46 protein-coding genes (1 of these 46 cut by a window edge) are annotated in these 56,857 nt (G+C 73.5%); 16 read left to right on the top strand and 30 right to left on the bottom strand.

Going from position 1 to position 56,857, the window contains the following annotated elements:
* On the bottom strand, window positions 1–464 hold the start of the coding sequence (locus JJI54_RS21245; RefSeq protein ID WP_203075074.1) for a TerC family protein. Its footprint begins 544 nt before the window's first position; only the first 464 of its 1,008 coding nucleotides appear in the window; it begins with the start codon at window positions 462–464; its stop codon lies off the left edge, out of view.
* 471 nt (window positions 465–935) lie between these two features.
* Between JJI54_RS21245 and JJI54_RS21240 the strand changes: the two genes are divergently transcribed.
* The 8 genes from JJI54_RS21240 to JJI54_RS21205 all read left to right on the top strand — a co-directional run bounded on the left by JJI54_RS21240 (window position 936) and on the right by JJI54_RS21205 (window position 6,942).
* Window positions 936–1,208, top strand: a complete 273-nt coding sequence (locus JJI54_RS21240; RefSeq protein ID WP_203075073.1) for a twin-arginine translocase TatA/TatE family subunit — start codon at window positions 936–938, stop codon at window positions 1,206–1,208.
* 279 nt (window positions 1,209–1,487) lie between these two features.
* Window positions 1,488–2,108 (top strand): methylthioribulose 1-phosphate dehydratase, encoded by a 621-nt coding sequence (locus JJI54_RS21235; protein WP_203075072.1) that lies wholly within the window; start codon window positions 1,488–1,490, stop codon window positions 2,106–2,108.
* Window positions 2,105–2,644 carry a 1,2-dihydroxy-3-keto-5-methylthiopentene dioxygenase gene (locus JJI54_RS21230; protein WP_203075071.1) on the top strand — a complete coding sequence of 180 codons (540 nt, stop codon included), beginning with the start codon at window positions 2,105–2,107 and terminating at the stop codon, window positions 2,642–2,644. Before JJI54_RS21235 ends, JJI54_RS21230 begins: the two co-directional genes overlap by 4 nt.
* Before the next feature lie 127 nt (window positions 2,645–2,771).
* The gene (mtnC, locus tag JJI54_RS21225) at window positions 2,772–3,449 is read left to right on the top strand and encodes an acireductone synthase (RefSeq protein ID WP_203075070.1); all 678 of its coding nucleotides are present in this window, start codon (window positions 2,772–2,774) and stop codon (window positions 3,447–3,449) included.
* Between the two features lie 89 nt (window positions 3,450–3,538).
* The gene (gene corA, locus JJI54_RS21220) at window positions 3,539–4,522 is read left to right on the top strand and encodes a magnesium/cobalt transporter CorA (RefSeq protein ID WP_203075069.1); all 984 of its coding nucleotides are present in this window, start codon (window positions 3,539–3,541) and stop codon (window positions 4,520–4,522) included.
* Window positions 4,432–5,211 carry a hypothetical protein gene (locus JJI54_RS21215; protein ID WP_203075068.1) on the top strand — a complete coding sequence of 260 codons (780 nt, stop codon included), beginning with the start codon at window positions 4,432–4,434 and terminating at the stop codon, window positions 5,209–5,211. The genes corA and JJI54_RS21215 overlap by 91 nt, the downstream gene beginning before the upstream one ends.
* A 125-nt stretch (window positions 5,212–5,336) precedes the next feature.
* Window positions 5,337–6,302 carry an acetamidase/formamidase family protein gene (locus JJI54_RS21210; protein WP_203075067.1) on the top strand — a complete coding sequence of 322 codons (966 nt, stop codon included), beginning with the start codon at window positions 5,337–5,339 and terminating at the stop codon, window positions 6,300–6,302.
* Window positions 6,303–6,444: 142 nt separating this feature from the next.
* On the top strand, window positions 6,445–6,942 hold the full coding sequence (locus JJI54_RS21205; protein WP_203075066.1) for a GcrA family cell cycle regulator: 498 nt from the start codon (window positions 6,445–6,447) through the stop codon (window positions 6,940–6,942).
* 63 nt (window positions 6,943–7,005) lie between these two features.
* Here the strand turns inward: JJI54_RS21205 and JJI54_RS21200 are convergent, their stop codons facing one another.
* Both JJI54_RS21200 and JJI54_RS21195 read right to left on the bottom strand, forming a co-directional pair.
* Window positions 7,006–7,623 carry a YopT-type cysteine protease domain-containing protein gene (locus JJI54_RS21200; protein WP_203075065.1) on the bottom strand — a complete coding sequence of 206 codons (618 nt, stop codon included), beginning with the start codon at window positions 7,621–7,623 and terminating at the stop codon, window positions 7,006–7,008.
* Between the two features lie 98 nt (window positions 7,624–7,721).
* Window positions 7,722–9,401, bottom strand: a complete 1,680-nt coding sequence (locus JJI54_RS21195) for a stimulus-sensing domain-containing protein (RefSeq protein ID WP_203075064.1) — start codon at window positions 9,399–9,401, stop codon at window positions 7,722–7,724.
* A gap of 131 nt (window positions 9,402–9,532) precedes the next feature.
* Between JJI54_RS21195 and JJI54_RS21190 the strand changes: the two genes are divergently transcribed.
* Window positions 9,533–11,152, top strand: a complete 1,620-nt coding sequence (locus JJI54_RS21190; protein ID WP_203075063.1) for a long-chain-fatty-acid--CoA ligase — start codon at window positions 9,533–9,535, stop codon at window positions 11,150–11,152.
* 64 nt (window positions 11,153–11,216) lie between these two features.
* Here the strand turns inward: JJI54_RS21190 and JJI54_RS21185 are convergent, their stop codons facing one another.
* The 3 genes from JJI54_RS21185 to xseA are packed head-to-tail and all read right to left on the bottom strand — an operon-like array spanning window position 11,217 to window position 14,282.
* Complete coding sequence (locus JJI54_RS21185; protein ID WP_203075062.1) at window positions 11,217–11,972, bottom strand: SDR family NAD(P)-dependent oxidoreductase; 756 nt, start codon at window positions 11,970–11,972, stop codon at window positions 11,217–11,219.
* Window positions 11,973–12,012: 40 nt separating this feature from the next.
* Window positions 12,013–12,822, bottom strand: a complete 810-nt coding sequence (locus JJI54_RS21180) for a M23 family metallopeptidase (protein WP_203075061.1) — start codon at window positions 12,820–12,822, stop codon at window positions 12,013–12,015.
* Window positions 12,819–14,282, bottom strand: a complete 1,464-nt coding sequence (gene xseA / locus JJI54_RS21175) for an exodeoxyribonuclease VII large subunit (RefSeq protein WP_203075060.1) — start codon at window positions 14,280–14,282, stop codon at window positions 12,819–12,821. Before xseA ends, JJI54_RS21180 begins: the two co-directional genes overlap by 4 nt.
* A 78-nt stretch (window positions 14,283–14,360) precedes the next feature.
* Here xseA and purD point away from each other — a divergent pair, with 78 nt between their 5' ends.
* Complete coding sequence (purD, locus tag JJI54_RS21170) at window positions 14,361–15,629, top strand: phosphoribosylamine--glycine ligase (RefSeq protein WP_203075059.1); 1,269 nt, start codon at window positions 14,361–14,363, stop codon at window positions 15,627–15,629.
* An 8-nt stretch (window positions 15,630–15,637) separates the two neighbouring features.
* On the opposite strand, the gene JJI54_RS21165 is transcribed toward purD, so the two are convergent.
* From JJI54_RS21165 to JJI54_RS21155, 3 genes are all read right to left on the bottom strand, one after another.
* The gene (locus JJI54_RS21165) at window positions 15,638–17,881 is read right to left on the bottom strand and encodes a glycosyltransferase (protein WP_203075058.1); all 2,244 of its coding nucleotides are present in this window, start codon (window positions 17,879–17,881) and stop codon (window positions 15,638–15,640) included.
* Window positions 17,882–17,897: 16 nt separating this feature from the next.
* Window positions 17,898–19,367 carry a mannose-1-phosphate guanylyltransferase/mannose-6-phosphate isomerase gene (locus JJI54_RS21160; protein WP_203075057.1) on the bottom strand — a complete coding sequence of 490 codons (1,470 nt, stop codon included), beginning with the start codon at window positions 19,365–19,367 and terminating at the stop codon, window positions 17,898–17,900.
* A gap of 138 nt (window positions 19,368–19,505) precedes the next feature.
* A complete protein-coding gene (locus JJI54_RS21155; protein ID WP_203075056.1) occupies window positions 19,506–19,670 on the bottom strand; it encodes a hypothetical protein in 165 nt (54 codons plus the stop codon).
* Window positions 19,671–19,843: 173 nt separating this feature from the next.
* Here JJI54_RS21155 and JJI54_RS21150 point away from each other — a divergent pair, with 173 nt between their 5' ends.
* On the top strand, window positions 19,844–21,205 hold the full coding sequence (locus JJI54_RS21150; protein ID WP_318987545.1) for a glycosyltransferase family 4 protein: 1,362 nt from the start codon (window positions 19,844–19,846) through the stop codon (window positions 21,203–21,205).
* A gap of 2 nt (window positions 21,206–21,207) precedes the next feature.
* Here JJI54_RS21150 and JJI54_RS21145 read toward each other — a convergent pair whose 3' ends face one another.
* Genes JJI54_RS21145 through JJI54_RS21130 form a run of 4 tightly spaced genes read right to left on the bottom strand, consistent with a single transcriptional unit; the run spans window position 21,208 to window position 23,737 of the window.
* Entirely contained in the window at window positions 21,208–21,570 is a 363-nt protein-coding gene (locus JJI54_RS21145; protein ID WP_203075055.1) for a GFA family protein, read from the bottom strand.
* A gap of 13 nt (window positions 21,571–21,583) precedes the next feature.
* Complete coding sequence (locus tag JJI54_RS21140) at window positions 21,584–22,378, bottom strand: alpha/beta fold hydrolase (RefSeq protein ID WP_203075054.1); 795 nt, start codon at window positions 22,376–22,378, stop codon at window positions 21,584–21,586.
* Window positions 22,379–22,382: 4 nt separating this feature from the next.
* Window positions 22,383–23,144: a type 1 glutamine amidotransferase domain-containing protein gene (locus tag JJI54_RS21135; RefSeq protein ID WP_203075053.1), complete on the bottom strand. Its 762-nt coding sequence runs from the start codon at window positions 23,142–23,144 to the stop codon at window positions 22,383–22,385.
* Window positions 23,141–23,737, bottom strand: coding sequence for an NADPH-dependent F420 reductase (locus JJI54_RS21130; RefSeq protein ID WP_203075052.1), 597 nt, complete (start codon window positions 23,735–23,737; stop codon window positions 23,141–23,143). Before JJI54_RS21130 ends, JJI54_RS21135 begins: the two co-directional genes overlap by 4 nt.
* 74 nt (window positions 23,738–23,811) lie before the next feature.
* Here JJI54_RS21130 and JJI54_RS21125 point away from each other — a divergent pair, with 74 nt between their 5' ends.
* Window positions 23,812–24,738, top strand: a complete 927-nt coding sequence (locus tag JJI54_RS21125) for a LysR family transcriptional regulator (protein ID WP_203075051.1) — start codon at window positions 23,812–23,814, stop codon at window positions 24,736–24,738.
* Between the two features lies 1 nt (window position 24,739).
* On the opposite strand, the gene rsmD is transcribed toward JJI54_RS21125, so the two are convergent.
* Genes rsmD through JJI54_RS21110 form a run of 3 tightly spaced genes read right to left on the bottom strand, consistent with a single transcriptional unit; the run spans window position 24,740 to window position 26,908 of the window.
* Complete coding sequence (gene rsmD / locus JJI54_RS21120) at window positions 24,740–25,297, bottom strand: 16S rRNA (guanine(966)-N(2))-methyltransferase RsmD (RefSeq protein WP_203075050.1); 558 nt, start codon at window positions 25,295–25,297, stop codon at window positions 24,740–24,742.
* Entirely contained in the window at window positions 25,260–26,198 is a 939-nt protein-coding gene (locus JJI54_RS21115) for a pseudouridine synthase (RefSeq protein WP_203075049.1), read from the bottom strand. Before JJI54_RS21115 ends, rsmD begins: the two co-directional genes overlap by 38 nt.
* Window positions 26,195–26,908, bottom strand: a complete 714-nt coding sequence (locus JJI54_RS21110; RefSeq protein WP_203075048.1) for a gamma-glutamyl-gamma-aminobutyrate hydrolase family protein — start codon at window positions 26,906–26,908, stop codon at window positions 26,195–26,197. Before JJI54_RS21110 ends, JJI54_RS21115 begins: the two co-directional genes overlap by 4 nt.
* 68 nt (window positions 26,909–26,976) lie before the next feature.
* Here JJI54_RS21110 and JJI54_RS21105 point away from each other — a divergent pair, with 68 nt between their 5' ends.
* Window positions 26,977–27,408 (top strand): nucleoside deaminase, encoded by a 432-nt coding sequence (locus tag JJI54_RS21105; RefSeq protein ID WP_203075047.1) that lies wholly within the window; start codon window positions 26,977–26,979, stop codon window positions 27,406–27,408.
* Here JJI54_RS21105 and JJI54_RS21100 read toward each other — a convergent pair.
* The 7 genes from JJI54_RS21100 to JJI54_RS21070 all read right to left on the bottom strand — a co-directional run bounded on the left by JJI54_RS21100 (window position 27,400) and on the right by JJI54_RS21070 (window position 34,324).
* Entirely contained in the window at window positions 27,400–28,206 is an 807-nt protein-coding gene (locus tag JJI54_RS21100) for a (2Fe-2S)-binding protein (RefSeq protein WP_203075046.1), read from the bottom strand. The genes JJI54_RS21105 and JJI54_RS21100 overlap by 9 nt on opposite strands.
* Window positions 28,207–28,316: 110 nt before the next feature.
* Window positions 28,317–29,285 carry a tripartite tricarboxylate transporter substrate binding protein gene (locus tag JJI54_RS21095; RefSeq protein ID WP_203075045.1) on the bottom strand — a complete coding sequence of 323 codons (969 nt, stop codon included), beginning with the start codon at window positions 29,283–29,285 and terminating at the stop codon, window positions 28,317–28,319.
* Window positions 29,286–29,428: 143 nt separating this feature from the next.
* Window positions 29,429–31,285 carry a polysaccharide biosynthesis/export family protein gene (locus JJI54_RS21090; RefSeq protein WP_226381977.1) on the bottom strand — a complete coding sequence of 619 codons (1,857 nt, stop codon included), beginning with the start codon at window positions 31,283–31,285 and terminating at the stop codon, window positions 29,429–29,431.
* A 1-nt stretch (window position 31,286) separates the two neighbouring features.
* Window positions 31,287–32,360, bottom strand: coding sequence for a capsule biosynthesis protein (locus JJI54_RS21085; RefSeq protein ID WP_226381976.1), 1,074 nt, complete (start codon window positions 32,358–32,360; stop codon window positions 31,287–31,289).
* A gap of 106 nt (window positions 32,361–32,466) precedes the next feature.
* Window positions 32,467–33,117, bottom strand: a complete 651-nt coding sequence (locus tag JJI54_RS21080; RefSeq protein WP_203075043.1) for an ABC transporter ATP-binding protein — start codon at window positions 33,115–33,117, stop codon at window positions 32,467–32,469.
* 11 nt (window positions 33,118–33,128) lie between these two features.
* The gene (locus JJI54_RS21075) at window positions 33,129–33,956 is read right to left on the bottom strand and encodes an ABC transporter permease (RefSeq protein WP_203075042.1); all 828 of its coding nucleotides are present in this window, start codon (window positions 33,954–33,956) and stop codon (window positions 33,129–33,131) included.
* On the bottom strand, window positions 33,953–34,324 hold the full coding sequence (locus tag JJI54_RS21070; RefSeq protein ID WP_203075041.1) for a DVU3141 family protein: 372 nt from the start codon (window positions 34,322–34,324) through the stop codon (window positions 33,953–33,955). Before JJI54_RS21070 ends, JJI54_RS21075 begins: the two co-directional genes overlap by 4 nt.
* Before the next feature lie 294 nt (window positions 34,325–34,618).
* Here JJI54_RS21070 and JJI54_RS21065 point away from each other — a divergent pair, with 294 nt between their 5' ends.
* Complete coding sequence (locus JJI54_RS21065) at window positions 34,619–36,445, top strand: capsular polysaccharide export protein, LipB/KpsS family (RefSeq protein ID WP_203075040.1); 1,827 nt, start codon at window positions 34,619–34,621, stop codon at window positions 36,443–36,445.
* Entirely contained in the window at window positions 36,442–37,239 is a 798-nt protein-coding gene (locus JJI54_RS21060; RefSeq protein WP_203075039.1) for an SDR family NAD(P)-dependent oxidoreductase, read from the top strand. Before JJI54_RS21065 ends, JJI54_RS21060 begins: the two co-directional genes overlap by 4 nt.
* Here JJI54_RS21060 and JJI54_RS21055 read toward each other — a convergent pair.
* The 7 genes from JJI54_RS21055 to JJI54_RS21025 form a co-directional block, all read right to left on the bottom strand.
* Window positions 37,205–38,431 carry a capsular polysaccharide export protein, LipB/KpsS family gene (locus JJI54_RS21055; RefSeq protein WP_203075038.1) on the bottom strand — a complete coding sequence of 409 codons (1,227 nt, stop codon included), beginning with the start codon at window positions 38,429–38,431 and terminating at the stop codon, window positions 37,205–37,207. The genes JJI54_RS21060 and JJI54_RS21055 overlap by 35 nt on opposite strands.
* 177 nt (window positions 38,432–38,608) lie before the next feature.
* Window positions 38,609–39,742 (bottom strand): hypothetical protein, encoded by a 1,134-nt coding sequence (locus JJI54_RS21050; protein ID WP_203075037.1) that lies wholly within the window; start codon window positions 39,740–39,742, stop codon window positions 38,609–38,611.
* Window positions 39,739–41,061 (bottom strand): aminotransferase class I/II-fold pyridoxal phosphate-dependent enzyme, encoded by a 1,323-nt coding sequence (locus JJI54_RS21045; protein WP_203075036.1) that lies wholly within the window; start codon window positions 41,059–41,061, stop codon window positions 39,739–39,741. Before JJI54_RS21045 ends, JJI54_RS21050 begins: the two co-directional genes overlap by 4 nt.
* Before the next feature lie 120 nt (window positions 41,062–41,181).
* On the bottom strand, window positions 41,182–48,519 hold the full coding sequence (locus JJI54_RS21040) for a type I polyketide synthase (protein WP_203075035.1): 7,338 nt from the start codon (window positions 48,517–48,519) through the stop codon (window positions 41,182–41,184).
* Window positions 48,520–48,690: 171 nt separating this feature from the next.
* Entirely contained in the window at window positions 48,691–49,965 is a 1,275-nt protein-coding gene (locus JJI54_RS21035) for a glycosyltransferase family 4 protein (RefSeq protein ID WP_203075034.1), read from the bottom strand.
* A gap of 319 nt (window positions 49,966–50,284) precedes the next feature.
* Window positions 50,285–51,304: a C-terminal binding protein gene (locus tag JJI54_RS21030; protein WP_318987544.1), complete on the bottom strand. Its 1,020-nt coding sequence runs from the start codon at window positions 51,302–51,304 to the stop codon at window positions 50,285–50,287.
* A 181-nt stretch (window positions 51,305–51,485) separates the two neighbouring features.
* Window positions 51,486–54,479, bottom strand: coding sequence for an Rne/Rng family ribonuclease (locus JJI54_RS21025; protein WP_203075033.1), 2,994 nt, complete (start codon window positions 54,477–54,479; stop codon window positions 51,486–51,488).
* An 868-nt stretch (window positions 54,480–55,347) separates the two neighbouring features.
* Between JJI54_RS21025 and JJI54_RS21020 the strand changes: the two genes are divergently transcribed.
* Window positions 55,348–56,547, top strand: a complete 1,200-nt coding sequence (locus JJI54_RS21020; RefSeq protein ID WP_203075032.1) for an N-acetylmuramoyl-L-alanine amidase family protein — start codon at window positions 55,348–55,350, stop codon at window positions 56,545–56,547.
* Window positions 56,548–56,857: the final 310 nt, after the last annotated feature.

Below are 56,857 nucleotides of genomic sequence, written 5' to 3'. Positions count from 1 at the left end.
GCGCCGAAGACGTAGAGGATCCAGCTGTATTCCTGCACCAGCGCGGCGCCGATGCCGATCATGATGCCGCGCAGCACGATGACCGCGATGATGCCCCAGACCAGGGCGCGGTACTGGTACTTCCGCGGGATGGCGAAGAAGCCGAAGATCAGGCTGATGACGAAGACGTTGTCGATCGACAGCGCCTTCTCGATGAAGAAGCCGGTGAAGTAGGTCAGGCCGGCATGGCTGCCGTCCTCGGTCGTGATGTAGCCGGCGTCATAGGCCCACCAGATGGCGCCGCCATAGATCATCGCGAAGGTGATGTAGAAGGCGGAGAGCCAGAGGCTTTCCGCGATGCCCATCTCCTTGTCTTCCTTGTGCAGCACGCCGAGGTCGAAGGCGAGCAGGGTGAAGACGATGGCGAAGAAGCCCAGCCACATCCAGACCGGCTTGCCGATCCATTCGGCCACAAGGAATTCCATGGTCGTTCGCTCCGGGCGCCCGCGCCTGCCCCTTGGGGCGGACGGCAGGGCATGGTTGGGGTGTCCCGGCGCGGACACGATCCGGGCCGGGTCGTGCTTGGTCTCTCTGACGATCCGACATCGCGGCAGGCGCGCGGCCATGTGGCACGCGCCTGGACGCCAGAGGGGCCCGGATCGGCGCCCCCATAGCCACTGAATTACGCCTGCGCAATCCCTAATCCACAAAACGGGCAGAATCAGCCTGCGCCGGTTCGGCCCCCCGCCTGGGGGCAGGCTGGCAGCAAAACGCTAACGACCCGTGTCCAGGGGCGGCGGCAAAATGGCCGCCCCCCCGTTGTCTCCAGATGACGGACGCGCCATGTGTCGGTTTGCGCCGGGCGGGGACGCGCTCTAGTCTCGCGCCTGGAAATTGTCCGGTCCGCCCCAGGGGTTCACCCTGGAAGCGGGCCCCTTTGGGATCGAGGCGTCACGATGGGTTCCTTCAGCATCTGGCACTGGCTCGTGGTGCTGCTGGTCATCCTGCTGCTGTTCGGCAGCGGCAAGATCAGCGGCCTGATGGGCGACCTGGCCAAGGGCATCAAGTCCTTCAAGCAGAACATGAAGGAGGACGAGGTGAAGGACGCCTCCATGGCGGCCGACCCCGCGGCGCAGACGCCGGCGCAGCCCGCCGGCTCCATCGCCGCGCCGGGCGCCCAGACGACCGGCGCCGCGCCGGCCGCCAACCCGTCCCGCCCCGCCGCCTGACCAGGCGGCCCCGCGCCCCCGCCGCCTGACCAGGCGGCCCCGCGCCCCCGCCGCCTGACAGGGCGGCGCCGCATCGCGGTTGCGGGCGCGGAGGGCGCTGCCGGCGGCCTGCCCCGTGCCGGCCCCGCATGGAAACGCCCCGTTGTGACGGGGCCGCGCGCCGACCCCGTCTCCGGGGCCGGCGCGACGCATGTCGGGGGTAGCGCGCCGCCGCGGATGGCGCGGGCCTTGCCATCGGCGCGGCGGTGGTGTTCTGCCAGCGCCGCAGCTTGCCGAGGAATGCCTGGCGTGATCCCTGACCATGTCGAGGTCGCCATCATCGAGGTCGGCCGCCGCCTGGACCGCCAGGGGCTGGTGCCGGCGACGGCGGGCAACTTCTCCATCCGGCTGGATGCGCGCACGCTGGCCGTCACCGTCTCCGGCCGCCACAAGGGCTTTCTCAGGTCCGGCGATGTCATGGTGGTGGACATCGACGGGCGGCCGCTGACGGCGGGCAAACGCTCCTCCGCCGAGACGCTCCTGCACTGCGGCATCTACCGGAAGTTCCCCGAAGCCGGCGCCGTGCTGCACGGCCATTCCATCGCCAACACCGTCATGTCCCGGGCGGCGGAGGGGGAGGGCATCCGGCTTGCGGGCTATGAGCTGCTGAAGGCCTTCCCCGGATTGCCGACGCATGAGGCGGAAATCACTGTCCCGGTGGTGGAGAACGACCAGGATATTCCCCGCATGCAGCGGGGCCTGGACCTGCTGTGGGATGGCATGGCAGAGCCTCCGCCGGGCTACTTGATCCGCGGCCATGGGTCCTATGTCTGGGCCGCCGACATGCCGGGGGCGCTGGCGCGCCTCGAAGCCCTGGAATTCATGCTGGCCTGCGAGATGCAGGAAAGGAGGATGCGATGAGCCGCCTGACCATCTGGGACGCCTCGTCCAACAGCCAGGTCCTGGCCACCGAGGACCCCGGCGAGATCGCCGCGAAGCTCAAGGCGATCGGCGTGCGGTTCGAGCAGTGGCCGCGGGCCGACCTGCCCGACGATGCCGATGCCGATGCCATCCTGGCCGCCTATCGCCCGCACCTGGATGCCTTCCTGGCCAGCACGGGCGCGGGCACGGCCGATGTCATCAAGCTGACGCCCGACCACCCGATGAAGGACGCGCTGCGCGCCAAGTTCCTGTCGGAGCACACGCATACCGAGGACGAGGTGCGCTTCTTCCACGCCGGCACCGGCAATTTCGTGCTGCACATGGACGGGCAGGTCTTCGACGCGCATTGCGGCCCGGGCGACCTGATCAGCGTGCCCGCGAACAGCAAGCACTGGTTCGACGCGGGCGAGAACCCGAACTTCGCCGTGGTGCGCGTCTTCACCGACACCACCGGCTGGACGCCGCACTACACGGGCACGGACATGGCGGAGCGTTTCCCGGCCAAGACGATCTGATGCCTCAGACGCCGGCGCGCGCTCCGCGCACTTGGCTTTCGCGCAGGCGACCGGTGCGCCCGGTTGCGCTGCCGGGTCCTGCGCGGGCCGCATTCGCGGCCTCGGCCCGCGACGCGGGCCGCCTGCCATGATCTCGACGGTCCTGACGGATATCGAGGGCACGACCAGCGCCATCGCCTTCGTGAAGGAGACGCTGTTCCCCTTCGCGGAGGGGGCGCTGGCCGGCTTCCTCGAGGCCCGGCGCGATGACCCGGAGGTCGCGGCGATCCTGGCCGAGGTGCCGGGCCCCGATCCGGTGGCGACGCTGCGCGGCTGGATGGCGGACGACGTGAAGGCCACGCCGCTCAAGACCCTGCAGGGGATGATCTGGGAGGCGGGCTTCCGGGACGGGCGGCTGCGCGGGCATCTCTGGCCGGATGTCGCGCCCTGCCTGCAGGCCTGGCACGCGGCGGGCGTGGCGCTCGCGGTCTATTCCTCCGGCTCCGTCGCGGCGCAGAAGCTGCTCTTCGGCCATAGCGAGGCCGGCGACCTGCTGCCGCTGTTCAGCGGCTTCTTCGACACGCGGGTCGGCCACAAGCGGGAGGCCGCGTCCTATGCCGCCATCGCGGCGGCGCTCGGGACCCCGCCCGCGGCGATCCTGTTCCTGTCCGACGTGGCGGAGGAGCTGGATGCCGCGGCGGCGAGCGGCCTGGCCACCTGCCAGCTGGTGCGCCCGGCCGATGGGACCCGTCCCGCCGGGCGCCACCCCGAAGCGGCGGACTTCCCCGCCGTGGCGCGGCTGTGCGGCCTTCCGGCCACGTCCTGACGCCCTCTGTCGCAACGCAGCATCCGCCCGGGTGACATCCCCCGCCCGGGCGCGCTAGATGCCGCGAGCCCCGGGCGGGAGTGCGCGACATGATGACGACCTACACCGTCGCGGATGGCCGCCTCACGCTCCGGGACGGCATCCTGCCGCTTCCCGACCTGGCCGGCGCGATTTGGATCGACCTGCTGAACCCGACGCCGGAGGAAGGGCGCGCGGTCAAGGACGCGCTGAAGCTCGAGATTCCGACGCGGGAGGAGATGCAGGAGATCGAAAGCTCCTCGCGCCTCTACCGGGAGGATGATGCCCTCTTCCTCACCGCCAATTTCCTCTACGGCGTGGAGGGGGGCGAGTACGGATCCACCCCCATCACCTTCGTGCTGTCCAACAGCGCGCTGGTGACGGTGCGCTACGCGACGCCCAAGGCCTTCAGCGTCTTCGCGCTGCGCTGCCAGCGCACGCCCGGCCTGCTGGCGACGCCCGATGCGGTGATGCTGCACCTGTTCGAGCAGATCGTGGATCGCCTGGCCGATATCCTGGAACGGGTCGGCAGCGACATGGACCGCGCCTCCTCCGCCTCCTTCCGCTCCGCGCGCAGCAAGGTGAAGGCGACGACGCGCGACCATGACCTGCGCGAGGCGCTGATCACGCTGGGACAGGTCGGGGAGGTGACGACACGCGCGAACGAGACGCTGCTCGGCCTGACGCGCATCCTGTCCTTCGTGGGCGCCGAGAAGGCGACGGCGGTGCGGAAGGAGAACCAGAGCCTGCTGAAGACCCTGGTGCGGGACGTGCGCAGCCTGGTGGACCACGCCGCCTTCCTCAACAGCAAGGCGAACTTCCTGCTGGACGCGGTGCTCGGCATCCTGAACGTCGAGCAGAACGCGATCATCAAGACCTTCACGGTCGCCTCCGTCGCGCTGATGCCGCCGACGCTGATCGCCAGCATCTACGGCATGAACTTCCAGCGCATGCCGGAGCTGGAATGGACCTTCGGCTATCCGGCCGCGCTGCTGCTGATGGTCTTCTCCGCCGCGCTGCCCATCCTCTATTTCAAGCGGAAGGGCTGGCTCTGAACCTGCTGCTGGCCCTTTCCGCGGCGATCCTGCTGCTGTCGGCCGGGGCCGCCCTGGCGCAGCCGGCCTGTCCGCCGCGGGGCACGCCCGCCCTCAATGTCAGCCTCTCCGACCCGGAGCCGCGCGTGCTGCCGCCGCTGCCCGCCTGGCAGCTGCGCCGGATCGCGGATGGGGAGGAGGCGGAGGTCGGCCCGCCGCTGCATCACCTGGGCCTCACGCTGTCGCGCGTCGAATGGCGGAGCGAGATCACGGTGCGTAGCGGCGCCGCGGCGGGCGGCCAAGTCTGCGCCGTGCCGTCCGGGATCCGGCTGACGCTGCTGCATGCCGAGCACATCATCCGCCTGGCGCGGGAGATTCCGCGCGGCGGCTGCCTGGCCGGGGAGGTGCTGGCCCATGAGCGCCGCCATGCCGAGGTGAACCGCCGCACGCTGCGCGACGCGGCGGAGGGGCTGCGCGGCGTGGCGCGCGCCTGGGCGGCGCGGGCGGAGGCGCGGGCGCCCGATGTCGGCGCCGCCGCGCTGATGCTGCAGGACCAGCTGGCCGCGGCGGTGGAGCCGGTGCTGGAGCGGCTGCGCCAGGCGCGCGCCGCGCAGCACGCGCAGATCGACACGCCGGAGGAATACCGGCGGCTCGGCCGCGTCTGCCCCGGCGACCAGCGCCGCATCCGCTTCACCTTCGGGGCGCATTGAGGGCCAGGTTGCCCGCGGCTTGGGCAGGAGCGGGCCTGCCCCCGTGAAACCGCGCCCGACCCCGGATTGACCGGCGGGGCTGCGCGGTGGGAAGTGCGGGGGCCGACACCGCCAGAGGTCCGTCCATGCCCGAAACCCATTGCGTACCCGCCAAGCCGGAAACCATCCGCTGGGGCGCCTTCGATGCCAGCTTCGCCCCGGTGGCGACGGTGCAGTCGGGGGACCTCGTGGTCCTCGAATGCGTCTCCGGCGCGCCGGAGGTGATGCCCCCCGCTTCCTCCGGCCTGGTGCCGCCGGCCGCACTCGCCGCCATCCATGCCAGCAAGCCGCCGCGGCTTGGCCCGCATATCCTGACCGGCCCGGTGGCGGTGGCGGGGGCGGAGCCCGGCGATGCGCTCCGCATCGATATCGAGCGCATCGACCTCGGCTGCGACTGGGGCTTCTGCGGGTTCCGCCCGCTCGGCGGCACGCTGCCGGAGGATTTCCCCTATCATCGCATGCTGCACATCCCGGTGGACAAGGCGACGATGACCGGCAAGGTGCCGGTCGGCCCCGGCGTGACGCTGCCGCTCAGCCCCTTCTTCGGCGTGATGGGCGTGGCGCCGCCGCCGGAATGGGGGACGATCAGCACGAAGGAGCCGCGCGCGCATGGCGGCAACCTGGACAACAAGGAGCTGACGGCGGGCACCACGCTGTGGCTGCCCGTGCATGTGGCGGGCGCCAATTTCTCGGCCGGTGACGGCCATGGCGTGCAGGGCGATGGCGAGGTCTGCATCAACGCGCTGGAGATGTGCCTGACCGGCCATTTCCGCCTGACGCTGGAGAAGGGCGGCGGCGCCAAGGACCCCGTGCTGAAGTTCCCGAAGGCGGAGACGAAGACCCACTACGTCTCCATGGGCCTGCATGAGGACCTCGACCTCGCGATGAAGCAGGCGCTGCGCGAGATGATCGCCTTCATCGTGGCGCGGATGAACGTCTCCGCCGCCGATGCCTACCAGCTTTGCAGCCTGGCGGTGGATTTCCGGGTGACGCAAACCGTGAACGGCGAGAAGGGGGTTCATGGCTTGCTAAGAAAGGGGCTTTTGTTCTGAGATTCTGCCCAGGCTGAGGGCAGGGCGGGAGATTCGTCCCGCTCTGTCCACAGGATTCATGCGCCGTTGACCACTCCACAACTTGTGGCCGCACCCCGCGTTGGACTACCTTATCTTGTGTCCGGGGTAGCGGGAGACGGCGATGGATTGGTCTGCGGAAGCGATCGAGCGGCTACGGGCGCTGTGGGCGGAAGGCCATTCGACGGCTGAGATCGGGCGCCGCATGGGCGTCTCGAAGAATGCCGTCGTGGGCAAGGCGCATCGGCTGAACCTGCCGGCCCGGCCGAGCCCCATCCGCCGCGAGGCGGTGGCCGAGAAGCCCGCCGCCCCCGCCATCCGCACCGCGCGCCCCGCCAGCCCCGCCCCGCGCAGCACCCTGGCCCCGAGCGCGGCGCCGATGGCGCCGGCCGCGGCGCCCGCGCCGGCCACGCCGATGACGGCCCCCGCCGCGCCGACGGCCGTGGTGCGGGCCTTCCCGCGCCTGGGGTCCGCCCGTTCCTGCTGCTGGCCGATCGGGGAGCCCGGGACGGCCGATTTCCGCTTCTGCACGGCCGAGGCGACGCCCGGGAAGCCCTACTGCACCCAGCACGCCGCCGTCGCCTATGTGAAGGCGCGGGACCGCCGGGAAGACGCGGCCTGAGCCAGGCCACCCTGCGAAGGGCCGGGTGCCGCGAGGCCCCGGCCTTTTTTCATGCCCGGCCGGTCAGCTGATGGGCGGGCGGATGCCGACGATGGCGGCGGTCGATTCAAGGAAATTGGCCGCGTAGCCGCTGTCCTGCCAGTACTTGTCCAGGAAGGCGGCGATCAGCGTGTGGTCCCGCACCACGAAATGCCCGTTATTCGCATCGAAGAAGTGGAAGCGGTTGTCGCGGCCGTGGCGCACCGCCACCGCATGGGTGCCGCCCGTGCCCGTCACGGTGATGCCGTAGCAGCCATAGGCCTTGGCCGCGATGGAATGGATGAAGGCGCCGGTCAGCATGGTGGCGCGCGTGGCGCGCAGCCCGTCCGACAGCGTCATCTGGAAGGGGCCGGAGGCGGCCGTCCAGTAGTCCAGCCACTTCGCCGCGTTCGTCGTATCCGACAGCGTCTGCGCCATGGTGGATTGCCAGGGCGGGTTGTCGCAGGCGCGGGTGCCGTCGAAGGGGAAGTTCTTCCCCTGGTATTGCAGCGAGATCCAGGTGGCGGCGAGGCCGATGCAGTAGCCGTCGGTGGAGGTGCCCCAGGGCCCGGGCTCCGTCATGGCGGGCGTCTGCGCCTGGTTCATGGCGAAGACCAGCGTGCCCTTGGCCTTGGCGGCGTTCTGCAGCGCGTTCCAGTTCATCGGCAGGCCCTCCCGGTGCGGCCGTCGCCGGGAAGGCTACCGGCGGTTGCGGGCCGGGACGATGGCCGCCCTGTTTCGGGTGTTTCGCGTGCGGCCCCTCAGGCGGCGGGCAGGGTGACGATGAAGCGCGCGCCGGTGATCGCGCCGGCGGCGTCGCGCTTGTTCTCCGCGCTGATGCGGCCGCGGAGCCCTTCCACGATCTGCCGGCTGATGGACAGGCCGAGGCCCGAATGCTGGCCGAAGCGCTCGCCGCTCGGCCGTTCGGAATAGAAGCGGTCGAAGATGCTCTCCAGCTTCGCGTCGGGGATGCCGGGGCCTTCGTCCTCCACCACGAATTCCACCATCTGGCCGGTGGGGCGCGCGCGGACGACGACATGGCCCCTGGCGGGGCTGAAGGAGACGGCATTGCCGATCAGGTTGCGGAAGACCTGGACGATGCGGCCTTCGACGCCGCGGACGATCAGGCCCTCGGTCGGGGCCTCGATCTCGACGGAGGGGTCCTCGTCGTCGCGCGTGGCGGCATGCAGTTCGCCGAGCGCGGCCAGGATCGGCGCGCAATCCACGGGCTGGGCGATGGTGCGCGACAATTCGGCATCGACGCGGGAGCTGTCGGCGATGTCGTTGATCAGCCGGTCCATCCGCACCGCGTCGTCCGAGATGATGGCGAGCAGCCGGCGCTGCTTCACCGGATCCTCGATGCGGCGCAGCGTCTCGATCGCGGATCGCACGCTGGTCAGGGGGTTGCGCAGTTCATGTGCCACATCGGCGGCGAAGCGTTCATTAGCGTCGATGCGTGCCCAGAGCGCGCGCGCCGCCGTCTGCAGGTCCCGCGCCAGCACGCCGATCTCGTCCGGCCGGTCGAGCAGGGGCTTGGGCACGCTGCCGCCGCGGCCCTCGCCTTCGCGCATCGCCGCCGCGGCGCGGGCGAGTTGCAGGATCGGCGTGGCCAGCGTGCGGTTGAGGTAGGTGGAGAGCAGCACCGTCAGCACCAGCGCCGTCGAGAACAGCGCGAGGACGGAAACGCGGATGTCGAGCAGCCTTGCATCCACCTCCCGCGCCTCCCGCGTCAGCAGCACGATGCCGACGGAGGCCGCGCCGCGCCGGGCGGGCTCCGCCACGGAGACGAGCAGGCGGCCATCGGCGGTGCGGCGGATATAGGGGCGGACGCCGCCTTCCAGCGCCAGGCGAAGCTCCTCCCGCCGGTCGCTGCCCGCCTGGCCGCCGCCGAATTCGGGCTGCCAGTCGAAGGAGGGGGCGTCGGGGTTCACATCCACCACCACCTCGTCCCGCGCCTGGCGGGGGAGGATGGTGAGCAGGCGATCATAGAGCCCCGCCACCGTGCCGGCGAAGGCACCGCGAGGCTCCGGCGGCGGCAGGGGTTCGGTGACGATGGCGCCGCCCGGGCCTTCCCGCACGCGGCTGTCCGCCACCATCAGGCCGGTATTGTCGAAGAGCCTGGCCTGGGTGTTGGGGGAGGGTTCGACCAGGCGGCGGAGCAGCGGGCGCGCGGCCTCTGGCACCAGGATGGTGCGGTCGTCCCGCGGGCGCGTGGCCGCTTCGCCGATCGCGGCGGCGTAGATGCGGGCCTGGGTGCGCAGCGCCTCCACCTCCGCCGCCAGCAGGCCGTTCTGGTACTGGTCGAGGTAGAGCAGCGAGGCGGCGAGCAGCGCGGGCGGCAGCGCGTTGAGCAGCAGGATCCGGCGCAGCAGCGGCGAGAGCCAGCGCCGCGGCCTGCGTTCCGTGGTGGGCAGGGCGGGGGCGCCGCCGGCATCCGGCATGGTGGGGCTGGTTCTCCTTCAGCGGCCGAGAGTAGCGCCGATCTCCATGGCGGCGCCATGGCGAGAGGTTGCGCGGGGCGCGGCTTCGGCCAAGACTTCCGGCCAAACCAAGGCACAGGGGGGAGAGGCGCATGCTCGGGCTGATGCAGGATTGGCCGCTGCGGATCCATCGGCTGATCGACCATGCGGCGCGGCACCATGGCGGCCAGGCGGTGGTGAGCCGGAGCGTGGAGGGACCTTTCCACCGGACGGATTACCGGACGCTGCGCGCGCGGTCCTTGCGCCTGGCGCAGCGGCTGGTGCGGGAGGGGGTGATGCCCGGGGACCGGGTGGCGACGCTGGCCTGGAACACCTGGCGGCATATCGAGGCCTGGTACGGCATCACCGGCGCGGGCGGCGTCTATCACACGCTGAACCCCCGGCTGTTCCCGGACCAGATCGCCTGGATCCTGAACCACGCCGAGAGCCGGCTGATGTTTCTCGACCTGACGTTTGTCGGCCTGGCCGAGAAGCTCGCGCCCCACTTGCCGCATGTGAAGCGCTTCATCCTGCTGACGGATGCGGCGCATATGCCCAGCACCACGCTGCCGGGCGCGGTGGACTATGAATCCTGGCTGTCGGAGGCGGATGGCGATTTCGACTGGGTCGCGGGCGGGGAGAATGACGCGGCGGGGCTCTGCTACACCTCCGGCACCACCGGGGAGCCGAAGGGGGTTCTCTATTCCCACCGCTCCAACGTGCTGCACGCCATGGCCAGCACGGCGGCCGACATGTTCGGGCTGCGGTCGGTGGACAAGGTCATGCCGGTGGTGCCGATGTTCCACGCCAATGGCTGGTGCCTGCCCTTCTCCGCGGCGCTGACGGGCGCGGGGCTGGTGATGCCAGGGCCGAAGCTGGACGGCGCCTCGATCCATGAGGTGATCACGCAGGAAGGCGTGACCTTCACCGCGGCCGTGCCGACCGTGTGGCTGTCCCTGCTGCAGCATCTGGAAGCCACGGGCGCGGGGCTCGGTTCCCTGCAGCGCGTGATCATCGGCGGCAGCGCCTGCCCGCGCGCCATCACCAAGGCCTTCGCGGATCGCGGCGTGAAGGTGATGCATGCCTGGGGCATGACGGAGACCTCCCCCATCGGGACCATCTGCGGGATCAAGCCGGCGGTGGCCGGGCGCGACGCGGAGGGGATGCTGGACCTGCAGGAAACCCAGGGCTTCCCGCCCTTCACCGTGGATATGCGGATCGTCGGCGACGACGGCGCGGAGAAGCCCTGGGACGGCGAGACCTTCGGCAATTTGCAGGTGAAGGGGCCCACGGTGACGAAGGGCTACTTCAAGGCGGCGAAGGACTCACTGACCGAGGATGGGTGGTTCGAGACCGGCGACGTCGCGACCATCGATGCCAATGGCTACATGCGCATCACCGACCGCACCAAGGACGTCATCAAGTCCGGCGGCGAATGGATTTCCTCCATCGAGCTCGAGAATCTGGCGGTGGGGCATCCGGATGTGGCGGAGGCCGCGGTGGTGGCGGCGCGCCATCCGAAATGGGATGAGCGGCCGCTGCTGATCCTGGTGCCGAAGCCGGGGCGCGTGATCGAGAAACAGTCCGTGCTGGACCACATCGCGCCGCATGTCGCGAAATGGTGGATGCCGGACGATGTCGTGGTGGTGGAGGAGATTCCCCATACGGCGACAGGGAAGATCCTGAAGACGAAGCTGCGGGAGCAGTTCGCGGGGCATTTCGGGGTGGCGTAGATCGGGGAAGGCTCTGCCTTCCCCGGACCCCATCCGCCAGGGGGGAGACCCCCCTGGACCGTCTTCAGACCTTGCCGCCATCCACGACGAAATACTGCGCGGTGACCATCGCGCTGTCGTCGGCGGCCAGCCACAGCACCATGCGCGCGATGTCGGCGGGCATGAGCTTGCTGTGCAGGCACTGGCCCTCGAGGTGCTTCGCCACCCCCTCCGGCGTCGCCCAGAGCTCTTCCTGGCGACGGGTAAAGATCCAGCCGGGGACGACCTCGTTGACGCGGATGCCGTCCCCGCCGAGGTCCCGCGCCAGGCCGCGCGTCAACCCGCGGATGGCGGACTTGGCGGCGACATAGGCGGGCATGCCGCCCTGCGCGCCCATCCAGCTCGTGCTGCCCATGTTGATGATGGAACCCGCCTTCGCCGCGCGCATGCCGGGTGCCACGGCCTGGGCGCAGAAGAAGACATGGCGGAGGTTGGTCGCCATGCGTTCGTCCCAGTAGTCCGGCTGCACCGTCTCCAGCCCATGGCGATCGTCGCGCGCGGCGTTGTTCACCAGCACCTGCACGGGGCCCAGCGCGGCGACGATCTGCGCGATGGCGGCGCGCAGCGCCTCGATGTCCCGCAGGTCGCAATGGACGAACATCGCGCCCGTCTCCGCCGCGACCGTCCGCCCGCCCTCGTCGTCGAAGTCGAGGAAGGCCGGCTTTGCGCCCTGGCCGGCGAAGGCGCGCACCATCTCTGCCCCGATGCCGGAAGCGCCGCCGGTGATCAGCACCACCTTGCCGGCAAGGCTCGGGTAGCGGGCGTAGCGGTCGTCGGTCATGGCCATGTCCTCGATGCCGGGCCCCAACGCGGGGCGCAGCCTATTGTTGCTGGGCGGGGAGGACAGGCTGCGGGTCCAGCCAGGTCTGGTACCAGGACAGGCTGAAATGCAGGTGCGGGCCCGTCACACGGCCGGTTGCCCCCATCTCCGCGATGCGCTCGCCCCGCGCGACGGTGGCGCCGACCTCCACCAGGCGGCGGGAGAGATGGGCGTAGAGCGTGTTCACCCCATGCCCGTGATCCACCACCAGCAGGTTGCCGAAGAAGAAATGCTCGTCGGAGAGGGTGACGCGCCCGCCCAGCATGGCGTGGATCGGCGTGCCGACGGGGCCCGCGACGTCGAGCCCGTAATGCGGCTGGCGCGGCTGACCGTTCAGCACGCGCTGGCTGCCGAAGATGCCACTGATGCGGCCGCGGGCGGGCCAGACCGGCGCCTCCGAGAAATCGACCAGCGTGCTGTCGGCGGCGCGGGCGGCGGCCAGCTTCTCGCGCTCCGCCAGGATGCGCCGCAGCGCCGTCTCGTCCGGCGTCACCTGGGCCGGCGGCAGGCCGGTGATGGACTGCACGTCCCATTGGCGGCGCTCCACCGCGATGGCGCGGGTCTCCGCCCGACCCCCGGGATGGGTGATGAGCAGCGTCGAGGAGGCGGCATGGTCGCGGCCGAAGCCGAAGGCGAATTTTCCGGTCGCTGAGACGCGGATCGCGCGGCCATCAAGGGCAAGGCGGGTGCCGGGGGCGGCATCGCCCACGATCAGCGCGCCCTGGCGGGCGGGCATGGACCAGGTGACGGCCTGCGCCGCGCGGGCCAGCAGCAGGGCGGGTGCCGCGAGGAGAAGACGACGGGCGATCACAGCAGGCTCTCCTGCGCCGGCGGCTTCGGTTTCGCGCGCGGGGCCCTGGTGGTGGCGCCATCGGCGGTGGCGCCGACCGCTCCATCGGCGAAGGCGATGGAGAGCTTCGCGCCCGCCGCGACATCCGCCGCGCGGGTCAGCGGCTGGCCCTCCGCGTCCTTCACCAGGGCGAAGCCGCGGGCCAGGACGGATTGGTAGGACCCGGCCTCCAGCCGCGCGGAGAGCCCCTCCAGCCGCTCCCGCTTCTGCCGCAGCAGCGCCTCGACGGGCGCGCTGGAGAAGGCCTGGAGCGCGCGGGCGCCCCGGCTGCGCTGGACGATGCGGGCGAAGGCGGCGGCCTGGCGGCCTTCCAGCAGGGCGATGGCGTGGCGCCTGGCCTCGATGCCGGCACGCGGGTGCGGGACCACCAGCGGCGCCAGGGCGGCGCGGCGGTTGGCGATGAAGCCGGTCAGCGCGCCGGGCAGCGAGGCGCCGGCCTCGTCCAGCCGGCGGCGGAGGTCCAGCACGCGGGCGGGCACGTCCGGCAGGCGGCGTTCCAGGCGGAGCAGCAGCGTCTCCGCCGCGCGCAGCTGGCGCACCACGGCGCCGCGCAGCCGCGCCTCCCGCTGCGCCAGGTCGGCCAGCAGGTCCGCGCGGGCGGGGACGGCGAGTTCGGCGGCGGCGGTCGGGGTGGGCGCCCGGCGATCGGAGGCGAAATCGATCAGCGTCGTGTCGGTCTCATGCCCCACGGCGGAGATGAGGGGGATGGGGGAGAGGGCGGCGGCGCGGACCACCACCTCCTCGTTGAAGGCCATCAGGTCTTCCAGGCTGCCGCCGCCGCGCGCCACGATCAGCACATCCGGGCGCGGGATCGGGCCATCCAGGGGCAGGCGGCCGAAACCCTCGATGGCCGCGGCGATCTTCTCCGCCGCGCCCTGGCCCTGGACCGGGACGGGCCAGAGGATGAGGCGGCGGGGGAAGCGGCGCAGGATCGTGGTGCGGATGTCCTGGATGACGGCCCCAGCCTCGCTGGTCACGACGCCCAAGACCAGCGGCAGGCGGGGCAGGGGGCGCTTGCGGCCCTCCTCGAACAGGCCCTCGGCCAGCAGCTTCTTGCGCAGCATCTCGATGCGGGCGAGCAGCGCGCCTTCGCCGGCGAATTCCAGCCGGTCGATGACCAGCTGGTACTTGGAGCGGTCGGCATAGGTGGTCAGCTTGCCGGTGGCGATGACCTCCACGCCATTCTCCGGCTGGACCGAGAGGCGGCTGACGCTGGTGCGCCACACCACGGATTCCAGCTTCGCATTCTCATCCTTCAGCGACAGGTAGATGTGGCCGGAGGGGTAGCGCTTGCATTCCGTGATCTCGCCCCGGACGCGCACGCGGCCGAAGGCGCCTTCCAGGGTGCGGCGGATGGCGCCGGCGATCTCGCTGACCGCGTATTCCGGAACATTGCTGGTAGCAGGGGGCGGCGTGTCCATGGGCGGACCCTATGCTATCCGGCGGCAGGCGCGGAACCGGCCGTGCGGTCTTTTCTGTGTGTGCGGGGGTGTGGCGCGATGCAGGTGCTGGTGGTGGGCGGCGGCGGGCGGGAACACGCGCTGTGCTGGGCGATCTCGGTCTCGCCCCTGCTGGGCAAGCTGTACTGCGCCCCGGGCAATCCGGGGATCGCGGAGGTCGCGGAATGCGTGCCGATCGGGGCGGAGGACATTTCCTCGATTGTCGCCTTCGCGGTGGAAAAGCGGATCGACCTCGTCGTGGTGGGGCCGGAGGCGCCGCTGACGCTCGGGCTGGCCGATGCCTGCGCCGCCGCGGGGATCAAGTGCTTCGGGCCTTCGCAGGAAGCCGCGCGGCTGGAAGGCAGCAAGGTTTTCACCAGGGAGATCGCGGAGGCGGCCGGCGTGCCGGGGGCGCGCTGGAAGCGCTTCGACGACCCCGCCGCCGCGAAGGCCTATGTCCGCGCGGAAGGCGCGCCGATCGTCGTGAAGGCGGATGGCCTGGCCGCAGGCAAGGGCGTGGTGGTGGCCTCGACCGTCGAGGAGGCGGAGGCCGCCATCGCCGACATCATGGAAAGCCGCATCCATGGCGCGGCCGGCGCCACCGTGCTGATCGAGGAATGCCTGATCGGCGAGGAGATCAGCTTCTTCGCCCTCTGCGACGGGGAGACGGCGCTGCCCTTGGGCGCCGCGCAGGACCACAAGCGGGTCGGCGATGGCGATACCGGCCCCAATACCGGCGGCATGGGCGCCTATTCGCCCCCGCCCGCCTTCACCCCCGCCCTGCAGGCCCGGGTGATGGCGGAGATCGTGCAGCCGACACTGGCGGAAATGTCGAAGCGGGGGACGCCGTTCAAGGGCGTGCTCTTCGCCGGGCTGATGCTGACCGAGGCCGGGCCGAAGCTGATCGAGTTCAACGTCCGCTTCGGCGATCCCGAATGCCAGGCGCTGATGCTGCGCCTGCGCTCCGACCTGCTGCCCGCGCTCTTCGCGGCCTGCGACGGCGGGCTCTCCATCTTCGACCTGAGCTGGGATGCGCGGCACAGCCTGGTGGTGGTGATGGCGGCGGAGGGCTATCCGGGCAGCCCCCGCAAGGGCACGGCGATCCGGGGGCTGGAGGCGGCGGCGGCGGTGCCGGGCGCGCAGGTCTTCCACGCCGGCACGGCGCGGGCGGGTGATGGCGGGCTGGTCGCGAATGGCGGCCGGGTGCTGGCCGTGGCGGGCATGGGCAAGTCGCTGCGGGAGGCCCGCGACACCGCCTATGCGGCGGTGGATGCCATCGACTGGCCGGGCGGCTTCTGCCGGCGCGACATCGGCTGGCGGGCGCTGTAGGCGGGCCGTCAGGCCTCGGCCGCCGGCCAGGTGAAGCGCTGGTGTTCGAGGTAGTCGAGCCGGGCGAGCAGGTCATCCGCCCGGCAGGCCATGACGGAGATCAGGCCGATTCCGACCTCCGGCCCCGGCTCCGCCACGCCGTCATCGGGCGGCAGCGTGGCGGGGGCGGCGGGGGCTTCCAGCGCCAGGTCGATCACGCCATCGGGGGCCGGCAGTTCCAGGGCGGCGATCGCGTCCTCCGTCGGGGCCAGCGTCATCGCCAGGGGTTCGGCGCCGCGCGGCACCAGGCGGATGGGCTGGGCCGTGGCCGGCGCGCGCAGCAGCAGGTGCAGGCGGATGCGGCCGGTGGTGCCGGGGGGCAGTGCCAGGCGCAGCGCGGCGCGGCCGCCGGATGAGGCGGGGCGGGTCCAGCAGCCCCAGGCTTCCGGGGCGTGCCAGCCTTCCCCGTCGCGCAGCGCTTCCGCCAGCAGGGTGGGCAGGCTTGGCGCGGTCTCCCCCCCGATGCCGAAGCGGATGATGGTGCCGAGCGGGATGGGGGGCGGGTCCTGGCGCCGGGGGGCGGCGCTTTCGCGCAGCAGCCGGCCCAGCACGGCATCGCCGATCGCCTGCCAGCCGCGCAGCGGCGCGGCCGCGGCCCTTGCCTCCGCGGCGGCGCGGAAGGCGGGGTCGAAGGCCAGCTGCTCGACCTTGGCGGCGAAGTCCGGTTCGCTGTGCGGGCGGAACAGGATGGCGGCGCCGCGCCCGGCCTCCGGCAGGGCGGAATGGTCGGGGGCGAGGACCGCCTTGCCATGGGCGATGGCCTCCGTCACCGGCAGGCCCCAGCCCTCATGGTCGGAATTGTAGAGGACGAAGAGCGCGCGGCGGTAGAGCAGCGGCAGGGCGGTGTCCGGCACGTCCTGCAGCAGGACCACGGCATCGCGCAGTGCCGGCGCGCCGCGCAGCAGGGCCAGCACCGCTTCGCCCATGAAGCCGGTGCGGCCGGCGAGCACCAGCAGCGGCAGCTTCCCCGCGCCGTGCCTGCGGATCAGCGCCAGCCAGGCATTGAGGACGAAGAGGTGGTTCTTGCGCGATTCCAGCGTGCCGAGGAACAGCGCATAGGGCCGCCCCGCCTGCGCCTGGCCGGCCAGGGCATCCACCCCGGCATGGGGCGCGGCCGGCGCGGCGGCATCGCGCATCGCGCCGTCCAGCCCCACCACCAGCATCGGCGGCAGGGGGAGGGAGGGCAGGTGCAGCGCCTGGAGGCGGCGCAGATCCTCCGCCGTGGCGGCGGAGACGGGCAGAAGCAGGTCGGCATGCGCGGCGAGGCCGGCGAACCAGCGGGCGAATTCGGCGACGGTCGCGGGGGGCGAATGCTCCGGCACCACCAGCGGGCCGCAATCATGGACCAGCGGCGCGTAGCGCAGCCCGTGCCGCGCCTTCGCCAGCCGCACCGCCAGGTGGTAGTTGGCCAGCCACCAGGAGGAGCCCGGCACGACGAGCCAGGCGCCATCGGGGAACACCAGGGCCGGCGCGGCCTCCAGCGCCTGCCGGGCGACGGCGACGGCCTGTTCCCAGGCGGGGTCCCGCGCATCCGCGCCGCTGCGGGACAGGCTGGCCAGGCGGTTGAAGGCTTCCCGCGGCAGGGCCCGCCAGCCCAGCGTGGCGGGATCATAGACCGCCAGGATGACCCGCGCCGCGAGGCCGCTGCCGCGCAGCGCCGGCCCGACGAGTTCCATCTGCACCCGCTGGATGCCCGAGGGCGCGCGGTTGCGGCCGAACCAGGAGAGCAGGTCCGTCAGGTCGAACACCACGCAGAGGTCGCCGACCAGCGAGAGCTGCGCCTCCGGCGCCGCCACGGCGGCGACGCCGGGCTGGCCGAGCAGGTTCGACACCTCACGCCACGCGCTGTCATTGGCGGGGTCGATGTCCAGCGCGCGGGCATAGGCGAGGCGGGCTTCCGGCAGGTGGCCCAGCAGCTTCAGGGCGTGGCCGATCTGCATCTGCAGGTCGGCATCCCCGGGCCGCCCCTGTTCCGCGCGGCGATAGGCGCCGAGCGCCGCGGCGGGGTCGCCCGCTTCCTTCAGCGCGTGGCCGTACTGGATCCAGGCGGGCCAGTCATGCGGGCGGCCGGCCAGCCAGGCCGCATAGGCCTCGGCCGCCCCCTGCCAGTCCCGCGCATCGCGCAGGCTGTCCGCGCGGCGCAGCGAGGCGCGGGGATCGGCGGTGCCGCGGGGCGGGTCCGGGCGCGGCGCCGGCGGCTGGTCCTGCCCCATGCCGCGTCCCCCCGGTTCAGGCCCGGCCGTAATTGTCCTCGAGCCGGACGATGTCGTCCTCGCCGAGGTAGGGGCCGGACTGCACCTCGATCAGCGTCAGCGGGATCATGCCGGGGTTTTCCAGCCGGTGGACGCAGCCCAGCGGCAGGTAGACCGACTCGTTCTCCCGCAGCAGGATCCGCTCCCCGTCCCGCTCCACCACCGCGGTGCCGGCGACGACGACCCAGTGTTCCGCGCGGTGGTAGTGCTTCTGCAGGCTGAGCTTGCGGCCCGGGCGCACGGTGATGCGCTTCACCTGGAAGCGGCTGCCATGGGCCACGCCCTCATAGGCGCCCCAGGGGCGATAGACGCGGCGATGCTCGGTGGCTTCCTTGTGGCCGGTGGCCTTCAGATGCTCCACCATCTTCTTCACGTCCTGCGCGCGGTCGCGATGGACGGCGAGGACGGCGTCGTCGGTGACGACCAGCACCACATCCTCCAGCCCCACCACGGCGGTCAGGATGCCTTCCGAGCGCACGTAGCAGCGCTTGGAGCCGAGGACGGCGGCATTGCCGAGCGCGGCGTTGCCGTCCTTGTCCTTCGGCGCGATCTCCCACAGCGAGGCCCAGGAGCCGACATCGGACCAGCCGGGATCGCAGGGCACCACGGCGGCGAGCGCGGTGCGTTCCATCACCGCATGGTCGATGGAGATGGAGGGGGCGTCGGCGAAGCTGGCGCCCAGGCGGACGAAGCCCAGGTCCCGCGCCCCGCCCGCCACCGCTTCGCGCGCGGCGGCCAGCACGCCCGGCGCATGGGCGGCGAGTTCGGCGATCAGCGTCTTCGCCGTGGCCACGAACATGCCGCTGTTCCACAGGTGGCGGCCGCCGGCCAGGAAGGCGGCAGCCGTCGCGGCATCCGGCTTCTCGACGAAGCGCGCCACCTGCAGGGCGCCGTCGATGCCGGCCAGGGGGGCGCCGGATTCGATGTAGCCGTAGCCGGTCTCGGGCGCGGTGGGGCGGATGCCGAAGGTGCAGATGCGGCCTTCCCGCGCCGCCAGCGCGGCGGCGGACAGCGCGTGGCGCAGCGCGGGCACGTCCTGCACCGCGGCATCGGCGGCCATGATCCAGAGGATGGCGTCCGGCGCATCCTCCCCGATCAGGATGGCGGCGGCGGCGATGGCGGCGGCGCTGTTGCGGGCGCTGGGTTCCAGGATGATGCGGCTGTCCTCGGCGCCCGCTTCGCGCAGCTGTTCAGCGACCAGGAAGCGATGCGCTTCGCCGCACACCACGACCGGGGGCGCGAAGCCGGGCGCGCGGGCGCGGGCGGCGGTTTCCTGCAGCATGGTGCCCTGGGAGACCAGCGGCCAGAACTGCTTCGGATAGGCTTCGCGCGACAGCGGCCAGAGCCGGCTTCCGGTGCCGCCCGAGAGGATCACGGGCACGATCAGGTCAACGGCGCCCCGGGCGGATCCGGTGGAGGAGCCAGTCGGCACGGCATCGGTCGGCATGGATCGTGGAACCTCAGTGCTGCGGCGGTGTCCGCCGGGGATGCTGCGGCGGTTTCCGCCGGTATGTCGCACGGCTTTGGAAAAAGAAAGGCAACGCCGTGTCGAGCAGGTATCGCGGTGCTTCGCGGCCCCGGGCCCTCAGCGGGCCAGCAGCACGAGCCCGATGACCACCGGCGCGGCCAGGATGGCGATCGCGATGGCGCGCAGCAGCAGCGCCGCGGCGTGCGCCAGGACGATTCCAGCCCCGGAGGCGGCCCGCGCCGGGGCAACCTCCGCCTGTTCGATCCGATCCGTCGGTTGCATGGTGGCCCTGCCCTTGCGCGCCAGGGGATCAAGCATCAACCGGTGGGCTGCGTCCAGCGCAAGCGTAGTCCATGGCGGTTGCGCGCGACGGCGTGATCGGCGCCGGGCGCGGGTTGACGGCATGGGCGCGGCGCGGGCTTAACCGCCGGGCGCGCGGCGGGAGATGGATGACGGTGCTGAAGCCTCGGATCGCCATCGATGGGTACAACCTGGCCCTGGAGCAGGGCACGGGGGTCGCGACCTATTGCCGCAACCTGACCCAGCGGCTGCATGCGCTGGGCGCGGAGGTGGGCGTGCTCTACGGCCAGCCCACATCCGGCGGCCGCGACGACCTGCTGCGGGAGGTCGGGCTGTATGACGGGCCGCCACGCGGCATGACCCGCGCCCAGCAGGCCTATGACGATTTCCGCGCCCGGCTGAGGCTGTCGATGGGTGCCAAGGCGCGCGCGGTGCCGCTCACCGACCGGGTGGTGCGGCGGGGGCTGGAGGCGCGTCTGCCGCATGCCGACCGGCTGTGGAACGCCCCCGGCCTGTTCCGCGCGGCGATGCAGCGCGCGACGCCGGCGCGCGCCTTCGGCGTGGTGAAGCTGCCGGACCGGCAGGACGTGATGCACTGGACCTTCCCGCTGCCGCTGAAGGCGGAGGGGGCGCGGAACATCTACACCATCCACGACCTGGTGCCGCTTCGCCTGCCCTACGCCACGCTGGATTCCAAGCGCCGCTTCCTGGGCACCGTCCGGCGCATCGCGGCGGAGGCCGACCACATCGCCACCGTCTCCGAAGCCTCGCGCCGCGACATCATCAACCTGCTGGGCGTGCCGGAGGAGCGGATTTCCGTCACCTACCAATGCGCGGAACTGCCCGCCGCCCTGGTGCAGAAGCCGGAGGCGCTGGCGCGGGCGGAGGTGCAGGGCGCCTTCGGCCTGCCCTGGGGGGGCTACTGGCTGTTCTTCGGGGCGATCGAGCCCAAGAAGAATGTCGGGCGGATGATCGAGGCCTACCTGGCGTCCGGCAGCCCCTGGCCGCTGGTGATCTGCGGCAAGCATGGCTGGCAGGTGCGCCAGGAACTGGCCCTGCTGTACGAGGATGACCGGCGCGACTACCCCGAGGGATCGCAGACCGATGGCCCGCAGGGCATGACGCGCAAGCTGCGTGACCGTGTCATCCTGCTGGACTACGCGCCCTTCCGCCTGCTGGTCAGCCTGATCCGCGGCGCGCGGTCGGTGTTCTTCCCCTCGCTCTATGAGGGTTTCGGCCTGCCGGTGCTGGAGGCGATGCTGCTGGGCACGCCGGTGATGACCAGCAACACCTCCTCCCTGCCCGAGGTGGTGGGCGATGCCGGGGTGATGGTGGACCCCTACGACACGCGGGCGATGGCGGAGGCGATCCAAGCGCTGGACGCGAATGACGAGCTGCGCGCGGAACTCGCCTGGCGGGGGCCGCGGCAGGCGGCACTGTTCGACGCCGCGCATTACGACGCCAGGCTGGCGGCGATGTATGCGAAGCTCGGCGTGACGCTGGGGGGGCAGGGGTAGCCTCAGGCGGGGATCTCGTACCAGTCGCCCTTCGATTCCACCCAGACGTTGCGGATGGTCTTCATCCCCGTCGGCGGGTCGATGGTGCCGGCGGAGACCAGCAGCCGGTCGCCCTGGCGCGGCCGCTTGAACAGCCGGCCGCCGCAGCGCGTGCAGAAGCCGCGTTCCGCCGCGGGGCTGGATTCGTACCAGGTCAGCGTCTCCGCGGCGTCCAGCACCACGGAGTCCCTCGGCGCGGCGAGCATGGCGTTGGCGTTGCCGTGCATCTGCTGGCAGTCCCGGCAGTGGCAGACGATGACGCCGATCGCCTCCCCCGTGATGCGGTAGCGCACGCCGCCGCAATGGCATTGTCCGGTGAAGGGCATTCGCTGGGGCTCCTCAGGGCTGGGCGAGGGATGCGATGGCCGCCGCCAGCGCGGATGGCGCGGCGAGCATGGGGGTGTGGGAGGTGGGGAGTTCCGCCACCTGCGTGATGCCGGCGGCGGCCAGCATGGCGCGCTGGAATTCGGGGGTGAGGGTGCGGTCCTCCGTCGTCACGACATAGGCCTTGGGCACCGCGCCGAAGCGCGCGGCCGTCAGCGTGACGGGGGTGGCGAGGGGCGGCACCGGCTCCGCCCGGTGGTTCGCCACCAGCCAGGCGGCATCCGCCGCGCCGCAATCCGCGCAGAAGGTCTCGACGATCCCCTCCGCTGCGATGGAGGCCGGGGAGTAGCGGGCGGGGTCGTCCTGCCGCCAGAACCGCCCCACCAGGCTGGCGGGGTCGCGCTGGGAAAGGCTGTAGGCGCTGTCACCGGAGGCGGGGAGATAGGCGGCGAGGAAGACCAGCCGGCGCAGGCGCTCCGGCGCCGCTTCCGCCACCGCTGCGGCGACGATGCCGCCGAAGCTGTGGCCGACCAGCACCACGTCGCGCCGGTCCCCGATCGCGGCCAGCACGGCCTGGACGTAGCGGTCGAGCGAGGCTTCCGTGGCCGGCATCGGGTCCGCGCCATGGGCGGGGAGTTCGGGGGTGAGCACCTCGAACCCCTGGGCCCGCAGGGCGGTGGCGGTGCGGTCCCAGACCGCGGCGCCCATCCAGGCGCCATGCACCAGCACGATGGCCGGGCGGGGCTGGGCGCGGGCGGGGGTGGCGAGCAGGAGGGGCGCGGCGAGGAGGGCGCGGCGGGGCAGCATCATGCGGTCAGGCTCCCAGGGCGGCGATGACGGCGGCGGCGGTGGCGGCGCCGGAGAAATTCTGCTGGCCGGTGACGAGGTTGCCGTCCCGCACCGCGAAGCTGCGCCAGGCGCCGGCCTGGATGGTGTTGGCGCCCTGGGCGCGCAGCCGGTCCTCGATCCGCCAGGGCATCACATGCCGGTCGCGCGGCAGCGCACCCATGGCCCAGGCGGCCTCGTCCGCCGCATCCTCCTCGACATTGGTGAAGCCGGTGACGGTGCGCCCTTTCGCGATAGGCGTGCCGTCGGAGCGCGTGGCGTGGCAGAGGATGGCGGTGCCGTGGCAGAGCGCGGCGGCCACCTTCCCGGATTCGAGGAAGGCCGTGAACCGCGCCTGCAGCGTGATCGCGGCGTCATAGGTGAACATCGGCGCCTGGCCGCCGGCGACCAGGATGGCGTCGAAATCGTCCAGCGTGATGGCCTCGACGGGCTTCGTCGCGGCGACGAGGGCGGCCAGGTGCGGCGTCTCGATGAAGCCGCGGCTGACAATGTCGTCGGCGGAATAGCCGGAGGCGTGGCGCGGGTCGCTGAAGGCATCGCCCTCGCAGGCGCCGCCATCGGGGCTGAAGACCTCCGTGGCGTAGTCGGCCTCGTGGAAGGCGAGCCAGGGATGGGCGAGTTCGCTCCACCAGAAGCCGACCGGCCAGCCGGTGGTGGTGGAGATGGCGGGGTTGGCGATGACGAGGGCGATGCGCTTCGGGCGCAGCGCGTTGGGGTCGCGCAGGCTCATGGCACGGCCCGCCGCAGCGCGAAGGCGAAGTCCCGGCCGAGGCCGCGGCGCATGGCGAGGTCGATCCAAAGCATCGCATGCGCCTCCAGCAGCCTTGCGGCGCGGAGCGGGCCGGCATCGACGGCCTCGAAGCCGATATCGGTGGCGAGCCGCAGCGCGATGGCCTTGGCACCGGCATCGTCGCCGGCGGCGAACATCACGGGGCGCGGCGCGAAGCGGGCGGCATCGGCCATGACATTGGCGCCGGTGGTGTTGAAGATTTTTGCCAGTCGCAGCCCCGGGAAGGCGCGGGCGATGCGTTCGGCGCCGCTGTCGTCGAAGCCGAGCGAGAGGCCGAGGCCATCCGGGCCCATGGCGAGCGGGTTGGTGGCATCCAGCACGGGGGTGCCGCCGGGCGCGATGGCGGCCAGGGCCTCCGTGGCGGCGCCGAAGGGCACGGCGAGGATATAGGCCGCGGCATCGGCCAGCGGCGCGAGGGGCGCATCCCCAGGCCCCGGGTTCCGCAGCAGCAGGATGGGATCGTGGCCCGCCCGCCTCAGCGCGGAGGCCAGCGCCTGGCCGACATTGCCGCCGCCGATGATGCCGATGCGCATGGAGCCCCCGTTCCTGTTGCGGGGAGGATGGGTTCCGCTGGCACTTTCCTCCATTGAATGTTCTGAATGGCGACATGAGCGAGATGAAACTCCGTCGCCTCGACCTGACGCTGCTGCTGGTGCTGGACGAGGCGCTGCGCCACCGGAAGCTGGCCGAGGTGGCGAACCGCCTTGGCCTCAGCGCGCCGGCCGTGAGCCATGCGCTGGCGCGGTTGCGCGACATCTTCGACGACCCGCTCTTCATCCGCCGGCCCGGCGGCGTGGAGCCGACGCCGCGCTGCCTCGACCTCGCACCGCTGGTGGCGAGCGTCCTCGGCCTGGCGCGGCAGGCGGTGGCGCCGCCGCTGCCCTTCGATCCCGCGACCAGCGACCGCGTCTTCCGGATCACCGGGCTCGATTACGAGGCCTCCCGCTTCGGGCCGCCGCTGCTGGCGCGCTTCGCGGCGGCCGGCGACGGGCTGCGCCTGTCCTTCCGGCCGCATGCGCGGGACGCCGCCATGGCGGCGCTGGCGGAGGGGGAGGCCGACCTGGCGCTAGGCTTCTTCCCGCGCCGGCCAGCCGGGATCGCGACGCGGCGGCTCTATGAGGAGACCTACCTGGTGGCGGGGTCGCCCGACCATCCGCGGCTGCGACGCCGGCGGCAGATCGATCTGCCGCTCTACTGCGCGCTGGACCATGTGCTGGTGTCGCTCAGCGGCGGGCTGGAGGGGACGGTGGATGCGGCGCTGGCGCGGCAGGGCTTGAGGCGGCGCGTGGTGGCGGCGATGCCGTCCTTCCTGCCGGCGCTGGCCGCCGTCGCGGCATCCCCCACCATCGTCACCATGCCCCGGCGGGTGGTGGAGAACTACGCGCCGCGCTTCGGGCTGCGCGCCTTCGCGCCGCCGCTGCCGATCCGGCCCTTCGTGCTGTCGGCGGCCTGGCATGAGCGGCAGGCGGTGGATGCGGGGCTGCGCTGGCTGGTGGAGCAGGTGGCGGCGGTGGCGGCCGAGGTGGCGGGGTAGGCTATCCCGCGCGCAGGAAGACGACCCGCGCCGCGCCATGCTCCCGCATCGCGACTTCGGAAAAGCCGGGCGCCGCCAGCGCTTCCTCCCGCCCCAGCTCCGCCACCACCAGCGCGGCGGGGGCGATCCAGCCGGCGGCGGAAAGCGCGGCCAGGGCGCGCGGGACCAGGTCCTGAGCGTAGGGCGGGTCGAGGAAGACCAGGCCGCAGGGGGTCGCGGCGGCGGGGGGCTTCAGCACGTCGCCGGCCACCACGCGCGCGCGGGGCTCCTCCCGGCAGGCGGTGATGTTGGCGCGCAGCGCCGCCAGCGCGGCGCGGTCGCGCTCCATGAAGGTGGCATGGGCGGCGCCGCGGCTCAGCGCTTCCAGACCCATCGCGCCGGTGCCGGCGAAGGCGTCCAGCACGCGCGCCTCCTCCACCACCGCCCGTCCCGCCCAGGGGGCGTGCCAGAGCATGTCGAAGACCGCCTGGCGGACGCGCTCCGCCGTGGGGCGGGTGGTGTCGCCGGGGGGCGCGGCGAGCCTACGGCCGCGATGGCTTCCGGCGACGATTCGCAGCATGCTTCGGCTTCGGCGGCTCCGCATTGCGGGCGCGGGGGATGTTCTCGGGGCGGACGCGCTTCGGCTTGGGCGCGACGGGTTCCGGGGGCGCGGCGGCCGCGGCGGCGGCGGCTTCCTCCTGCTCCCGCCGCCGCTTCTTCTGCGGCGCCTCCCCGATGCCGAGCTGTTCGCGCATCACCTTCGGATGCACTTCCTCGACGCCGCCCTTGGGCAGGGTGCCGAGCTGGAAGGGGCCATAGGCCGTGCGGATCAGCCGGGTGACGTGCAGGCCGAGATGCTGCATCACGCGCCGGATCTCGCGGTTCTTGCCTTCCTTCAGGCTCACCGTCAGCCAGGCGATGGCGCCGCGGCGGCTGTCGAGCCCGGCCTCGATCGGGCCATAGGCGACGCCATCCACGGTGATGCCGCGGGAGAGCGCGGCCAGCGACTTCTCATCCACCGCGCCATAGACGCGGACGCGGTAGCGGCGCAGCCAGCCATTGCTCGGCAGTTCCAGCTTGCGCGCCAGCTCCCCGTCATTGGTCAGCAGCAGCAGCCCCTCGCTGGTCAGGTCGAGGCGGCCGATGGAGACGACGCGGCCGATGGCGGGGGGCAGGCGCTCGAACACCGTCGGGCGGCCCTGCGGGTCCTTGTGGGTGGTGACCACGCCGTCGGGTTTGTGGTGGCGGAAGAGGCGGGTGCGTTCGGCGGGCTGGACGGGCTTGCCGTCCACGCTGATGCGCGCGCCCTCGGTGACGAAGGTGGCGGGGGTTTCCACCACCTTGCCGTTCATCTTCACCTTGCCCTCGGCGATCAGCTTCTCGGCGTCGCGGCGCGACGCGATGCCGGCGCGGGCCAGGTATTTTGCGAGTCGCTCGCCGCGCTCGGCCTCGGGCGCCGCGTCCTCGGTTTCGTCGGTCACCGGCAGGCCTCCACGAAGGCGGCGAGGATCACGGGGTCCCGCGGATCCACGGCATATTCGGGGTGCCACTGGACGCCGAGGGCGAAGCGGTGGCCGGGATGCTCGATGCCCTCCACCACGCCATCGGGGGCGCGGGCATTCACCACGGCGCCGGCGCCTGGTGTCGCGACGGCCTGGTGATGGGCGGAATTGACGGCCAGGCGGTCCGTGCCGGTGATGCGGGCCAGCAGGGTGCCGGGCGCGACCGCCACCTCATGCCCCGGCTCCGTGCGCGGATTCGGCTGTTCATGCGCCAGCGCGCCCGGCACCTCATCCGGGATATGCTGGATGAGCGTGCCGCCGAAGGCGACGGCGAGGAGCTGCTGGCCGCCGCAGATGCCGAGCACGGGCATGTCGCGGGCCAGGGCGGTCCGCGTCGCGGCCAGCTCGAAATCGGTGCGGCCGGGCTTCAGCGTAACCTTGGGATGCGGCGGGCCGCCGCCCCAGAGGGCCGGATCCACATCGAAGGCGCCGCCCGTGACCAGCAGCCCGTCGATGGCATCGAGGTAGTCGGCGGCCAGTTCGGGATGGTGCGGCAGCGCGACCGGCAGGCCGCCCGCGGCGATGACGGCGGAGAGGTAGTTCTGGCGCAGCGCATACCAGGGCAGCTTCGACCAGCCGCCGGCGGGTTCCGCATCCAGGGTGACACCGATGACCGGGCGTTTTTTCATCGCCCGTTGCTAGACGGTCGGGGCGCGCCGGAGCAAGCATCGCCGCCATGCGGAACGCGCCGTCACCCATGGAAATCGCGCTCGACGCCGCCCGCGACGCCGCCGCGCGGGGCGAGGTGCCGGTCGGCGCCGTCGTCACCGATGCCGCCGGCCGCGTGCTGGCGGTGGCGGGGAACGAGGTGGAGGCCCGCCGCGACCCCTCCGCGCACGCGGAAATGCTGGCGCTGCGGGAGGCCGCGCGCGTGACCGGCGACAAGCTGCTGCCGGAGGCGACGCTGACGGTCACGCTGGAGCCCTGCGCCATGTGCGCCCAGGCCATCGCCTTCTTCCGGGTCAAGCGCGTGGTCTTCGGCGCCTATGACCCGAAGGGCGGCGCGGTGGAACACGGCCCGCGGCTGTTCGGCCAGCCCACCTGCCACCATGCGCCGGAGGTGGTGGGCGGCGTGCGGGAGAGCGAGGCCGCCACCCTGCTGCGGGATTTCTTCGCCGCCCTACGGTGAGGCGCGGTGCACGCCGGTGGCGCGGGGGTCCCATTGCCAGGGTGGGTCCGGGCGCACAGCCACGCCGCCCTGGAAGCGCGGCGGGGGGCGGTGCTTCTCCTCGCCGGCCAGCACGGCGCGGCCGCGATCGGCCAGGGCCCAGGCCTCCCCGGGCATGAGCAGCCTGAGCGGCCCGGTGGAGAGGCGCTGGCGGAGGTCGAGCAGCATCAGGTCGGTCTGCGGGAAGGTGGCGTCGGCGGCGTGCTGCGCCCGCATGACATCGGCCAGGGTCGTGGCGCCATCGGCCACGGCGCGCAGCACTTGGCGTTCGGTCAGCGCCAGGCGGTCGGCGCGCCAGGGCAGGTCCTGCAGGTGGCGGCGCATGGCATGGGCCAGGTGGGGCAGGGGCGTCGCGCGGCGCCACAGCCGGTCCAGCGCCTCCGGGTCCGGATCGGCGAAGGCGGCCCAGGCCTCGGCGCCCGCTTCCAACTGCGGGAGCGTCAGCGGCTGCGGGACCAGCGCGGCGAGTTCCGCATCGGACAGCGCCATGAAGGGGCGCCTGCCATCGGCGGGCATCAGGAAGAGCCTGCCCTCCAGCCCCCGTCGCCCGGCCAGCAGGGACAGGACGCGGATCAGCGCGGCCTGGTCCCAGAGGTCATGTTCGAACCACAGCAGCACGCGGTCGAAGCGGTCGAGCGCATTCAGCGCCATGTATTCGCGCCCGAGGCGCAGCCGCGCCTCCTGCAGATCCACCTTCGCATGCAGGGCGATGACCCGGGCGCGCAGCCCGAGATAGGCCATCAGCGGTTCGTCATTCACCGCGCCGACGCAGACGGGATCGCTGATCGGCAGGTAGTCCCCCGCCCAGCCCGTATCGGCCAGGCGGGGGCGAAGATCGTCGCCGCAGCGGATATGCGCGGTGGCGATGCTCAGAGCCGCAGGCCGAGCTTGCGGATCATCTCGCCTTCCGTCGCATAGGTGCGGCGCGCATCGGCCGCGTATTCATCGGGGCCGAGATACATCGGCGCCATGTCGAAGCGGTCGAGGACCGCCATATGCGCGGGGTCGTGCAGCGCTTCGCGGAAGGCATCGTGCAGCGCGCGCACCACATCCGGGTGCATGCCCTTCGGCCCGGCCAGGCCATAGGGGCTGGCGCTGACGATATCGATGCCGCTTTCCCGCAGCGTCGGCACGTTGGGGAAGCGCTTGGCGCGCTCCGCGCTCCAGGTCACCAGCAGCTTCAGGCGGCCGGCCTGCACCATCTCGGACCAGCCGGAGCTGTCGGCCAGCGCCATCGTCTGCCCGGCGAGGAGGGAGGTCACGTTCTCCGCGAAGCCGCGGAAGGGGACATGGATCCATTCGATGCCGCGGGCGCCGGCGATCTGTTCCATGGTGATGTGCAGCGAGGTGCCGACGCCGGGCGTGCCGTAGGTGACGCGGCCCGGATTCGCCTTCGCGTGGTCCAGGAATTCCTGGAAGGTGTTCCAGGGCGCATCCGGCTTCACCACCACGCCGAAGAGATAGCCGGTGAGGTGGATGATGTAGGAGAAATCCTCCAGCGGGTTGAACAGCGGCCGCTGCGCCATCTGCGGATGGCGGAAGACGCTGATCGGCATCTGCGTGATCACGTAGCCGTCATTGCGTTCGTTCAGCATCTGCTGCGCGCCCAGCACGCCGCCGGCGCCGGCCTTGTTCTCGATGATCACGGGCTGGCCGAGGCGGCGCGCCGCCTGTTCGGCCAGCACCCGCATCTGGATGTCGGTGGTGCCGCCCGCGCCCCAGGGCACGATCAGCCGGATGGGCCGGTCCGGGAAGCGGCCCTGCGCGCGCAGCGACGGTGCGGCGAGGAGCGAGGCGCCGAGCCCGAGCATGGTGCGGCGGGCGAATGGATGGATCATGGTCGCGGAGCCTCCCTGGATGATGCCGGCCTCTCGGGGCCGGTCTTCGCTGGCTCCTGCCTATCGCGGGCGGGGGCTGGCGGCAACAGAAAGGGCGCTGACCTTTCGGCCAGCGCCCCGTTCCGCCGCGGCATCGCGACCGGTCAGCGCGATCCGGTGAAGACCTGCGCGGAGAGTGCCGACTGGAAGATCAGGTTCAGCAGGTCGCGCGTCAGCTGGAAGTTCTTCGGGTCCAGCCTCGGCAGCGCGATCAGCTCGTCGCCGGGCTGCGGCGGCTCGGTCGGCTCCAGGATCAGTTCGCCGCTCGCGCGGCGGATCATCAGCTGGTTGTCGCCGCCGCGCTCCGCCAGGCCGCCGGCCTGCCGGATATAGTCCTGGATCGTCAGGTTGGGCCGCCAGATCACCGCCTGCGGCGCCGTGACCTCGCCGGAGACGAGCACCGTCTGCACCCGTTCGGGGATGACGATGATGTCGCCATCCTCGAGCCGCACATCGGCGCAGCGGCCGCCGCGGTCCATGACGACGAGGCGTCCTTCCGCCCGCGTCCGCCGCGCCCGGCTGATGTAGCTGGAGACCAGCTGCGCTTCGGAAGCGCGGACTTCCGCGACGCCGGTGGTGGGGGAGACGGTGAGGAAGAGCTGGCGCTCCAGCCGGTCCATCGCCTCGTTCAGCATGCGGGCCTGCTGCGCCGCGACCGAGGGGCGGAGCAGGAAGATGCCGCGGGTATTGGCCAGGTTCGGGTCCACCGCGATGTAGTCGAGCACGGTGCAGAGCGTGACGTCGCGGTCGGTGATCAGCACCGAGGGGCCGATGCGGCTGCCTTCGACCGAGACGCGGACGGTGGGCGGCGGCGCATCCGTGATGAAGGTCACCACGTCCTGGTCCATCAGCTGGATGCCGGCCAGTTCGCGCAGCGTGGTGTAGCGGGAGAAGGGCTGGCTGTTGCGCGTGCCGCGGATCACCGCATTGGTGGCGGAAGGCAGGGGCGAGGCCAGGCGGATCAACTCCGACCCCGGCATGGTGCGGCCCGTCACCTCGAACAGGAAGTTGTTGCGCACGGCGCCATCGGCGCCGACCATCGCGCCCTGCGCGGGCACGATGATGGTGTCGCCCTGCTGCAGGGGCAGGTTCTGCAATTCGCCGGACAGCAGGAATCGATAGAGGTCGATGCGCGCCACGGTGCGGCCGCCGCGCGTCACGGTGATGTCGCGGTAGGAGCCGCGGCCCGGATCGACCCCGCCCGCGCGGGCGAGGTAGTCGAGCACGCTTTCGGAGGCGGAGCCGAGGTGGCGGCCCGGGATGCGCACCTGGCCGGTAACGAAGACGCCGACCTGGCCGGCGGAAAGCAGCACGGCATAGACCTGCACCTGCTGCGAATAGACGCGGCGGACCTCGGTCTCCACCATGCGCTGCACGTCGCCCGCGCGGACGCCGGCCAGGCGGACCGGGCCGATCTGCGGGATGAAGACGTTGCCCTCGGCATCGACGGTGGTGACGATCGACGCCTCGACGAAGCCCCAGACGGTGATGGAGACGCGGTCCCCGGGCAGGAGCGTGTAGTTCGGGTTGGGCGTGTCGGACGCCGCCGGGCCACCCCGCGTGAACAGGGAGGAGCCGAAGACCACCGTCGCCGGGCCCGGGAAGCGGCCGGGTTCGCCGATCGGGCCGACCGCGACGGGCCCGCCCTCGGCCGCGGTGGCGGAGCCGATGCGGGAGGTGGAGATCATGTCCCCGGCATTGAGGGCGGGCAGGCCCGGCCCCTGCGCGGGGGTGGTGCCCGGCACCTGCTGGCCGGCCTGGCCATTGGCCTGGGTGCCCTGCGTGGCGGTGCTCGGGATCGGCGTCACGCTCGGCGTGGTGCGCTGCGAGGGCAGCGACGGCGCGGAGACCTGCGCCTGCAGCGGCGCGGGCAGCAGCAGCGCCGCGGCCAGCAGCCAGCGCGCCAGGGCGGACGCCGTCGCGGGGCGCGCCGGGGTGGTGGGGAAGGCGGTATCCGTCATGTCAGCTCGCGTGTTCCCGTGCGCCTGCCACCAGCAGCCAGCCGATCCCGAACAGGATCGTCAGCCCGGCGAAGACGGTCACCGTGTTGAAGAAGGCCTTGGGGAAGAGGGCGCGCTCGGGCAGGTTCGGCTCCACCACCCGCATCAGGAAGACGGCCTGCCGCTGGGCATCGGCCCGCGCGCTTTCCAGCGAGGAGATGGCGGAGGTCAGCTGCTTCTCCGCGAATTCGCGTTCCAGCTGCAGCCGTTCGAAGCCTGAAAGCTGCTGGGTCAGCCCTTCCTCCCCGCGCGTCGTGCGGGCGCGTTCGGCGCCCACCTGCGCGACCAGCGCGGCGATGCGGTTGTTCAGCACCTGGATCTGCGGGTTGTCCGGCCGCATGAAGGCGCGCTTCTCCTGCAGTTCCGCCCGCGTCTGCGCGAGAAGCGCCTCGAGCCGCGAGACGTTCTCGATCGCCGCGCCGGCGCTGCGGGTGGGGTCGAGCGCCTGCTCGCGCTCCCGGAAGCTGTTCAGCGCCTCCCGCGCCGCGAGCACGCGGCGTTCGGCGATCTCCACCTCCTCCCGCGCCACGCGGATGGTGTCGGAGGCGGTGCGGGCGGAGAAGCGGTTCACCAGGTTCTCCGACAGCGCGATCAGCGCCTCGGCGATCTCCTTCGCGTCGCTGGGGCGGTAGGCCAGGACCCGGAGCGTGGTGATGTTGGTCTCGATGTCGTAGCTGACCGTCACGCGGCGCCGGTAGTAGTTCAGCAGCCGCTCGGCCGGCGGGTCTTCCGACCGGAGGCGGGAGACGAGGTCGGCTTCCGGCCGCCGCCAGATGGAGACGAGGTCGAGCGACCGCTGCAGGCCGTTCAGCGCATCGATGCTGTCGATGTAGGCGGCCACGGCCCGGGCTTCGTCCATGCCGCCGCGGCCGCCGCCGCCGCCGCCCGTCACGGCGGCGATGATGCCGCCGGCCGCGCTGGCGCCCCCGCCCCCGCGGCCGCGGACCAGGAGCTGCGATTCGGATTGGTACAGGTCGGCCGCGTAGGTCACGTAGTAGGTGCCGACCAGCAGCGTCGGCAGGATGACGAGCAGCATGAACCACCCCTTCACCGTCCGGGGCGTCAGGCTTCGGCGCCTCTGCCGCTTGGGCGGCAGGCGGGGCGGCAGGCGCTGGTCCTCGACCCCGGTGGCCGGAAGGGTCTCAGAGGGCCTTATAGGTGGCGACAGCTTCATCGATGTCCTCGAAGAAGGTCAGGCTGCCATGGCTCAGCACCGCTGCGGTCCGGCAGTAGATCTTCAGATGTTCAGGCACATGGCTGACCAGGACCAGTGTACGGCCCCGGGTCTTGAGTGACAGCATTTCCTGCGCGCGGGCGACGAAGCGTGCATCGCCCGCGGCCGTGATCTCGTCGATCAGGTAGCAGTCGAAGTTCACGGCGAAGGACAGGCCGAGCAGCAGGCGCCCCATCATGCCGGCGGAATAGGTGCGGACCGGCATGTGCATGTAGCTGCCGAGCTCGGCGAATTCCTCGACCTGCTGCAGGACCTCCTGCACGTCGTGATCGTAGATGCGGGCGATGAATCGGGCGTTGTCGGCGCCGGTCAGCGCCGCCTGCAGGCCGATCCCGTGCGCGAGCGGCCAGGAGACGGACATGCGCCGCTCGATCCGGCCGGAGGAGGGATGCTCCACCCCCGCCAGCATCCGCACGAGGGTGGACTTGCCGGTGCCGTTCCGGCCGAGGATTCCCACCGCGTCCCCGGGCCGGATCACCGCGCTGACGTTGCGCAGCACCGTCTTTCGGCCGCCGCCGCGCACCTCGTAATGCTTCGAGACGTTGTCGAGGATGATCACCGGCCGGCCCGTCAGAATTCGAGCTTGGGCCGCACGGCCCTGACCGCGGCAAGGCCCAGCAGGTTGACGAAGACGACGCAGCCGATCGTGTACTCCATGTAGAAGTAGCTGGTGATCAGCTCCCCGAACATGCCTTCGCGCACCATCTCATGCATGCTGACCTGGGGGTTCCAGAGCATGACCTCGCGCCAGCTCGGCGGCAGCTTCTCCATGGCGAAGAAGGCGCCCGAGATCGGCAGCGACAGGTAGGTGAGGGGGTGGACGATGCGGTCCACGACCTCCCACCGCGCGCTGGCGGCGGCGGCCATCATGGAAAGGCCGTTGGCGTAGAAGAAGATCAGCAGCAGCCCGAAGGCCAGCAGCGGGATGTCCGCCGGCGGCATGTCCACCAGCCAGGCCGAACTGCCGATGACCAGGACCAGCACCGCCGTCACCGCCGCCGCTTCCAGCAGGTTGCGCGCCAGGATGACGTCCGTCAGGCGGACCTGGCGGTGGTACATCAGCGTCATGTTCGCGTGGAAGGCGGAGGTCGAGCGGTTCAGGATGGCCCGGAAGGCGAAGTAGGGCGCGTAGCCGATGATGTAGAAGACGAAGACCGGGATCGGGCCCGGGTTGTCGTGCTTCATCAGCCAGTGCATCAGCCCGATGGCGGAGGCCAGCATCAGCGGTTCGAGCACCAGCCACACGAAGCCCAGCTGGCTGCGGCCGAAGCGGGTGGTCAGTTCGCGCAGCGCCAGGGCGTGGATCACGCGGCCCTGGATGCGGAAGCCCTTGCGGACGCGGTCGAGGCCCTGCGGGCGGTCAGGCAGGCCAACCCCATCGCTGGCCGTGCTGCTCACGGGCGGGGAATCCCGCCGCCGCGCAGCAGCATGCGCGTCTCCGCCCAGCTTCCCTCGGGCGTTGCGCAGATCACGCGCGCCCTTTCGCCGGCGCTGGTCACGATCGCGACCTCCCGGCATTCGCGCCCACTGGCGGCGTTGTAGGCGCGGACCAGGCGGGCGGTGGCGGGCTGGCCATCCGCCAGGGTGATGCGATCCTGCGTGCCGGGCTGCGCCCGGGCCGCAAAGGCCAGGACGGGGTCGGCCGGCGGGGGAGGGGCGCTTTGCGCGACGGGGCCGGCGGCCGGGCGGTTGAAGGGCCATGCCCCGGCCAACCCGCCACCCCCGGCGCAGCCCGACAGCATCAGCGCGGCAGCCAGCACGCCCATGGGCAGGCCCCGCCTGCCCCGGCTTGGTGCGGCCAAGGAGCTTCCAATCACGTCGGCTTGCTTCATGGGGCAAGAGTTTAGCGGAACTACCAGGGCGACGCAAAACGCAAACCGCCCGCGCAACGGCCCCCGGGGCCGGCCGGCGGGCCGGGAACCGGGCGCCGCCGCATCCCGGCGCCGGGGCCGGGGCGGCGCCTGCGCGGGCGCGACGGGCGGGCGCGAAACCCTTGAAACCAGGGCAGGAACGCCGCCCGCCCGATTCCCTATCCCGGCCCCATGCTCTAGGGTCGGGGCGTGCCGGACCGGAACGAGGAACCCGCGCTGCCGCTGCGCGTGCCGGCGGCGGCGCTGTCGGAGCTGCCGCATCTCGGGGCCTTCTGGCCCGGGCGGCGGCTGGTTCCCGTGGCCGGGGCGCCGGTGGATGCGGCGCCGGAGGGGATGGCTGCCCCCCTGGCCTGGACGCCCGGGCCCTTCCTGCCCCCCCGCCTCGGCGCCCGGCAGGTTCCCCTGTTGCTGGTGGTGGGGGCGGGGCCGGACCCGATCGGCGCCGCGCTGGCCCGGCCCCCGCCGGCCCCCTGCCTCGACCGCGCGCGCCGGGTGATGGCGGCGATGGTGGCGGGGCGCATCGGCGCGCCGCCGGGGCTGGAGGATCCGGGCGCGGCCGCGCTGGGCCTGGCGCCGCGGGGCGCGGCCGTCATGGTCGCGGCGGGCGGGCCGCAGGCTGCGCAGGCCGGCGCCGCGCCCCTGCTGCGCGTGGCGGATCCCTTCGGGGTGGCGCCCCCTGGCGGGCTGCCGCGGCTTTCACCCTGGACGGTGCTGGATGCCGCTGCCTCCCTGCACGGGGCCTCCCGCCCGCTGGCGCTGCTGGCGCTGGCGGCGGGGGTCAGGGTGGCGGATGGGCCGCTGGCCGGGGCCGATCCCGTCGCGACCTGGGCCGCGCTGCTCGCCGCCACGCGCGCCGCGGACCCCTTCACCGGGGAGCCCTGCGAGATCGAGCATGCGCTGGCGATCCTCGCGCTGTGGCGGGAGCGGGAGGCGGAGGCGCGGGGCATCGCCGCCTGCCTCGGCGTGCATCCCTACAAGCGGGACCGCGTGCGGGCGCTGCTGGCCTCCGCCGCGCCGGCGCCGTCCTTCCATGGCCGCGCCGCCCCGGCCGTGGCGGCGGCGAAGGCGCGTGGCGGGGCGCTGCTGGCCTGGGCGGCCAGCGCGCCGCCCGACCTGCCCGCCCGATGCCAAGCGGCGGGGGTGCCGCTGCGCTGGCTGGAGGATGGGTTCATCCGCTCCGCCGGGCTCGGCGCCGCCTTCCGGCCCGGGGCGTCCTTCGCCCTCGATTCCGGCGGCGCCTACTACGACCCGGCGGCGCCGAGCGAGTTGACGCGCCTGATCGAGGCCGGGGGATTCGCGCCTGCCCTGCTGGCGCGGGCGGCGGCGTTGCGCCAGGCGGTCGTGGCGCGGGGCATCACCAAGTACAACCTGGCCGGCGCCGAGCCCGCCATCGCGGCGCCGCCCGGGCGGCGCGTGGTGCTGGTGCCGGGCCAGGTGGAGGACGATGCCTCCGTCCGCCGCGGCGGCGGCGCCATCCGCCGCAACATCGACCTGCTGCGGGCCGTCCGGGCGGCGGAGCCGGATGCCCATCTCCTCTACAAGCCGCATCCGGACATCGAGGCCGGGTTCCGGCGGGGGCGGATCGCGCGGGGGGATCTGGCGGCGCTGGCGGATGGGGTGGTGGAGCGGGCGCCGATCGCGGCGCTGCTGGCGCGGGTGGATGCGGTGCATACCCTGACATCCCTGACCGGGTTCGAGGCGCTGCTGCGCGGCGTGGCCGTGACCTGCTGGGGCATGCCCTTCTATGCGGGCTGGGGGCTGACCGAGGATCGCGGCGCGCTGCCCGCCGGCGCGCCGCCGCGCACCCGGCGCGCGACGATCGACGAACTCGTGGCGGCGGCGCTGATCCTCTATCCCCGCTGCATCGATCCGCTGACGCTGCTGCCCTGCCCGCCGGAGGTGCTGCTGGACCGGTTGGCGCAGCCTGGGCTCTTCCCGCCTGGCCGCCTTTCCGCCATCCGCGCGGCGGAGGGGTGGTTGCGGCGCGGCATCGCGCGGATCGGGGGGTGGCGATGAAGGAAGCGCGCTCGGTCGTCATCAGCGGGGCGTCCCGCGGCCTGGGGGCCGCGCTGGCGCGGCGCTTCGCCGCACCCGGCATGCGGCTGCTGCTGCTGGCCCGCACGGCCGCGGCGCTGGAGGGCGTGGCGCAGGAATGCCGCGTGGCCGGCGCGGCGGTGGAGACGGTGGCGGTGGACGTGACGGAGGCCGGCGCCGTCGCCGCGGCGCTGGCGGCCTTCGAGGCCGCGGGGCCGGTGGACCTGGTGGTCGCCAATGCCGGCACCTCCGCCGGCCGGGCGCCGGATGGCACGCCGGAGGATGGGGCGGCGGCGGCCCGGCAGGTGATGGTGAACCTGGTCGGCGCCATGAACCTGGTGGCGCCGCTGCTGCCGGGCATGCGGGCGCGGCGATCCGGGCAGGTGGCGCTGGTGGCCAGCATCGCGGGCTTCCGCGGCCTGCCGGACTTCCCCGGCTATTGCGCCAGCAAGGCCGGGCTGATCGCCTGGGGTGAGGGGCTGCGCGCGGCGGAGCGCGGCCGGGGCATCCGGGTGACGGTGATCACCCCGGGCTTCTTCCGCAGCGCGATGGGGGACCGCTTCCATGGCGCGCGCCCGCTGCTGCTGGGGACGGAGGAGGCGGCGGCCAAGGTGCACCGGGCGCTGCTGGTGGGGGTGCCGCGCCTCGGCTTCCCCTGGCCCATGGCGGCGGGGATGCGGCTGCTGGGGCTGCTGCCGCCCTGGCTCGGCGATCCCGCGGTCCGGCTGATGCGCTTCCGCGTCAGCCCGGAGGAGCCGCCGCCCCGCGCGCCCTGACCGGCGGCAGGAAGGCGCCGACGCGATCCTCATGCAGCGCCCGGGTCGCCGCCGCCACCGCCACGGCGCGGCCTTCCTTCGCGTAGAACACGCCGCGCAGCTGCGTCGTCCCCTGCAGCGCGGCCAGGAAATCGGCGCGGAAGGCGGGATCGGGCGGCGCGGCTTCCGTCCAGAAGCTGTCGAGCGTGCCCTGATGCGCGAGGCCCGGCAGGTCCCACACCGCCATGCCCAGCGCCTTCACCGGCTTGCCGCAGACCACCGCCTTCAGCCCGACCGTGCTGTTGATGGTGATCAGCCCCCGCATGCCGCGGACCATGGCGTCCAGGCTGCCGTTATGCGCGACATGGACGCGGCCGGAGAGGCCCCTGGCCGCGGCTGCCTGGCCGATCCGCGCCGCCCAGCGCTTCATGCAGGGGTCCAGGGGATGGACCTTGATGAGCAGCTGCCCCTCCGCCGGCGCATGCGCGGCGAAGGAATCCAGCGTCTCCGCGATCGGCGTGTCGAGGTCGGGGTAGCGGGAATAGGCGCGGACGGAGAAATCGGCCTCCATCTGCATGGCGAAGAGCCAGAAGGGACGCTCGCCGATGGCGGCCAGGGCGCGGTCGCCCTCCGCCCGCTCCGCCCGGCGGCGCAACAGCCGGCGGGCCACGCCCCAATAGGTGGCGACCGGGTGGTGCAGCTGGTGGGAGCGGTAGTGGGGGAAGGGCCAGGGCGCGATGTTGGCCAGGTTGTAGATCACGTCCCAGGTGGCCTGGCGGCGGAAATCATCCTTCAGCCGCTCCGCCAGGTCGGCCGGCGGCAGGGCCTGCGCCAGGGCCCGGATGCGGGCGGGATCGCGCGGGAAGCGGCTGTCGCCGCCCATGCCGTCGCGCTCCAGCGTGATCCAGTCCGGGCGGAAATAGCCGAAATCCGTCACCACCACGGCGATGCCACGCGCCGCGGCGGCGCCGATGGCGGCGCGGTGGTAGGGGCGCTGCTCCCCCAGCAGCACCACATCCGTGATGCCGTGCCGGTCGAGGTAGCCGGCGATGAAGGCGGGCCAGTCGGCGGGCCGGCCCTGGTAGTGCACCGCCCTGGGCTGGCCCTCCACCCGGCCCCAGAACAGCCAATCCCCGAAGCAGAGGTTGATGCGGTGGATGGCATGGCCCTGCGCGGCCAGGCCGCGGGCGACCTCCAGGAAGAAGGGGCTCACCGGGCCTTGCAGAAAGAGGAAGCATCGCGGCCCGGGGCGCGGTGGCGCCGCCATGATGGCAAGGCCGCCGCGAATCCTGGCCGACGGCAGGGCGTCGGACGGTGGCATGGCCCCCATAGCCACCATGGGCGCGGCACCTGTCAATGGCGGGGGCGGCGTCCCGGGTTTCGCGGGACTTCAAGCATGGTTGGGCGATGCCGTGGGCAGCGACCACAGCCGCCACCGGCCGGTGACCGGGGCGGGCAGCCGCGCCATCGCGTTCAGCATCGCCGCATTGTCCTCGAGGATCCAGGAGATCTCGACGCGCCGCCATCCGCGCCGCTCCGCCAGGCCGAAGCCCTCCGCCAGCAGCGCGCCCATGGCGAGCGCCGAGGCGGGGTGGCGGCGGAAGGCGCGGGTGATGCCGAGCATCGGGATGCGGGCCTGGTCGGCGCCGCCCGGGATGCGCCCCGCCAGCGCCGGCAGCAGCCGCCACCAGCCCAGGGGTAACAGGCGGCCATCGCGTGGCAGCGCGGCATCGATGTTCGGCACCAGCGACAGCAGGCCGACCGGCTGCCCGTCCCAGGCCGCGAAGAAGACCTCCCCCCGCCAGAGCAGCGGGCGGAGCAGGCCGGCCAGGGTCTCGACCTCCGCCGGGGCGAGCGGCACGGCCCCCCAGTTATCCGCCCAGGCATCGTCGAAGATCGCGGCCACCAGCCGGACCTCCGCCGCGTAATCGGCGCGCCGCAGCGGGCGGATGGTGAGCCGGGCCATCTCCGTCGGGCGCGACGCGGCGAGGCGGGCGAAGCGGGCCCGGTGGCGTTCGGTGCCGAGGTCCACGGTACAGGCCAGGACATCCTTCGCGGGGCGCAGGCCCGCTTCCTCCAGCGCCGCGGGCAGCCAGGGGGGCGTGCCGGGCATGCGCAGCATCGGCGGCCGGTCGAAGAAGCCGGTCTGCGCGCCGACCTCATGGTTGATGGTGAAGGAGAGCGGGCCGAGCAGCGATTCGCGGCCGCGGGCGGCGGCGAAGCCGCGCGCCGCCGCCAGCAGCGCCCGCAGGGCCGCTGGGTCCTCCTCCACCGCCAGGAAGCCGAAGGTCGCGGGGGCGGCCGCCGCCTCCGGCACGCAGGTGGCGATGCGGCCGATGGCGCGCCCATCCCGCCAGGCCAGGAAGCGCGCGACCGCATGCGTCCGCAGGAAGCCGTTGGTGGCCGGGGCGAAGAGGCGCCGTTCCTCCCACCGTAGCCGGGGCGCCCAGTCGGGCAGCCGGGCGGGCAGGGCGTGGAACGCGGCTTCCTCCGCGCGGCCCTGGACAGGCCGGGCCTCGATCACCCAACGAGATCGGTGGGCGAGATGCCGTCATTCGCCGCGACCAGCGCCGCCACGGCGTCCCGCACATCCCGCTCCTCATGCTCGGCGGAGATGAAGAAGCGCAGCCGCGCCGCCTTTTCCGGCACCGCGGGGAAGATGATCGGCAGCGCGTTCACGCCGCGCTCCAGCAGCGCGGCGGAAACCCGCATGGCGCGCACGGTGCTGCCGAGCACGACGGGCACGATGCCGAGGCCGGCGGAGGCGCCGGTATCGAAGCCATGGGCGCGGCAGAGGTCGCGGAACAGCGTCGCATTCGCCTGCAGCTTCGCCACCCGCCAGGGCTCGGCCTCCATCGCCTCCAGCGCCGCGAGGGCGGAGGCGGCGAGCGGCGGCGCCAGGCCCACGGAATAGACGAAGCCCGGCACGGTGTGGCGCATCCAGTCGATCAGGTCGCGCCGGCCGGTGATGTAGCCGCCGCAGGCGCAGAGCGTCTTGGACAGCGTGCCCATCCAGATATCGACCTCGCCGGGGTCGATCCCCGCGGCCTCGAAGGACCCGCGGCCGGTGGCGCCGACCACGCCGAGGCCATGCGCGTCATCCACCATCAGCCAGGCATCGTGCTTGCGCGCCATGGCGACGAAGGCGGCGAGGTCCGGCACGTCCCCGTCCATGGAGTAGTGGCCTTCCACCACGATCAGCGCGCGCGCCGCGCCGCGGCGGGCGGCGGCCAGTTCACGTTCCGCCGCGCGGGCATCGTTGTGCGCGAAGGCCACGCGCCGGGCGCCGGAGAGCTTGGCGCCCTCCACCGCGGAATTGTGGATGGCGGCGTCGTGCAGGATGACGTCGCGCGGCCCCATCAGGTGGCCGATGACGGTGACGTTGGTGGCGTGCCCGCTGACGAAGGCGAGCGCCGCTTCCGCCCCGTAATGCCGCGCCAGCGCCGCTTCCAGCGCCGCGTGCACCGGGCGTTCGCCGGAGACGAGGCGGGAGGCGGAGGCCGAAATGCCGTAGCGCGCCATCGCATCCGCCGCCGCCTGGTGCAGCCGGGGATCGCCGTTCAGGCCGAGATAGTCGTAGGAGCCGAAATTGATGATGTCGCGGTTGCCGACCAGGCTGTGCCCGCCGGCGCGGCCTTCATGCGTGCGGAAGAACGGGCTTTCGATGCCGAGCGCGGCCATGCCTTCGCGCACCAGTTCCCAGTCGCGCAGGTTCTGGATGCTGCCGAAGCCGCGCCCATCGGCGGCGGCCTGCGCCTCCGGCCCTTCCCGCCGCCGGGCAAGCCGCTGCACCAGGGCGAGGCGCGCGGTGGCCGAGAGGCCGAAGCCCTGTCCCCTGACCATGCGCTAGGCCACCCGCCAGGACGGGTTGCGCCGCGCGCCGGTATTGTGGGGCATCATTGCCATGGTCGCGTGCCGAACCCCCGATGCTGTGCGCCCGGGGCATGCCCGGCGGCGGCGCCCCTACTCCGCGGCGCGGATATCCCCCGCGGCGGGCTCGAAGGCCTCCATCAGGGTGGAGATGGTGGCTTCCGTGTCCGGCTGCGCGATGGCCGTGGCGGCGATCTGCCGTGCCAGGGTCCCCACCGTCAACTCCTCGCTCAGGGCGGAGAGCGCGACCTGCACGCCGAGCCGCTGTTCGAGGCCGCCGCGCAGCTCCATCGCGCCCAGGCTGTCGAGGCCGAGCGCCGTCACCGCGGCATCGGCGCCCACCCCTTCCGGCGGCAGGCGCAGGATGCGGGCGATCTCCTCCGTCACCAGGCGCAGGACCAGCGCCTCCGCCTCCGGCCGCGGCAGGCTGGCGAGGTGCGCGCGCAGATCGTCCCGCGCGGGGGCGGCGGTGGCGGGGCCGGCGAGCACGGCCAGCATCGCCTCCCGCATGATGGGCAGGGCCAAGCGCCCTTCCGCGGCGCCCAGGCGGACGACCATCGGCGCGGTATCGCCGGCGGCCAGCAGCGCCGGCAGCAGGGCCAGCGATTCCGCCGCCGTCATGGCGGCGACGCCGAGGCGGCGGTTGAGCGTCGCGGCCTTGTCGCCATCCGCGGCCAGCATGCCGACATCGTGGATCGGCCCCCAGGCCACGGCCAGCGCCGGGCGGCCGGCGGCGCGGCGGCGGCGGGCCAGCGCTTCCAGGCCCGCATTGGCGGCGACGTAGTTGGACTGGCCGGGATTGCCGAAGGCGGTGGTGGCGCTGCTGAACAGCAGGAAGAGGGAGATCGGGTCGCCCGCCGTCAGCCGGTCCAGATTCTCCGCCGCCGCCAGCTTGGGCGCCAGCACGCGCTGGAAGCGGGCGGCATCCATGGCGGTGGCGGCGCCATCGTCCAGCACCGCGGCGGCATGCACCACGCCGCCGATCGGCCGGCCGGCCCGGATTTTCGTGAGCGTCGCGGCCAGCGCCTCCGCATCCGCGGCGTCGCAGGCGTGGATGGCGGCACGGGCGCCGAGGGCGGCGAGGTCGCGCAGCGCCGTCGCCTCCTCCCCCGGCCCATCCGCCGCCACGGCGCCGCGGCGGCTGATCAGCGCCAGGTGGCGCGCGCCCCGGGCGGCGAGCCATTTGGCGGTGGCAAGGCCGAAGCCGCGCGTGCCGCCGACCACGACGATCGTCGCCTCCGCGGGCGGCGCCCATTCCGCCGCGTCCTCCCCGGCCGGCGCGGGCGGGCGGATCACCAGCTTGCCGATATGGGCCGAGGCCTGGAGGGTGCGGAAGGCGGCCTCCACCTCCTCCGGCCCGAAGGCGGCATGGGGCAGGGGCAGGAAGCTGCCATCCTGCAGCCGGTCCCGGACCTGGGCGAGCAGCCGGGCCGCGACCCCGGGGCGGGCGCGCGGCAATTCGTCCACATCCACCGCGAAATAGCTGGCATTGCGGCGCAGCGGGCGGATCGGCGCGCGGCGATTCTCGACATAGTCGCGCTTGCCGAGCTCGACGAAGCGCCCGAAGGGCTTGAGCAGGCCGAGGCTGCGTTCCATCGCCTCCCCGGCCAGGGAGTTCAGCACCACGTCCACGCCCTCGGGCCAGGCGGCGCGGAGCGCGTCGGCGAAGCCCGGGTCGCGGCTATCCAGCACCAGCTCCGCCCCGGCGGCGCGCAGGAAGGCGCGCTTGGCGGGGCTGCCCGCCGTCATCGCCACGCGGGCGCCGGCGAGCTGCGCCACCTGCAGCGCCGCGAGGCCGACGCCGCCGGCGCCGCCATGGATCAGCACCGTCTCCCCGGCCTGCAGCCCGGCGCAGGATTCCAGCGCATGCAGCGCGGTCAGGAAGGCGACGGGGATCGTCGCCGCCTCCTCGGCGCTCAACCCATCCGGCAGCGGGGCGATCGCCTCCACCCGCGTGACCACGCGGGCGGCGAGCGCGGCCGGCGCAAAGCCGAAGACGCGGGTGCCCGGGCGGATCGCGACCCCCGGGCCGGCGGCCGTCACCACCCCGGCGCATTCCATGCCGAGGGTGGGCCCGGCGAAGCCGGCTTCCAGCACTTCCTCCGGCAGCAGGCCCTGCGCCCACATCAGGTCCCGGAAGTTCAGCCCCGCGGCTTCCACCGCGATCGCAACCTCCCCGGCGCCGGGCGCGCGTTCGGGCGCGGCTTCCCAGCGCAGCGTGCCGAGCCGGCCGGGCTGGCCGATGCCGAGCGCGAGCGGTCCGGCGGGCGGCGCGGCCGGCACCGGCTGCAGCCGTGGCACCAGGCGCTGGTCGGGGCCGAGGGTGACCTCCGCCTCCGGCGCCGGCGAATCGAGTTCGGCCGCCAGGCGCCGCGCGGCGGCGGCGGGCGGCATGCCGGGGGCGACATCGATCCGCCGCGGGCGCAGGGCCGGCATCTCGTTCGCCAGCACGCGCATCAGGCCGAGCAGCGCGGCCGCTTCCGGCTGGTGGCGACCCTCCGCCGGCTGCTGGCCGCCGCTGGTCGCCAGGATGAAGCCGCTGGCCTGGCCCTGCGCGGCCTCCGCCAGCCGGGTGATGGCGGCGAGGGTGCCGGGCAGGCCGGCGGCGTCCGGGCTGGCGCAGAGCAGGAGGCGGGCGCCGCGCAGCGTGGCGGGATCGATCGCCGCGTCGAGCGCCGCGCGCGCCACGCTGCCGCCACGGCGCAGCAGGCGGGCGGCCAGGGCATCGGCCAGGGGCAGGGATGCCGCATCGGCCAGCAGCAGGGTGCGCGGCGGCGCGGGCGGCGCGGCGGCGGGGGGCGGAGGCGCCTCCCCGGCCAGCAGCAGGGCGGGCCAGGGCGCGCAGCCCAGCGCTTCCGCCGCCACGGCGCGGAAGCCCGCATCGGCGAGGCGCCCGGTCCAGAGCGTGGCATCGGGCAGGGATCCGCCGGCCGACCCCGCGGGATCGGGGCCGAGGCCGCTCCACCAGGCCGGATCCTGGCCGCAGACGAAGGTCCAGACGCGGCCGGGCAGCGGTTCGGCCAGCAGCAGCGTGCCGCCTTCCGCCAGCGCCCGGCGCAGCGCCGACGCCATGGCGACGCCCGCCCGGGCGCGCGCGGCCGGGGCCAGGCCGATGACGAGGTCCGCCACCAGCGGCGCGGGCGCGTCCGAGAGCGGGTTCCAGACGGCGCCGGCCAGGCTGCTGCCGGCGGGCAGCCCCGGCGGCAGGGCGGGCAGGGCGACATGGCCCTCCCCCGCGGCGACATAGACCAGCGCGCGGCCGAGCGGCGCGATGCGCGCCAGCACGCGGCGCGCCAGCACGCCCCCCGCGGCACCGACTTCGAGGATGCGGATCGGCCGGGTTTCCGGCCAGGCGGCGGCCAGCGCGCCCACCGCGGCGGCCAGCGCATCCGCCAGCCGCGCCATGGCCAGGCCCTCCGCGGGCGGCGGCGCCGGATCGCGCCGCTGGCCGCGCAGCGCTTCCGGCAGCCGTTCCGCCGCTTCCGCGATCCAGGCGAGGTCGAGCGCCAGCCCCGGCTGTTCCGCCAGCACGGAGCGCCAGATGGCCTCGGCCGGCGGCAGGGCGGAATCGGGCAGCAGGCGGATGCCGCCGCGCGTCAGGGGCTCCGCCGCCCCGTCCTCGATCAGGGCGCGGCGCAGGAAGGCGTTGTAGGGCGATGCCTCCGGCGCCGCGTCGGCATGGGCGGGCATGGTGGCGTAGAGCGCCTGCGCGGCGGCCGCGACATGCGCTTCCAGCAGCAGGGCGGCCTCGGTCTGGTCCATTGCTGCGGCGGCGCTGCGCGCGGCTTCCAGCGCCGGGGCCAGGGCAGGCGTGGGCGGCGCGCCTTCCGCCGCCGGGGCCAGGGCGATGCGCCAGGCGGCATCGGCCGCGGGCAGCGCCCCGGCCTGGGTGAACATCTGGAACACCGCGCCCTCGATGCGCGCCACGGCATGGCCGGCGGCATCGCGCAGCACGGCGGAGGCGGTGACGGACCGCGCGCCGCGGCGCAGCAGCGACACCTCCGCCAGCACGGGGGGCACGGCGCCCGGGCGCGTGACGAGCCGGGCGAAGCGCACGGGGGCGATCCCGATGCCGGGCGGCAGCGCGGCTTCGGCCAGCAGGCCGAACAGGCCCTGCAGCGCCCCGTCGAGCCGGGAGGGATGCAGCAGGAAGCCGGCATCGGGGGGCGCGGCATCGGGCAGCGCCAGCCGCACCAGGGCGCGGTCAGGCTCCCCGGCGCGGCCGCCCAGGGCCTCGACGCGCTCCACCGCCGCGAAGGCGGGACCATAGGTCAGGCCGAGGCTGGCGGCCCGGGCGCGGATCGCCGGCCCCTCGATCACCGTCGCGCCGGGCAGCGGCTGCCGCGGCGGCAGGGACAGGGCGGCGGCGGAGACGGGATGGGCCTCGCCCTGCGCATGCAGGGCCCAGCCTTCGCCGGACAGGCGCCGGCGGCTTTCGAGGCGGAAGGCGCCGGCGGCATCCAGCGTGCTGCGCACCTCCCGCGTCCGCCCGGCTTCGAGGGCCAGCGGGCGGAGGATGCGGAATTCTGCCACTTCCAGGGCGGCGGCTTCCGGATGGCGGCAGCGCGCGGCGGCCAGCGCCATGTCGAGCATGCCCGAGGCCGGCAGCACCGCATCGGGGCCGAGCCGGTGATCCACCAGCCAGGGCTCCAGCTCCGTATCCAGCAGGCGCGACCAGGTGCCGGGCTCGCTGCCCTGGCGGAAGCCGAGCAGCGGGTGATCGCGCTCCGGGTCCAGCAGCCGCGTGCTTTCGGGCGTGGCCGGATGCCAGGCGGGGCGGCGGTCGAAGGGCGTCAGCGGCAGGCGGCGGATCGCCGCGCCGCGGAAGGCGGGGCCGTCGCGCGGGTCGGCGCCGCCCGCCACCAGCCGGTCCGCGATGCCGGGGAAGGGGTCCTGCGCTTCCGCGTCGCGCCGGCTGAGCGTGGCGAAGGGCGCGGCATCCGCGCCCGCGGCGCGGAACGTCTCCCGCATGTAGGATTGCAGGACGGGGTGGGGGCCGATTTCGACGAAAAGCCGCGCGCCGGCTTCCAGCGCCGCGCGGAGCGCCGCGTCGAACAGCACGGGCTGGCGGAGGTTGCGCCACCAGTAGAGCGCCCCGGCCGTGGTGCCATCCAGCACCTGGCCGGTCACGGTGGAGACGAGGGGCAGGCGCGCCGCGCCGGGCGAAAGCGCCGCCAGATCCGCCAGCAGCCCGTCCCGCACCGGGTCCATGGCGCTGCTGTGGAAGGCGAAGTCGAGGTCGAGCGGGATGAAGGAATGGCGCCGCGCCTCGGCCAGCTTCTGCAGCGCCGCCAGCGCCTCCGCCGGGCCGGCCAGGGTGACGGCGGCGGGCGCGTTGCGGGCCGCGATCTCCAGCCCCGCGCCGGCGGGGCCGAGTTCCGCGATCATCGCGGCCGCATCGGCGGCCGAGGCGCCGAGCGCCGCCATGCGCCCCACGCCCCGCATGCGCTGCTGGTGACGGCTGCGCGCCACCACCAGCCGCGCGGCGGCGGGAAGGTCCAGGATGCCGGCGGCATGGGCGGCCGCGACCTCGCCCACCGAATGGCCGAGCACGATGCCCGGCCGGATGCCCTGGGCGGCCAGCGCGCCGAGGCTGGCGACCTGGATGGCGAAGAGCAGGGGCTGGGCGACGTCGGTGGCGGCCAGTTCGGCGGCCGTGACGCCGCCCCGCAGCTTCGCCAGCGGCGACCAGCCGAGCAGCGGGGCCAGCGTGGCATCCACCGGGCGGAAGGCCCGGCGGAAGGCCGGCGAATGCGCCAGCGCGGCGCGCGCCATGCCCGCATGCTGCGCGCCATTGCCGCTGAAGACGAAGCCGATGCCGCCCGACGATGCCGGGGCGGCGGAAGCGATGCCGGCGGCCGCCGTGCCGGCCGGGGCCGCGGTGTCCGGGCGGGGGGCGGGCTGGCGCCAGGCGGCGATGGCCGCGGCCAGCGCATCGCCATCCCGGCCGCGCAGCACCAGGCGATGGGGCGACAGGTCCCGGTGGCGTGCGGCGCCCCGTGCCAGGGCGGCGGCGGTGGCGGCATCCGCGCCGCGGAGCCTGTCCTCCCACCGGCCGGCCAGGGCCGAGAGCGCGGCCGCGGAGCGGGCGGAGAGCAGCAGGGGGGGCATGGCGCCCGTCCCGGCGCCTGGCCTGGCGGCACCCTCCGCCGCCGGGCGCGCCGGCGCGGGGCCGAGCAGCACGGTGGCGTTGGTGCCGCCGAAGCCGAAGGAGTTCACGCCCGCCACCGCGCCCGGCGTAGCGCGGTCCAGCGCCTCGCCCTCGCTGCCCACGCGGATGTTCAGGGCGGGGAAGTCGATGTTCGGGTTGGGCCGGGCCTGGTGCAGCGTCGGCGGGATCCGCTCGCGTTCCAGCACCAGCATCGCCTTCAGCAGGCCCGCCAGGCCGGAGGCGGGCTCCAGATGGCCGATATTGGTCTTGATGGAGCCGATGGGCAGCGGCCGGCTGCGCCCGGTGGCGGCCTGGCCGATGGCCCAGGCCTCCGTCGGGTCGCCGGCCTGGGTGCCCGTGCCATGCGCCTCGAAATAGGCGAGGTCCTCCGCCGTGACGCCGGCTTCGGCCATGACGCGCCGGATCAGGGTGGCCTGTGCTTCCCGGTTCGGCAGCGACAGGCCGATGGTGCGCCCGGCGCTGTTGACGCCGGTGCCGAGGATGACGCCCCGCACCGCATCGCCGGCGGCGAGGGCGGCATCGAGCGGCTTCAGCAGCAGCGCGACCGCGCCTTCGCCCCGCACATAGCCATCGGCGGCCGCGTCGAAGGCCCGGCAGCGCCCGCTGGGAGAGAGCATGCCGGCGCGCGAGAAGCCGATGAAGGCAAAGGGGGAGAGCAGCATCTGCACGCCGCCCACCAGCGCGCCTTCGATCCGCCCCTCCGCGATCGCGGCGCAGGCCGCGTGCAGCGCGACGAGGGAGGAGGAGCAGGCGGTGTCGATGGTCTGCGCCGGGCCGCGCAGGTCGAAGACGTTGGTCAGGCGGTTCGACAGGATGGACAGCGCATTGCCCGTCATGAAGTAGCGGTCGCTGCCGGCGTAGTCGGGCAGCCGCAGCTCCGCGTAGTCCGTCGCCGATCCGCCGATGAAGACGCCAAGGCCGCGGCCGGCGACGGCGGAGGGGCGCCAGCCCGCATCCTCCAGCGCTTCGGCCGTGACCTCCAGCAGCACGCGCTGCTGCGGGTCCATCTCCGCCGCTTCCCGGGGGGAGATGCCGAAGGCGCCGGCATCGAAGCCGCGCGCATCGCCGATGGTGCCGGCGGCGAAGGTATGGGACCGACCGGGCTCGCCCCGGCGCGGATGCAGGAAGAGGTCGAGCGGGAAGCGGTCGGCCGGCAGGGTGGTCACGGCATCGGTGCCGGCTTCCAGCATCGGCCACAGCGCATCGAGGCCGGGCGCGCCCGGCAGCCGGCAGCCCGCGCCGACGATGGCGATCGGCATGGCCGCCCGGCCGCGGGCCCGGCCCGCGCCGGGCCTTGCCGCCCCAGGCCGCCTGGCCCGTCCTGGGCGATCGGCGCTCGTCATGCTGCTGCCCTCGTCCCGGTCAGTGGCCTGGCTTCGGCAGGGGGGCGAGGCGGAAGGCAGTGTGGCCCGGCGGGACGGCGAGCAGCGTCACGGATGGCCTTCATCGCGGCGTCCGACGCCAGGCTCCGGCCGCGCCAGGGCCGGCACGGCGGGGAGGAGCGATGGCTGGCCGATCGGCCGCTGCGCCAGGCGCACCATGAGGCGATCGACCTCGATGAAGTGGCGCTCCCAGCTCGGCGGCTTCCAGTTGGCGAGGCGGCCGAGCTGCGCGCGGCGGCCGACGCTGTCCGACCGTGCATAATCCAGCACCGCCCCGCGCCAGGCCGAGCCGTCGAGCGGGTCGAGGTAGTCCGGCGCCGCGGCCCCCACTTCCCGCAGCGCGGGCAGGTCGGAGGCGATGGCCGGCACGCCGAGGGCGAGCGCCTCGGCCAGCGGCAGGCCGAAGCCTTCGGCGAAGGAGGGGAAGAGCAGGGCGCGCGCGCCGCGCAGCAGGGAGGCCACTTCGCGGTCCGGCAGCGGGCCGGCTTCGCGCACCAGCCCGTCCAGCGCGCTGCAGCGCTCCAGCATGTCGAGCACGTTCTCGTTCTCCCACCCGCGGCGGCCGACGACCACGAGGCGGGGGGCGGCGGCGCCATGGGTGCCGGCCAGCTGCCGCCAGAGATTGAGCAGCAGGAGGTGGTTCTTGCGCGGCTCGATGGTGCCGAGCACGACGAAATAGGGGCGCAGCGCCACGGGCGGCGCTTCCACCATGGGCGGCGTGACGCCGAGCGGCGCGACCGCGACCTGGGGCGGGGAGGGGCGGGCGCTGAGCCAGGGCATCAGCTCGGCCGCCGTCGCGGCGGAATTGACGATGATGGCGTCCGCCAGCGCGGCGGTGGTGACGATGCGGCGGCGATGCTTCTCCGCATGGCCGGCCCGGGCGAATTCGGGGTGGTGCAGCGGGATCAGGTCATGGATCAGCGGCACGAAATGGCAGCCCTGCCGCCGCAGCGCGGCGATCCGCGCCGGCCGTTCCAGGGCGCGGTGGGACACCAGCAGGAAGCATTTCGGGCCCGGCCTGCGCAGCGCCTCCACCAGCGCCCCGCGCCCGAAGGGCAGGGAGAGGCGGGCCCGGCGCGCGGCACCGGTCGCGATCCGCGTGCCGCTCTCCCACGCTTCCTCCAGCGCGGTGACGAGTTCACGGACGAGCGAGGCCGGCAGGGCCGCGAAGCCCAGCAGGGGAACTTCCGCGACGAAGGTGCATTCCGTTGGAGCCAGGTTGGCCCAGTGCCTCGCATAGGCCAGTTCGACCCGGTCGATGCCGGAGGGGGCGGTCCGATGGGCGACGCTCAGCAACCGGGATATGTCGAGGAAGACGTGCATGCCTACCGGTTCCCTCGCCAGGGAGATGGCCGCCATCCCAGGATTTTCGCCTCATGGCGGGCCAAACCGCTGATCTCCTTGGCAAGGAAGTCAATCTTGTAGCGACTGACGCTGTCCTGCGGCACACATTAGTGTGTGACTGTGTGCACCGCGTCAATCTCTTTTTTTCAACGATGCCGAAACTTTCGCGCGTTGCGTGTAGGGAGCTCGCCGCCCGGTTGCCATGATTCGGCAGCCCGGGAGGGCGATCCCGGGGCAGCCCCGCGGGCGGGGCGTGCCCTTTATCGCGGGAGTGTTACGGCGATGCAGCCGGGCGCCGTCAATCCTGCTCCGGCCGGATCACATTCGTTTGCAGGCCGAGCACCAGCACGTCCCGCATCGTCTCCGCGCTTTTCCGGCGGATGTCGTCCCAGGCATGGGGCGTGTGGAAGGCGCTGTGGGGCGTGATGACGACGCGGCCCTTCAGCCATTCCTCCCGGGCGCGATAGGCGGCCAGCAGGCCCGGCACCGGGTCCACCGGCGGTTCCACGGGAATCACGTCGAGCCCCGCGCCGGCCAGGTGGCCGGAGCGCAGCGCCGCCTCCAGCGCATCGATGTCGAGGCTGGTGCCGCGCGCCGTGTTCACCACCACGGCGCCCTGGGGCAGCCAGGCCAGTTCCCGCGCGCCGATCATGCCCCGCGTCGTGCGGGTGTCCGGCACGTGGATGGAGAGGATGTCGGCGCCGCGCATCAGCTCCTCCAGCGTCCGCGCCCGCTCGATGCCCAGCGCGCGGTCCACGCCGTTCGGCAGGTAGGGGTCGAAGAAGCGGACCTTGAAGCCGAAGGCCTTGGCCCGCAGCGCGACCGCGGTGCCGATGCGGCCGAGGCCGATGATGCCGAAGCCCTGTTCCTGCGCGCGCTTGATCAGCGGGCTGTCCACGTAGCGCCAGGCGGCCGGCGGCGATTCGCGCTGCAGGTCGTGGTGCAGGATCACGCCGCGGGTCAGCGACAGGACCAGCGACATCGCATGGTCCGCGACTTCCATGGTGCCGTAGTCCGGCACGTTGCAGACGGTGATGCCGCGCGCCGCGCAGGCCGCGCGGTCCAGCCGGTCATACCCCACGCCCATGCGCACCACGACCTTGAGCTTCGGGAAGCGGGCGATGTGCTGCGGGCGCAGCCAGTGGCGGAAGATCAGCAGGCCATCGACGCGGGCGCAGACATCGTCGGACAGCATGTCGAGCGATTCGGTGTGGGGCGCGCCGCCATGCAGCATGTCCACGGCCGGGCCGAGGATCTCCTGCTCCAGCACGGTGTCGGGATACATGCCCTCGGGCTCGAGGACGGTCAGCTGCGCCACGCCATGCACTCCCCCTGCGCCGGCCCCGCCGGCTGGTCCGCCGCACCATCACCGCTTGGCCGCCCGGCTGCAACCGGGGGGAGGGGAGGGCAGCCATGCGGCTGGCGGCAGGCCGGAATGACGAGGCCGCCGGGATGCGCTCCCGGCGGCCCCGATCAGGCGATCCGCGTGGCGGCCGGGATCAGCGGCGCCACCAGCCGCGCTTGCGCGGCAGGTCGGCCTCCGCGCCCTCGCCCAGCACGATCGGGGCGATGGGCGGCGCGGCCACGACCTCCGGCGCTGCCGGCGGCGTGGCTTCGGGCGCCGGGCCAGGTTCCGGCGCGGCGGGGGTGAAGCTGGCCTCGGCCCGGGCCTCGAAGCTGGCACCGACCGTGACAGAAGGGGCCTCCGGCGCGGGTGCTTCCGGGGCCGGGGCTTCGGCGGCGGGGGCTTCGGCGACAGGCGCTCCCGCGGCGGGAGCCTCCGCGACGGGGGCCTCCGCGATGGGGGCTTCCGAGGCGGGGGCCTCCGCGACGGGCGCCGCCTCGGTGGCTTCGACGACGGGGGCGGCCGCCGGCGCCGGGGCGCGGCGCGTGGTCACGGCGCGGGCCGCGGCTTCCTCCGCCGCTTCCATGGCGGAGAAGATGTCGTCCATATGCCCGGCGAAGGGGTCGGCCGGCGTCGGCGCGCGGCGCGGCGGCGGCGCGGTGGCGGCCGGCGATTCCTCGCCCGCGGCCTCCTCGCCCTCGCGCCGGCGGCGCCCGCCGCGGCGGCCGCGGCGGCGGCGCGCGGCGCCCTCATCCTCGGCGGCCTCGGGCGCGGGCGCCTCGGCGTCCGGCGACGGGCCATCGGCATCCGGGGAGGCGGCGACGGATTCGGCGATCGCCTCGGCCACCGCCTCGGCGCTCATCTCCTCCTCCTCGCCCTCATCCTCGGCGCCGGCATTGGCACCCTCGCCCGAACCCTCGGGGCGGCCTTCCAGGCCCTCTCGCCGGCCGCCACGGCGGCGGCGGCGGCGGCGGCGGCGCTGGCCCTCGGCGGAGGAATCGCCCTCGGCCTCCGGCGCGCCTTCGCGCGGCGCGCCGCCCTCGGCCCGCGGCTCCCGCGGCGGGCGCTGGTCGCGCGGCTCCCGCTGGCGGGGCGGGGGCGGGGCCTCCTCCTCGGTCTCCTCCAGCGTATCGACCTCGGGCTCCTCGGGCTCCGGCGCGTAGTCCATGCGCAGCGCGCTGGGGCGTTCGGCGATGGCGTCGGGGTTCTGGGCGCGGGTGCGCTCGATCCGCAGCGCGGGGGGGATCAGCGTGTCGTCCGGCTGCACCAGCACGGACATGGCGTATTTCTGCTCGATCTGGCTCAGCCGCTCGCGCTTGCGGTTCAGCAGCCAGAGCATGACCGGCGTCGCGACATGCACGATGATCTCGGCGGCGCGGCGCTTGGCGCCTTCCTCCTCGATCGCGCGCAGGACCTGCAGGCCGCTGCTTTCCACGCCGCGCACCAGGCCGCGGCCCTGGCAATGCGGGCAGGCGACATAGGCGTGTTCGACGACGCTGGGGCGCAGCCGCTGGCGCGACATCTCCAGCAGGCCGAAATGGCTGATGCGGCCGACCTGGATGCGCGCGCGGTCCTGCTTCAGCGCTTCCTTGAGGCGGCGCTCCACCATCCCGTCATGCTTGTTCGACTCCATGTCGATGAAGTCGATGACGATGAGGCCCGCGAGGTCCCGCAGCCTGAGCTGGCGCGCGACCTCGTCGGCCGCCTCCAGGTTGGTGCGCAGCGCCGTGTCCTCGATGTGCCGGTCGCGGGTGGCGCGGCCGGAGTTCACGTCGATGGCGACCAGCGCCTCGGTCTGGTTGATGACGATGTAGCCGCCGGACTTCAGCTGCACGGTCGGGCTGTGCATGGCGTCCAGCTGCGCATCGACGCCATGGCGGGCGAAGAGCGGCACGCCGTCCCGCACCGGGCGGACCTTGCTGGCATGGGCCGGCATCAGCATGCGCATGAATTCGCGCGCGTCGTTGTAGGCGTCCTCGCCATCCACCAGCACTTCCTCGACGTCCTTGCCATAGACGTCGCGGATGGAGCGCTTGATGAGGTCCGCTTCCTCATAGATCAGGGCGGGGGCGGAGCTCGCGAAGGTGCGTTCCCGGATGCCGTCCCAGAGCCGCAGCAGGTATTCGCAGTCCCGCTTGATCTCGGGCTTCGGCCGGGCGGCGCCGGCGGTGCGCACGATCAGCGACATGCCCTGGGGCAGGCCCTGCTCGTCGATGATCTCCCGCAGGCGCTTGCGGTCCGCCGCCGAGGTGATCTTGCGGGAGACGCCGCCGCCGCGGGGCGAATTCGGCATCAGGACCGAGAAGCGGCCGGCGAGCGAGATGTAGGTGGTGAGCGCGGCGCCCTTCGAGCCCCGCTCCTCCTTCACCACCTGCACCAGCATGATCTGGCGGCGCTTGATGACTTCCTGGATCTTGTAGTGGCGGAGGAAGCGGGGCGGGATGCGGCGTTCGCGCGCGTCATCCTCGGTCGTGCCGCCGACCGTCTCCGGCGGGGGGGCATCGGCGTTGCCGACGCTCTCGTATTCGTCCTCGCGCCGGTCATCCTCGCGCCGGTCATCTTCGCGGCGGTCATCCTCGCCGCGATCCTCCTCGGCGGCGGCCTCGGCATCCGCCTCGGCGGCGGGCTGTTCGGCGAGCTGCCCGGGGGCGTCGGGCGCGGCGCCTTCGGCGGGGGCCTCGCCTGTCACGGTCTCGGCCGGCGGTGCCTCGGCCGTCACCTCGACGACCGCGATCGCCTCGGGCTCGGCGGCCTCGGCTTCCAGCTCCGCCGCGGCGGCGGCTTCCAGCGCGCCGTTCAGCGCGGCATCGATGTCGCGGGCCGCCTCCTCGGCATCCTCGCGCTCCTGCTCCTCCCGCGCCTCGGCCTGCTGCATCTCGATGAGGCGCTGCCGGTCGGCGACGGGAAGCTGGTAGTAGTCGGGGTGGATCTCGCCGAAGGCGAGGAAGCCGTGCCGGTTGCCGCCATATTCGACGAAGGCGGCCTGGAGGCTCGGTTCGACCCGCACGACGCGGGCGAGGTAGATGTTGCCCTTGAGGGGCATCCTGTTGGCCGACTCGATGTCGAAGGCTTCGAGCCGGTTGCCGTCCAGCACCACCACCCGGGTCTCTTCCGGGTGGGATGCGTCGATCAGCATGCGCTTGGTCATGGGTGAGGGGACTCCGCACCGCGCTGGCCTGGGGGTCCGCCCAGGGGCCGGCAGCGGCGGCAGGGGGTGGCGGGGCCCGGGAAGCGACGGAATCGCGGCAGGAAGGTTTCCATGCGGCGGCGATCCGGTCCTCTTCTCGGCGGGTCGGCCTGGCGGCACGACCCTGTTGGGTTCATTGGGAGCGATGAGCCCGGGGGTGACCCCATGGCAGACCGTTCCCGGCGGGCGCGCCTCGCGCTGCCCCGGAAACCCTTCAATCGGCAGCCCCCTTGAGCTGGTCTCCCGAACGCGGTCCAGGGGACAGCGGTCCAGGCGGGGGCGCCGGTTGCAGGCGCAATCGGGCGGGCGGCGTGGGCATGGAACGCATCCCCGCCGAACGGTGCCCAAGGAGCAATCCAGGGGCCGGCCAGCGGGAAGGATGCGCCGCATGCGCCGCGCCGGCGGGATCGGGGGCCGCGGCACCTGGCGAAACGCGGCGATGGGCGGCGCCCGATCACCATGCCAGGACTAAGGCCACCACTGGCGCATCACCGGCCACGATCTCGGGGCGGGATGCGGGCCGGGCGGCCGCGCGAACACAAGGATCCCACCAGCGGCTGACGCCACCGGGGCGACCCACCATAGGCGGTGCAACCGGGGGCCACAAGGCGCCGCGGCCACACACCCGGCTTTGGGCAGCGCGCCACCCGATCGCCGATTCGTGCGATGGGCGCAAGCCGGCCCCGGCGGCGGCCCGCGGGCCCCGGGGTGCCGCCCGTTGAAGCGCGATCTCAACGGATGCTGGCAAGTGCCCGCCCCGCCATGGCATCATGCCGCCATTCCGGCGCCGGGGGGCGGTGCCGGCGCCTGCGGGGGACTACCCGACACCATGCTGGGTCGCCGTGCCTTGGCGAGCCTCGCGCTCGCCTTCGCCGCCCTGCCGCCGCCGCGGCCGGCCGAGGCCGCCGTCACCGATGCCACGCTGGAACCGGCGGGCGACGGCGCGCGGCTGACCCTGGCCCTGCCGGCCGGCACGCGCTGGCGCCTGGTCGCCGCCACCCGCCCGAACCGCCTGGTGCTGGCCACGCCGGGCGCCGCCTGGCGCGGACCGGCGAGCCTGGGCTCGGCCGGGCCCGTGCGGCGCGGAGTCGCGGAACGCGGGCAGATGCGGCTCGATCTGCTGCGCCCCGCCGCCGTGAAGCGCGTGGAGGAAAGCCGCGGGCGCCTGGTCATCGAACTGGAACCGACCACCGCCGGCGGCTTCGCCCGCCTGGCAGCAGCGGGACGGCCACTGGCGGAAAGCGGCACCGCCACCGCCTCCAACCTCGGCCGGTCCCAGCCCGGCGGCGCGCAGCCCGGGGCCAGCACCCCGCGCAGCCCCGCCCGCGCCGGGCCGCTGCCCCTCGTCGTGCTCGATCCCGGCCATGGCGGGCGGGACCCCGGCACCATCGGCACCCGCGGCACGCAGGAAAAGCGCATCGTCCTGGCCGCGGCGGAGGAGCTGAAGAAGTTGCTGGAGGCCGGCGGCCGCTGCCGGGTGGCCCTGACGCGCAGCAACGACCGCTTCGTGCCGCTGGGCGACCGCGTCGAATTCGCGCGCCGGCGCCAGGCCACCCTCTTCGTCTCGCTGCACGCGGACAGCGCGCCGGGTGCGCGCGGCGCCTCCGTCTATACGCTCGGCGACAGCTCCGACGCGCTCGCCGGCGCGCTCGCCCGGCGGGAGAACCTGGCGGACCGCGCCGGCGGCCTCCGCCTCCCCTCCGTGCCGCCCGAGGTGCAGGCCATCCTCCTCTCCCTCATGCGGGCCGAAACCCGCGCCGGCAGCGCCCGCATGGCCGGGCTGGTGGTGGAGGAACTGGGGGAGGACGTGCCCCTGCTGCCCAACACCCACCGCCAGGCGGGCTTCGTGGTCTTGAAGGCGCCCGAGATCCCCTCCGTCCTGGTGGAGATGGGCTTCCTTAGCCACCCCGCCGACGAAGCCGCCCTCCGACGCCCCGACCACCGCGCCAAGGTCGCCCGCGCGCTGGGCCGCGCCATCCATGGCTGGCTGGCACGGGCGGGAACGGCGGAGGCGCTGGCAGCGGGGTAGCGGGGCTGGCGTTGCGGCGGTTGCCCTGGAGAGGGGCTGCTCGCCCCTCTCCAGACCTCTCCCTCGCCAGGGGGCAACGGCCCCCTGGACCGCGAGGTTATTGGTCGTTGGAGGGAGGGGCGCGGCACGACCGCTTGCCCGGCGCGCGCTCCGCGCCCCTCCCTCCAACGACCAATCTCATGGGTTCCCAGCAACCGTCTTGCGCTGGGCGTGGTGGGGTCAGGCGGTCTGGTGGTTGGAGGTGGCCCAAGGCTGTCGTGTGCGCATCATGGCGTTCAGGATGACGACGAGTTTGCGCATGACGGCGCCG

Source organism: Falsiroseomonas ponticola, assembly GCF_016805305.1.
Classification (GTDB): domain Bacteria; phylum Pseudomonadota; class Alphaproteobacteria; order Acetobacterales; family Acetobacteraceae; genus Falsiroseomonas; species Falsiroseomonas ponticola.
Note: the sequence above shows the minus strand (reverse complement) of the source record. Positions and strands in the feature narration are given on the sequence as shown.

Coding starts and splice junctions, on each gene's coding strand:
- JJI54_RS21205 (WP_203075066.1), top strand. CDS start 6,445: ATGGATTGGTCTGCGGAAGCGATCGAGCGGCTACGGGCGCTGTGGGCG.
- JJI54_RS21040 (WP_203075035.1), bottom strand. CDS start 48,519: ATGCCGATCGCCATCGTCGGCGCGGGCTGCCGGCTGCCGGGCGCGCCC.
- JJI54_RS21045 (WP_203075036.1), bottom strand. CDS start 41,061: ATGGTCAGGGGACAGGGCTTCGGCCTCTCGGCCACCGCGCGCCTCGCC.
- JJI54_RS21200 (WP_203075065.1), bottom strand. CDS start 7,623: ATGAACTGGAACGCGCTGCAGAACGCCGCCAAGGCCAAGGGCACGCTG.
- JJI54_RS21025 (WP_203075033.1), bottom strand. CDS start 54,479: ATGACCAAGCGCATGCTGATCGACGCATCCCACCCGGAAGAGACCCGG.
- JJI54_RS21185 (WP_203075062.1), bottom strand. CDS start 11,972: ATGACCGACGACCGCTACGCCCGCTACCCGAGCCTTGCCGGCAAGGTG.
- JJI54_RS21130 (WP_203075052.1), bottom strand. CDS start 23,737: ATGCGCATCGGCATCATCGGCGGCGGCAATGTCGGCCAGGCGCTGGCC.
- JJI54_RS21235 (WP_203075072.1), top strand. CDS start 1,488: ATGCCTGGCGTGATCCCTGACCATGTCGAGGTCGCCATCATCGAGGTC.
- rsmD (WP_203075050.1), bottom strand. CDS start 25,297: ATGCTGCGAATCGTCGCCGGAAGCCATCGCGGCCGTAGGCTCGCCGCG.
- JJI54_RS21095 (WP_203075045.1), bottom strand. CDS start 29,285: ATGATCCATCCATTCGCCCGCCGCACCATGCTCGGGCTCGGCGCCTCG.
- JJI54_RS21020 (WP_203075032.1), top strand. CDS start 55,348: ATGCTGGGTCGCCGTGCCTTGGCGAGCCTCGCGCTCGCCTTCGCCGCC.
- JJI54_RS21035 (WP_203075034.1), bottom strand. CDS start 49,965: ATGCACGTCTTCCTCGACATATCCCGGTTGCTGAGCGTCGCCCATCGG.
- corA (WP_203075069.1), top strand. CDS start 3,539: ATGATGACGACCTACACCGTCGCGGATGGCCGCCTCACGCTCCGGGAC.
- JJI54_RS21195 (WP_203075064.1), bottom strand. CDS start 9,401: ATGCCGGATGCCGGCGGCGCCCCCGCCCTGCCCACCACGGAACGCAGG.
- JJI54_RS21060 (WP_203075039.1), top strand. CDS start 36,442: ATGAAGGAAGCGCGCTCGGTCGTCATCAGCGGGGCGTCCCGCGGCCTG.
- JJI54_RS21125 (WP_203075051.1), top strand. CDS start 23,812: ATGAGCGAGATGAAACTCCGTCGCCTCGACCTGACGCTGCTGCTGGTG.
- JJI54_RS21085 (WP_226381976.1), bottom strand. CDS start 32,360: ATGCTGCTCGTCATCCTGCCGACGCTGCTGGTCGGCACCTACTACGTG.
- JJI54_RS21240 (WP_203075073.1), top strand. CDS start 936: ATGGGTTCCTTCAGCATCTGGCACTGGCTCGTGGTGCTGCTGGTCATC.
- JJI54_RS21110 (WP_203075048.1), bottom strand. CDS start 26,908: ATGAAAAAACGCCCGGTCATCGGTGTCACCCTGGATGCGGAACCCGCC.
- JJI54_RS21140 (WP_203075054.1), bottom strand. CDS start 22,378: ATGATGCTGCCCCGCCGCGCCCTCCTCGCCGCGCCCCTCCTGCTCGCC.
- JJI54_RS21105 (WP_203075047.1), top strand. CDS start 26,977: ATGGAAATCGCGCTCGACGCCGCCCGCGACGCCGCCGCGCGGGGCGAG.
- JJI54_RS21155 (WP_203075056.1), bottom strand. CDS start 19,670: ATGCAACCGACGGATCGGATCGAACAGGCGGAGGTTGCCCCGGCGCGG.
- JJI54_RS21135 (WP_203075053.1), bottom strand. CDS start 23,144: ATGAGCCTGCGCGACCCCAACGCGCTGCGCCCGAAGCGCATCGCCCTC.
- xseA (WP_203075060.1), bottom strand. CDS start 14,282: ATGGACACGCCGCCCCCTGCTACCAGCAATGTTCCGGAATACGCGGTC.
- JJI54_RS21230 (WP_203075071.1), top strand. CDS start 2,105: ATGAGCCGCCTGACCATCTGGGACGCCTCGTCCAACAGCCAGGTCCTG.
- JJI54_RS21070 (WP_203075041.1), bottom strand. CDS start 34,324: ATGGGCGTGCTGGCTGCCGCGCTGATGCTGTCGGGCTGCGCCGGGGGT.
- JJI54_RS21190 (WP_203075063.1), top strand. CDS start 9,533: ATGCTCGGGCTGATGCAGGATTGGCCGCTGCGGATCCATCGGCTGATC.
- JJI54_RS21215 (WP_203075068.1), top strand. CDS start 4,432: ATGGACCTTCGGCTATCCGGCCGCGCTGCTGCTGATGGTCTTCTCCGC.
- mtnC (WP_203075070.1), top strand. CDS start 2,772: ATGATCTCGACGGTCCTGACGGATATCGAGGGCACGACCAGCGCCATC.
- JJI54_RS21165 (WP_203075058.1), bottom strand. CDS start 17,881: ATGGGGCAGGACCAGCCGCCGGCGCCGCGCCCGGACCCGCCCCGCGGC.
- JJI54_RS21210 (WP_203075067.1), top strand. CDS start 5,337: ATGCCCGAAACCCATTGCGTACCCGCCAAGCCGGAAACCATCCGCTGG.
- JJI54_RS21160 (WP_203075057.1), bottom strand. CDS start 19,367: ATGCCGACCGATGCCGTGCCGACTGGCTCCTCCACCGGATCCGCCCGG.
- JJI54_RS21145 (WP_203075055.1), bottom strand. CDS start 21,570: ATGCCCTTCACCGGACAATGCCATTGCGGCGGCGTGCGCTACCGCATC.
- purD (WP_203075059.1), top strand. CDS start 14,361: ATGCAGGTGCTGGTGGTGGGCGGCGGCGGGCGGGAACACGCGCTGTGC.
- JJI54_RS21090 (WP_226381977.1), bottom strand. CDS start 31,285: ATGACGGATACCGCCTTCCCCACCACCCCGGCGCGCCCCGCGACGGCG.